The 49,838-nt window shown below is 61.9% G+C and carries 52 protein-coding genes; 25 read left to right on the top strand and 27 right to left on the bottom strand.

The window, feature by feature from the left end:
- From ACYP01_RS00720 to ACYP01_RS00705, 4 genes are all read right to left on the bottom strand, one after another.
- On the bottom strand, positions 1-520 hold a 520-nt coding region (locus ACYP01_RS00720), incomplete at its 3' end, for a phosphatidylserine decarboxylase (RefSeq protein WP_459678170.1).
- Between the two features lie 72 nt (positions 521-592).
- Positions 593-1,612 (bottom strand): DNA polymerase III subunit beta family protein, encoded by a 1,020-nt coding sequence (locus ACYP01_RS00715; protein WP_042450437.1) that lies wholly within the window; start codon positions 1,610-1,612, stop codon positions 593-595.
- Positions 1,602-2,054 carry a hypothetical protein gene (locus tag ACYP01_RS00710; protein ID WP_007733713.1) on the bottom strand — a complete coding sequence of 151 codons (453 nt, stop codon included), beginning with the start codon at positions 2,052-2,054 and terminating at the stop codon, positions 1,602-1,604. Before ACYP01_RS00710 ends, ACYP01_RS00715 begins: the two co-directional genes overlap by 11 nt.
- 34 nt (positions 2,055-2,088) lie before the next feature.
- The gene (locus ACYP01_RS00705; RefSeq protein WP_003941500.1) at positions 2,089-2,559 is read right to left on the bottom strand and encodes an SRPBCC family protein; all 471 of its coding nucleotides are present in this window, start codon (positions 2,557-2,559) and stop codon (positions 2,089-2,091) included.
- A 190-nt stretch (positions 2,560-2,749) separates the two neighbouring features.
- On the opposite strand from ACYP01_RS00705, the gene ACYP01_RS00700 reads away from it, so the two are divergent.
- A complete protein-coding gene (locus ACYP01_RS00700; protein WP_021333985.1) occupies positions 2,750-4,141 on the top strand; it encodes an amino acid permease in 1,392 nt (463 codons plus the stop codon).
- Here the strand turns inward: ACYP01_RS00700 and ACYP01_RS00695 are convergent.
- Together ACYP01_RS00695 and ACYP01_RS00690 are read right to left on the bottom strand one after the other, a co-directional pair.
- Positions 4,113-5,366: an NAD(P)/FAD-dependent oxidoreductase gene (locus ACYP01_RS00695; protein WP_042926583.1), complete on the bottom strand. Its 1,254-nt coding sequence runs from the start codon at positions 5,364-5,366 to the stop codon at positions 4,113-4,115. The genes ACYP01_RS00700 and ACYP01_RS00695 overlap by 29 nt on opposite strands.
- A gap of 156 nt (positions 5,367-5,522) precedes the next feature.
- Positions 5,523-6,668, bottom strand: coding sequence for a PucR family transcriptional regulator (locus tag ACYP01_RS00690; protein WP_003941492.1), 1,146 nt, complete (start codon positions 6,666-6,668; stop codon positions 5,523-5,525).
- Between the two features lie 82 nt (positions 6,669-6,750).
- On the opposite strand from ACYP01_RS00690, the gene ACYP01_RS00685 reads away from it, so the two are divergent.
- The 3 genes from ACYP01_RS00685 (at position 6,751) to groL (ending at position 10,074) form a co-directional block, all read left to right on the top strand.
- Entirely contained in the window at positions 6,751-7,536 is a 786-nt protein-coding gene (locus tag ACYP01_RS00685) for an HAD-IIA family hydrolase (protein ID WP_020906711.1), read from the top strand.
- An 81-nt stretch (positions 7,537-7,617) separates the two neighbouring features.
- Complete coding sequence (locus tag ACYP01_RS00680; RefSeq protein WP_019744475.1) at positions 7,618-8,175, top strand: DUF6764 family protein; 558 nt, start codon at positions 7,618-7,620, stop codon at positions 8,173-8,175.
- A 273-nt stretch (positions 8,176-8,448) separates the two neighbouring features.
- Positions 8,449-10,074 carry a chaperonin GroEL gene (gene groL, locus ACYP01_RS00675; protein WP_003941476.1) on the top strand — a complete coding sequence of 542 codons (1,626 nt, stop codon included), beginning with the start codon at positions 8,449-8,451 and terminating at the stop codon, positions 10,072-10,074.
- Between the two features lie 153 nt (positions 10,075-10,227).
- On the opposite strand, the gene ACYP01_RS00670 is transcribed toward groL, so the two are convergent.
- Positions 10,228-11,064, bottom strand: coding sequence for a DUF559 domain-containing protein (locus ACYP01_RS00670; RefSeq protein WP_459678163.1), 837 nt, complete (start codon positions 11,062-11,064; stop codon positions 10,228-10,230).
- A gap of 565 nt (positions 11,065-11,629) precedes the next feature.
- Here ACYP01_RS00670 and ACYP01_RS00665 point away from each other — a divergent pair.
- The 7 genes from ACYP01_RS00665 (at position 11,630) to ACYP01_RS00635 (ending at position 16,331) form a co-directional block, all read left to right on the top strand.
- Entirely contained in the window at positions 11,630-11,773 is a 144-nt protein-coding gene (locus ACYP01_RS00665) for a hypothetical protein (RefSeq protein ID WP_153212751.1), read from the top strand.
- Positions 11,774-11,822: 49 nt separating this feature from the next.
- On the top strand, positions 11,823-11,954 hold the full coding sequence (locus tag ACYP01_RS00660; protein WP_459678160.1) for a hypothetical protein: 132 nt from the start codon (positions 11,823-11,825) through the stop codon (positions 11,952-11,954).
- 55 nt (positions 11,955-12,009) lie between these two features.
- Positions 12,010-12,204, top strand: a complete 195-nt coding sequence (locus ACYP01_RS00655; protein ID WP_031331808.1) for a hypothetical protein — start codon at positions 12,010-12,012, stop codon at positions 12,202-12,204.
- Positions 12,205-12,671: 467 nt separating this feature from the next.
- Positions 12,672-14,132 carry a wax ester/triacylglycerol synthase domain-containing protein gene (locus tag ACYP01_RS00650; protein ID WP_459678157.1) on the top strand — a complete coding sequence of 487 codons (1,461 nt, stop codon included), beginning with the start codon at positions 12,672-12,674 and terminating at the stop codon, positions 14,130-14,132.
- A 136-nt stretch (positions 14,133-14,268) separates the two neighbouring features.
- Positions 14,269-15,726 (top strand): wax ester/triacylglycerol synthase domain-containing protein, encoded by a 1,458-nt coding sequence (locus ACYP01_RS00645; protein ID WP_459678154.1) that lies wholly within the window; start codon positions 14,269-14,271, stop codon positions 15,724-15,726.
- A gap of 212 nt (positions 15,727-15,938) precedes the next feature.
- A complete protein-coding gene (locus ACYP01_RS00640; protein ID WP_223304379.1) occupies positions 15,939-16,124 on the top strand; it encodes a hypothetical protein in 186 nt (61 codons plus the stop codon).
- A gap of 63 nt (positions 16,125-16,187) precedes the next feature.
- Positions 16,188-16,331 carry a hypothetical protein gene (locus ACYP01_RS00635; RefSeq protein ID WP_003941503.1) on the top strand — a complete coding sequence of 48 codons (144 nt, stop codon included), beginning with the start codon at positions 16,188-16,190 and terminating at the stop codon, positions 16,329-16,331.
- A 93-nt stretch (positions 16,332-16,424) separates the two neighbouring features.
- Here ACYP01_RS00635 and ACYP01_RS00630 read toward each other — a convergent pair whose 3' ends face one another.
- On the bottom strand, positions 16,425-16,628 hold the full coding sequence (locus ACYP01_RS00630) for a PspC domain-containing protein (RefSeq protein ID WP_003941534.1): 204 nt from the start codon (positions 16,626-16,628) through the stop codon (positions 16,425-16,427).
- Between the two features lie 145 nt (positions 16,629-16,773).
- On the opposite strand from ACYP01_RS00630, the gene ppk2 reads away from it, so the two are divergent.
- Together ppk2 and ACYP01_RS00620 are read left to right on the top strand one after the other, a co-directional pair.
- Positions 16,774-17,688: a polyphosphate kinase 2 gene (gene ppk2, locus ACYP01_RS00625; protein WP_459678150.1), complete on the top strand. Its 915-nt coding sequence runs from the start codon at positions 16,774-16,776 to the stop codon at positions 17,686-17,688.
- Between the two features lie 51 nt (positions 17,689-17,739).
- Positions 17,740-18,573, top strand: coding sequence for an alpha/beta hydrolase family protein (locus tag ACYP01_RS00620; protein WP_459678148.1), 834 nt, complete (start codon positions 17,740-17,742; stop codon positions 18,571-18,573).
- A 4-nt stretch (positions 18,574-18,577) separates the two neighbouring features.
- On the opposite strand, the gene ACYP01_RS00615 is transcribed toward ACYP01_RS00620, so the two are convergent.
- The 3 genes from ACYP01_RS00615 to ACYP01_RS00605 form a co-directional block, all read right to left on the bottom strand.
- Positions 18,578-20,629 (bottom strand): prolyl oligopeptidase family serine peptidase, encoded by a 2,052-nt coding sequence (locus ACYP01_RS00615; protein WP_042450421.1) that lies wholly within the window; start codon positions 20,627-20,629, stop codon positions 18,578-18,580.
- Between the two features lie 84 nt (positions 20,630-20,713).
- Positions 20,714-21,730 (bottom strand): alpha/beta hydrolase, encoded by a 1,017-nt coding sequence (locus ACYP01_RS00610; protein WP_003941485.1) that lies wholly within the window; start codon positions 21,728-21,730, stop codon positions 20,714-20,716.
- A gap of 267 nt (positions 21,731-21,997) precedes the next feature.
- Positions 21,998-23,047: an alpha/beta hydrolase gene (locus ACYP01_RS00605; protein ID WP_021343370.1), complete on the bottom strand. Its 1,050-nt coding sequence runs from the start codon at positions 23,045-23,047 to the stop codon at positions 21,998-22,000.
- Between the two features lie 233 nt (positions 23,048-23,280).
- On the opposite strand from ACYP01_RS00605, the gene ACYP01_RS00600 reads away from it, so the two are divergent.
- The 3 genes from ACYP01_RS00600 (at position 23,281) to ACYP01_RS00590 (ending at position 26,896) form a co-directional block, all read left to right on the top strand.
- The gene (locus ACYP01_RS00600) at positions 23,281-24,267 is read left to right on the top strand and encodes a dipeptidase (RefSeq protein WP_058038501.1); all 987 of its coding nucleotides are present in this window, start codon (positions 23,281-23,283) and stop codon (positions 24,265-24,267) included.
- A gap of 49 nt (positions 24,268-24,316) precedes the next feature.
- Positions 24,317-25,720: a dihydrolipoyl dehydrogenase gene (gene lpdA / locus ACYP01_RS00595; RefSeq protein WP_003941477.1), complete on the top strand. Its 1,404-nt coding sequence runs from the start codon at positions 24,317-24,319 to the stop codon at positions 25,718-25,720.
- 183 nt (positions 25,721-25,903) lie between these two features.
- Positions 25,904-26,896, top strand: a complete 993-nt coding sequence (locus ACYP01_RS00590) for an iron-siderophore ABC transporter substrate-binding protein (RefSeq protein WP_019744462.1) — start codon at positions 25,904-25,906, stop codon at positions 26,894-26,896.
- Here ACYP01_RS00590 and ACYP01_RS00585 read toward each other — a convergent pair.
- Entirely contained in the window at positions 26,872-27,321 is a 450-nt protein-coding gene (locus ACYP01_RS00585) for a winged helix-turn-helix transcriptional regulator (RefSeq protein ID WP_007735410.1), read from the bottom strand. The genes ACYP01_RS00590 and ACYP01_RS00585 overlap by 25 nt on opposite strands.
- Positions 27,322-27,439: 118 nt before the next feature.
- Between ACYP01_RS00585 and ACYP01_RS00580 the strand changes: the two genes are divergently transcribed.
- Entirely contained in the window at positions 27,440-28,291 is an 852-nt protein-coding gene (locus tag ACYP01_RS00580) for an SDR family oxidoreductase (RefSeq protein WP_459678143.1), read from the top strand.
- A gap of 52 nt (positions 28,292-28,343) precedes the next feature.
- Here the strand turns inward: ACYP01_RS00580 and ACYP01_RS00575 are convergent, their stop codons facing one another.
- On the bottom strand, positions 28,344-29,945 hold the full coding sequence (locus ACYP01_RS00575; RefSeq protein ID WP_003941517.1) for an MFS transporter: 1,602 nt from the start codon (positions 29,943-29,945) through the stop codon (positions 28,344-28,346).
- A 68-nt stretch (positions 29,946-30,013) separates the two neighbouring features.
- On the opposite strand from ACYP01_RS00575, the gene ACYP01_RS00570 reads away from it, so the two are divergent.
- A complete protein-coding gene (locus tag ACYP01_RS00570; protein ID WP_204856297.1) occupies positions 30,014-30,589 on the top strand; it encodes a TetR family transcriptional regulator in 576 nt (191 codons plus the stop codon).
- Positions 30,590-30,592: 3 nt separating this feature from the next.
- Here ACYP01_RS00570 and atzF read toward each other — a convergent pair whose 3' ends face one another.
- The 6 genes from atzF to ACYP01_RS00540 all read right to left on the bottom strand — a co-directional run bounded on the left by atzF (position 30,593) and on the right by ACYP01_RS00540 (position 36,783).
- Positions 30,593-32,302 carry an allophanate hydrolase gene (gene atzF / locus ACYP01_RS00565; RefSeq protein ID WP_459678140.1) on the bottom strand — a complete coding sequence of 570 codons (1,710 nt, stop codon included), beginning with the start codon at positions 32,300-32,302 and terminating at the stop codon, positions 30,593-30,595.
- 17 nt (positions 32,303-32,319) lie between these two features.
- Complete coding sequence (locus ACYP01_RS00560) at positions 32,320-33,021, bottom strand: GntR family transcriptional regulator (protein WP_019744458.1); 702 nt, start codon at positions 33,019-33,021, stop codon at positions 32,320-32,322.
- 76 nt (positions 33,022-33,097) lie between these two features.
- The gene (locus ACYP01_RS00555; protein ID WP_019744457.1) at positions 33,098-33,631 is read right to left on the bottom strand and encodes a carboxymuconolactone decarboxylase family protein; all 534 of its coding nucleotides are present in this window, start codon (positions 33,629-33,631) and stop codon (positions 33,098-33,100) included.
- Positions 33,628-34,434 (bottom strand): SDR family NAD(P)-dependent oxidoreductase, encoded by an 807-nt coding sequence (locus tag ACYP01_RS00550; RefSeq protein WP_208689763.1) that lies wholly within the window; start codon positions 34,432-34,434, stop codon positions 33,628-33,630. The genes ACYP01_RS00555 and ACYP01_RS00550 overlap by 4 nt, the downstream gene beginning before the upstream one ends.
- Before the next feature lie 96 nt (positions 34,435-34,530).
- A complete protein-coding gene (locus ACYP01_RS00545; protein ID WP_387390650.1) occupies positions 34,531-35,784 on the bottom strand; it encodes an MFS transporter in 1,254 nt (417 codons plus the stop codon).
- Between the two features lie 9 nt (positions 35,785-35,793).
- Positions 35,794-36,783: an LLM class flavin-dependent oxidoreductase gene (locus ACYP01_RS00540; RefSeq protein WP_039973481.1), complete on the bottom strand. Its 990-nt coding sequence runs from the start codon at positions 36,781-36,783 to the stop codon at positions 35,794-35,796.
- A 227-nt stretch (positions 36,784-37,010) separates the two neighbouring features.
- On the opposite strand from ACYP01_RS00540, the gene ACYP01_RS00535 reads away from it, so the two are divergent.
- The 3 genes from ACYP01_RS00535 to ACYP01_RS00525 are packed head-to-tail and all read left to right on the top strand — an operon-like array spanning position 37,011 to position 38,884.
- Positions 37,011-37,640 carry a SipW-dependent-type signal peptide-containing protein gene (locus ACYP01_RS00535; RefSeq protein ID WP_058227456.1) on the top strand — a complete coding sequence of 210 codons (630 nt, stop codon included), beginning with the start codon at positions 37,011-37,013 and terminating at the stop codon, positions 37,638-37,640.
- 7 nt (positions 37,641-37,647) lie between these two features.
- Positions 37,648-38,265 carry a hypothetical protein gene (locus ACYP01_RS00530; protein WP_230359616.1) on the top strand — a complete coding sequence of 206 codons (618 nt, stop codon included), beginning with the start codon at positions 37,648-37,650 and terminating at the stop codon, positions 38,263-38,265.
- 10 nt (positions 38,266-38,275) lie between these two features.
- Positions 38,276-38,884, top strand: a complete 609-nt coding sequence (locus ACYP01_RS00525; protein ID WP_054827776.1) for a signal peptidase I — start codon at positions 38,276-38,278, stop codon at positions 38,882-38,884.
- Between the two features lie 352 nt (positions 38,885-39,236).
- Here ACYP01_RS00525 and ACYP01_RS00520 read toward each other — a convergent pair whose 3' ends face one another.
- From ACYP01_RS00520 to urtA, 8 genes are all read right to left on the bottom strand, one after another.
- The gene (locus ACYP01_RS00520) at positions 39,237-39,458 is read right to left on the bottom strand and encodes a hypothetical protein (RefSeq protein ID WP_042923314.1); all 222 of its coding nucleotides are present in this window, start codon (positions 39,456-39,458) and stop codon (positions 39,237-39,239) included.
- A gap of 114 nt (positions 39,459-39,572) precedes the next feature.
- Entirely contained in the window at positions 39,573-40,103 is a 531-nt protein-coding gene (locus ACYP01_RS00515) for a hypothetical protein (RefSeq protein WP_459678134.1), read from the bottom strand.
- Between the two features lie 205 nt (positions 40,104-40,308).
- Complete coding sequence (locus ACYP01_RS00510; RefSeq protein ID WP_459678132.1) at positions 40,309-40,998, bottom strand: GntR family transcriptional regulator; 690 nt, start codon at positions 40,996-40,998, stop codon at positions 40,309-40,311.
- A 1-nt stretch (position 40,999) separates the two neighbouring features.
- Positions 41,000-41,692: an urea ABC transporter ATP-binding subunit UrtE gene (gene urtE / locus ACYP01_RS00505; RefSeq protein ID WP_459678129.1), complete on the bottom strand. Its 693-nt coding sequence runs from the start codon at positions 41,690-41,692 to the stop codon at positions 41,000-41,002.
- 3 nt (positions 41,693-41,695) lie between these two features.
- Positions 41,696-42,532, bottom strand: a complete 837-nt coding sequence (gene urtD / locus ACYP01_RS00500; protein WP_019744448.1) for an urea ABC transporter ATP-binding protein UrtD — start codon at positions 42,530-42,532, stop codon at positions 41,696-41,698.
- A complete protein-coding gene (urtC, locus tag ACYP01_RS00495; RefSeq protein WP_459678126.1) occupies positions 42,529-43,635 on the bottom strand; it encodes an urea ABC transporter permease subunit UrtC in 1,107 nt (368 codons plus the stop codon). The genes urtD and urtC overlap by 4 nt, the downstream gene beginning before the upstream one ends.
- Positions 43,632-44,516 (bottom strand): urea ABC transporter permease subunit UrtB, encoded by an 885-nt coding sequence (urtB, locus tag ACYP01_RS00490; RefSeq protein WP_054827779.1) that lies wholly within the window; start codon positions 44,514-44,516, stop codon positions 43,632-43,634. Before urtB ends, urtC begins: the two co-directional genes overlap by 4 nt.
- A gap of 54 nt (positions 44,517-44,570) precedes the next feature.
- Complete coding sequence (gene urtA, locus ACYP01_RS00485) at positions 44,571-45,827, bottom strand: urea ABC transporter substrate-binding protein (protein ID WP_007735391.1); 1,257 nt, start codon at positions 45,825-45,827, stop codon at positions 44,571-44,573.
- Between the two features lie 267 nt (positions 45,828-46,094).
- On the opposite strand from urtA, the gene ACYP01_RS00480 reads away from it, so the two are divergent.
- From ACYP01_RS00480 to ACYP01_RS00465, 4 genes are all read left to right on the top strand, one after another.
- Positions 46,095-46,835 carry a TetR/AcrR family transcriptional regulator gene (locus tag ACYP01_RS00480; protein ID WP_459678122.1) on the top strand — a complete coding sequence of 247 codons (741 nt, stop codon included), beginning with the start codon at positions 46,095-46,097 and terminating at the stop codon, positions 46,833-46,835.
- Between the two features lie 126 nt (positions 46,836-46,961).
- A complete protein-coding gene (locus ACYP01_RS00475) occupies positions 46,962-48,146 on the top strand; it encodes an ABC transporter substrate-binding protein (RefSeq protein ID WP_042452925.1) in 1,185 nt (394 codons plus the stop codon).
- Positions 48,147-48,161: 15 nt separating this feature from the next.
- Positions 48,162-49,037, top strand: coding sequence for a branched-chain amino acid ABC transporter permease (locus ACYP01_RS00470; protein WP_003941557.1), 876 nt, complete (start codon positions 48,162-48,164; stop codon positions 49,035-49,037).
- Between the two features lie 68 nt (positions 49,038-49,105).
- On the top strand, positions 49,106-49,838 hold a 733-nt coding region (locus tag ACYP01_RS00465), incomplete at its 3' end, for a branched-chain amino acid ABC transporter permease (RefSeq protein WP_459678180.1).

The raw sequence follows: 49,838 nt of genomic DNA, 5'->3' as shown, positions 1-49,838 counted from the left end.
GGACAACCGCAACGTCGTGACCATCGGCGGTTTCGATCAGCATGCTGTTGCGCTCGTTGACCTCGCTGGCGTCGGCGAGATCTGCGGAGAGGAACTTGCCTGCCTGGTGAACGACCTCTTTGACCGTTCCACCGACAGGGCTGCGCTGGACATGCACGTCGAGAACCGACAGGAAGATGCTGACGCGCGGGCGCGGCTCGCTTCCGAGATTGAGCTCGGCGGGCGGAACGGCGTTGTCGACCAACGCCACCTCGCCGTCGGCGGGTGCGACGACGACGCCGATGCGGTTGGGCGGCACCCGGTGCGGGTGACGGAAGAACGTGGCGCATGCGGCGGCGGTGGTCAGACCGGCTCGGCGCACCCACTTACGGTTGCGGCCCAGAGCTGCAACTCCCAGCGGGGCCAGCACGAACGGCAGGCCGGCGGGATGAAGTGGCGGAATCGCATGGCGAACCAGATCGACGATATGTCCGATCCCGGTGGGTTGCGGGGTTCCGGGGGGTGTGGGTCGGCGTGCCACAGGCTCCTCTAACTACTCGGTAGGTCTTCTGCTGGTCGCACTGACAGTACGGGGTGGTAGAGCATCCATAGATTACGTGAACGCCTTCTCTCCTACAGGCTGTAGTGGCATCAAGTACGAGTAGTACCCGACACAGTCGCCGGTGCGTATCGCCAGCGGGAGCGTCGCACCGCTTACTCGGATCACCAGTTGCCGCCCCGGTTGGGCTGCGGCGGCGTCGCGCAGTCGCTGCCGGTCGACCAGTACTCGGAACTTCTCACGGGGATCCGTTCCGCCCGGATCCACCCGGGCACCACCGTCTTCGCCGACGCTGACGACGGCACTGTCCTCGGTGCCGTTGAGCAGGGCGGCAAGGTGGTCGCCGCTCAGTTCGACGGCGTTGTGGTGCTCGCGCAGGATTCGGTGATCGGGGAACTCTCCGTCCTCGATCAGGGGGCTGGACACCTCACCTCCCGGATACGACGCAGTCACCGTGCGCGCGGAGAAAGTCAGCGTCACGACGCCGGCGACGTCGCGCAACAATCGCGCGAAGGTGACGGGAACGACAGCGGACACCGTCAGAGCGGAGTGAACTGTCACCTCGGCGACCGCGAGCCGGAACTGATCAGTGGTGACAAACGCAGCGACGCCGTCGTGAATGTCGAGGTGGACGCCGCGAAGTATCGGGAACTCCGATTCCTCGTTCACGGCGAACAGCACGGCGTCGAGTGCGCGTCGTAGATCCCACGAGTCGATGTCCACGCCGCCGGAGATAGGTAGCGCGTCGATCAGGCGGTGGATTCGTCCCAGTTCGGCCCGGGCGTCGGCGAGACCGTCCTCGAGGTTGCGCAGATGGGCGTCGAGGCACGAATGGGGTTCCGGTCCGGTCAGGACGGCCATCATGTCGCGGATCGGAACACCGACGCGCCGCATACCGGCGATCACGCGTGCGTCGCGGAGTTGGTCGTCGGTGTACCAGCGGTAACCGGTGTGCGGATCGACGGAATGCGGGACGAGCACGCCTTCCTTGTCGTAGAACCGCAGCGCGCTGATCGGGAGCGCCGACGCCCTGGACATCTCGCCGATCGTCAAGAGGGCGGAACTAGTGGTCACGGATCAATTCTGCCCGCAGTCGCTCGATAGCGCCCCTGATCATCCGGCCGTAACCGTCGTCGGCGAGTGTGCCGACCGACGCCTCGGCCTTCGTCAGATGCTCGACGGCCTCGGCGTCGCGTCCGAGTTTGCGGTAGTCGGCAGCCAGGTTGAGGTGCAGCGATGGATAGAAACCGGCGACCTGCAGCGATGCGTGGTGTTCCTGGGCTCGCGCGTCGGTCAACGAATCTGCAGCGTCGAGGGCGCGCAGGTCCCAGCAGAGCTCTTGAGCCGGATCGTCTTGAACGTCGGCCATGTAGTGCGCGAGGGAGACGATGTGGAGCGCATCGGGGGCGGCGCTGATCTCTTCCCACACCTTCTCGAACGCAGAGCGAGCCCCGGCTCGATCGCCGGAGCTCGCCAATTCTTGTGCCTGCGCTATCTGTGTCATCACGGGATCCATGGAACGGATCCTGATGCCTCGACCAGGTCGAGGGTCAAGCAGAGGTGCGTGCAGCCGCCTCGGCCTCGCTCTTCACACGCTTCAAGGTGGCATTCATGCCTTCAACGAGCTCGACCTCGAAGTCGGCGTTTCCGCCCAGGACGGTCTTGACGAGGAACTGCGAGACCTTCGACGTTCCGGTGGGAGCCTCGCGACGCTCGGTCACTTTGGTGCCGGTAGCGGTCGGCTCGAGTTCGTAGGACCAGATCGTGCGGTTCTCCGCGATGCGGAACGCCACCGACTTGTTGGGCTCGAAGCGAACGACCTTCGACGACGTCGGCCAGACCAGCAGGCCCTTGCGGTTGACGTTGATCGTCTTGGCGCCCTCACGCACGGTCCCGCCGATTACCTTCATCACCTTGCACTGGGGGCTCCATTCGCCCATGCGCTGCAGGTCGGCGACGATTGCCCACACGTCCTGCGGTGATGCGTCGATGTCGATGCTTGCTTCGAGGGTGTTGGACACAGTCTCTCCAGTCGAGTTGATGCTACGTAAAGTTACAAACACTTTTGTCGATCGTAAGCGATCCGTCAATGGACCATGTGTGTCAGGTCACTGTACGGCCGTCCAACAGGGTCGTGCGGGAACACGCGCGGTGGTAGCGGACAATGGTTTCGCGCACGTATGACGATCCATCCGACTGGAGTACCGAGAAGTGAACAGCGACGCCGCGACGCAGGATGGCCTCAAGCGAGGGCTGACAGCGCGCCATATCCGCTTCATCGCCCTCGGATCAGCCATCGGAACCGGACTGTTCTACGGCAGCGCCGAGGCCATCAAACGAGCCGGCCCGTCGGTGCTCCTGGCCTACCTGATCGGCGGTATCGCGGTCTACCTGGTGTTGCGAGCGCTCGGCGAGATGGCGGTCCGTAACCCGGTTTCCGGTTCGTTCAGCGAGTACGCGAACAAGCACCTCGGACCACTCGCCGGTTTCATGACCGGGTGGACGTACACGTTCGAGATGGTGATCGTGTGCCTCGCCGACGTCACCGCCTTCGGCCTGTACATGCAGTTCTGGTTCCCGGACGTACCGAGATGGATCTGGGTTCTGGCTGTCGTCTTCTTCATCGGCGCGATAAACCTGTTGAGCGTCAAGGTGTTCGGCGAACTGGAATTCTGGTTCACGCTCGTGAAGATCACCGCCATCATCGCGATGATCGCCGGCGGCATCGCGATCATCGTGTTCGGATTCGGCGTTCACGACACCGATGCCGGAATCAGCCACCTCTGGTCGGACGGCGGGTTCTTCGCGACGGGCTTCGGCGGATTCGTCGCGTGTTTCGCGATCGTCATGTTCGCGTTCGGTGGCACCGAGATCATCGGTATCACCGCGGGCGAAGCCGAGGATCCGGCGCAGACCATCAGGAAAGCCGTCAACACGGTCCCGGTGCGCATCATTCTCTTCTACATCTGCACCCTCGCCGTCATCATGGCGATCATTCCGTGGCAGACCATCAACTCCGACAACAGCCCGTTCGTCCAGATCTTCGAGAACCTCGGATTGGGAACGGCCGCATCGATCCTCAACATCGTCGTCATCACCGCGGCCCTGTCAGCCATCAACAGCGACGTTTTCGGTGCGGGTCGCATGATGTTCGGAATGTCGCATGCCGGCCAGGCCCCGCAGGTGATGAAGAGAGTCTCCGCCAACGGTGTTCCGTGGATGACCGTTGTCATCATGACCGTTGCCCTGTTGGTGGGAGTAGTGCTCAACTACCTGATCCCGGACCAGGTGTTCCTCGTCATCGCCTCGCTGGCGACCTTCGCCACCATTTTCGTCTGGATCATGATCCTGCTCTCGCAGTTCCGTTCCCGCGCTCAGATGAGTGCAGACGAAACAGCGGCACTGAAGTTTCCAGTGCCGCTGTGGCCGTACGGTCAGATCTTCGCGATCGTGTTCCTGGCTTTTGTCATCGTGTTGCTCGGCGTCATCGCCGATACCCGAGTTGCGCTGCTCGTCGGCGCCGGATGGCTGGTTCTGCTGACGGGCGCGTACTACAAGTGGGTGAAACCGGCTGTCAGCGCAGCGGATCGAAGTGACTCATGACGGTCGGCGTCTGAGCACCGGTCATCGAGTCGGCCACCATCTTTCCCGTCAACGGACCCAGAGCGATTCCCCACATCCCGTGGCCACCGGCGACGTGCACGCGCGGCGAGCGCGTGGCTCCGATCAACGGCAAGCCGTCGGTAGTGCACGGTCGTGATCCCACCCATTCCTCTTCCCGCGCAGTCCAGTCGATGCCGCTGAGCATCGGCTTGGCCGCATCGATGATCGCCTGCACGCGGCGCGGATCCAGCGGCGCGTCAGGGCTGCGGAATTCCATCATTCCGGCCACTCGGAAGCGATCGTGCAACGGAGTGCATGCGACGCGCTGGGTGGGGAAATACACAGGGTTCTTGGGGAGGTGCTCGGGCTTGACGCTGAAGCTGTATCCGCGTCCGGCCTGCACCAGTTTGCGCACACCGAACGGTGCTGCGAGCTTGTTCAAGCGGGCACCGCTCGAGATGACTACGGAGTCACCGTCGCGTGAATCACCGTGTGCACTGCGAACAGTGACTCCGCCGACCCGATCGTCGATCTGCGTGACGTCGAAACCGCTGACGATTTCTCCACCGCGTTCACGAACCGCGTCCGCCAACGAGTTCACGAACAACGGGGGATCGATGAAACGCTGATTGCGCAGGCGCAAACCGGCTTTCACACCCTGGCCGAGTGAAGGCTCGAGCGAATGAATCGCGTCGTAGTCGAGGAGGTCGAAGTCGACCTCGCCGCCCGCGGCCTCGACGTGATGGAACTCGTCCACCAAAGTCTGTCGGTCCTTCTCGGATGCAAACGCGGCGAGGAAAGGATCGGCCAGGCGGGTCAGCTCTTTGACGCCACCGTCGGCGAGTTCGTCATACGCGCCCAAGGCTGTTCGGTTGACCTCGGTGTAGACCGACATCGCTTCCTGCCACTTCGACGGCGTGCAGTGGCGCGCGAACCCGACCAGGAACCGAATCAGCTTCAGATCGGTGGTCAGTGGCACGTACACCGGGGACGACGGGCTGAGCATCGCGCGCAAGCCGTATTGGAGCACTGCGGGTTCGGGCAGCGGAAGCGTCAATGCGGGGGCAAGCCAACCGGCGTTGCCCCAGCTCGCGTCGGCTGCGACGCCGTCGCGATCGACGACGGTGACCTCGACTCCACGTTCCTGCAAGAACCAGGCCGTCGACAATCCGACAACGCCCGCACCGACCACGACCACACGATCGGGGCTCTGACGAGTTCCCATGACGCACTCCTTCTACAGACTCTGCTCGAACCGAGACGCCGGTCACATCCGGCTCTTCTCTCAAGCATGAATCGCGGGGGCGGCAAAAGGACTGGCCGTTCGGCCATCGTCGGAGCTACCTCGTTGTGGATTCGCACAACGCACCGCCGTGCCTGCTCAGCGAGCGAGTTTGAACTGCAGCATCAGAATCAAGCGGGTGTCGGCGTCGGTCAGGTCGACGCCGCACATCTCCTTGCCTCGACGCAGGCGGTTGCGGAGCGTGTTGGGGTGAACATGCAGTGCGGCAGAAGAATTCGCCACGTCACCGCCGTGCTCGAGAAAGGCCTTTGCCGTCGCGACCAGATCGCTGCCGTGCTGAGAGTCGTGACGTTCGAGGCTTCCGAGTGGTGTGGAGTCGCCGAGTCCGTCGATGATGTCGGCGACGTGCAGGGCGAGAACGGAGGCCAACGTGTCCCTCATTCCCGCGACGGTTCCGCCGGACCGGCCATGACGAAGCGCTCCGAGAACATGGTCGGTGTCCGAGCGCGAAAGATGTGATTCGCTTGCAGACTTCACTGTCCGACCGACGGCCACTGCCAGGAATTCGCGGCCACGGGCGCGGGTGAGGAAGTCGGCGGACAATCGGCGAGCGTTGGTCTCGTCGGTCGCGATGACGAGGTAGATGGTCTCGGACAGTTGAGCGGCAACGGCGTCGACGGCCAGAGTGTCGAGGTACAAGCTCAAGGACGCGACCAACCCCGCCGGCAGTGGTCCCGCAACGGTTCCGACGGCGACGACGGTGAGCGGGCCTGCCAACCGCAAGTCGTCTGCGGCGCGGAATGCGGGTTCGCCACCGCCGATCAGAGCTTGGACGCGCTGGGATTGGCGACGGCGTGTGCTGTCGACCCGGTCACGCTCCGAGGCGATTCTCTCGGCCACGACAGATACCGCGGATCGAAGTATCGATTCCTGTGTGGGCGTCGGTGTTCCGGCGAGTGCGACCCAGATCGAGCCGACGGGGTGATCGTTCTCGCGAACTGCGATGACCAGGCGCGGCGTGATCGCAGGGTCTTCGAGATCAACGTAGATTGGGTCACTCTCTCGGTGGAGACGATCGAATACTCCTGCATCGGAGAGTAATTGGCGGAATCGGCTGGGTACCTGCCGGCCGAGGATCGTGCCGATGCGAGCTTCGTCCACGGCCTGCTCGCCGCCGGAGTACGCGAGGACAGTCGAGTTCTCGTCCTCGATCGTGACGGGAGCGCCGAGCAATTCGGCCAGAGAACCGGCAACGGAGAATAGGTCGTCGTCGCGCAGGTCCATGGGTGGGAGCCTACTGAGCGATCGACGGATTTCGGGTTCCGACGCCTCGGCAGGACCTCGATGGCGAATATAGGCTGGTGCAATGGCCGACATCGAAGGTGTTCTGTTCGATATCGACGGAGTCCTGCTCACGTCCTGGCAGCCGATCGAGGGAGCAGGGGAAGCCGTACGCGAAGTTCGGCGGCGGGGATTGGCCTGTGGGTTTCTGACCAACACCACTTCGCGCAGTTCGTCGCTCATCGCGCAGGGGTTGTGCGACGCCGGTATCGAGGTCGAGGCGAGCCAGATAGTTACTGCCGCCAGGCTCACAGGGGAGTACGTGCGGGCGACGTATCCGGACGCGCGGGCGTGGGTCCTCAATCACGGTGACGTGTCTGCCGATCTCGAGGGAATCGAATTCGACGACGCCGATCCTGAGGTCGTGATTCTCGGCGGTGCCGGCCCGGAGTTCACTCACGAGGCGCTGAGCCGAGTGCTCGAACTTCTGCTCGCCGGTGTGCCCGTCGTCGCGATGCACCGCGGGATGATGTGGGAGACCGTAGACGGCCTTCGGATCGACACCGGAACGTACTTGCCGGGCTTCGAGGAAGTGGCAGGTGTAAATATCGCCGCAGTGGGTAAACCGTCTCTCACGGGGTTCCTGACAGCCACGGAGCTGATGCATGTCGAACCTGAGGCGACGGTGATGGTCGGCGACGACCTGATCGGGGACGTCCTCTCCTCACAACGAGTCGGCTTGACCGGAGTTCTGGTGCGCACAGGCAAGTTTCGGCAAACAGTGCTCGATCTGTCGGTTCAGAAGCCTGATCATGTCATCGATTCGGTCGCGGATCTTCCGGCCCTTCTCGGGGTCGTCCTCGAGGCTTGACCAGGCGGGGGTGACGGACTTCACTCGAGCGGGTACTCTCGCGCCCGAATCCAATGAACTTGTTCCACGAAGGAGTTTTCTATGCCCTTGATCTCGTCAGTCTGGTTCCGTCGCTCATCCTCTCGAGTCAGCGGAATTTCCAGTAGTCGGTTGGGGGGCCGCCTGGCGAGAACAGGGGCTGTGATGACTGTAGGTATGGGGCTCGCCGCCGGGCTGGCGCTGACCGGTGCGGGAGCTGCTTCGGCAGCCCCCGTCACGTGTGTCTCGCCGCCGTCGGCCAATGACATCCAGGTCTCCGAGACCGCGAGCTGCGGCGCGCAGTCCGTCGGAGCCGGCCGTTCGCAGGCCGGTGCTGCCGAGAGCGGTACGGCAGTGAGCGTTGCCGCCGACAACGGCTACTCAAATTCATATGCAAACGGCTTCGGAACCGCGCTGGGGGCTTCTCGCGGTAACGGTCAGGCGCAGGCATTCGCGCTCGGCGGCGGTATCGCGCGGGCCGGGGCGGCTGACGGAAATGTCACCTTCGCCATCGCCGGTTACGGGGCGGGCGCTACGGCCGATGCCAACGGCGTCGACTGCGTCGGAGTGCTCTCATTTGCGGTCAATTTGAGTAACGGACAGTTCTGCATCGCGGGCTGAGGCTCAACCTTGCACTCGGCACGCTCGAGTGCTAAAAATGCAGTTGGCACTCACGAACCGTGAGTGCCAGGTCGAGGCAGTGAGACCGGGAACCATAGACACCCCCGGTCGTCCGTCGCGGGCACTGACTAGACCACAGGCGTAGATGGGTGACCAGGCAAATCGGTCGCCCGTGTAATGAGGTGACTGGTCAAACGGTCGCCTTGTGCCGATGAGGTGACCCGACGAGCGGTCACCTTGTGTGTCACCCCCTATCCGGAGGATCACTTCGCAATGGCAAAGATCATCGCGTTCGACGAAGAGGCACGTCGTGGCCTCGAGCGAGGCCTCAACGCCCTCGCCGACGCTGTCAAGGTGACGTTGGGCCCCAAGGGTCGCAACGTCGTTCTCGAAAAGAAGTGGGGCGCCCCCACGATCACCAACGATGGTGTTTCCATCGCCAAGGAGATCGAACTCGACGACCCGTACGAGAAGATCGGCGCCGAGCTCGTCAAGGAGGTCGCCAAGAAGACTGACGACGTCGCTGGCGACGGCACCACCACCGCTACCGTTCTCGCACAGGCTCTGGTCCGTGAAGGCCTGCGCAACGTCGCAGCCGGCGCGAACCCGCTCGGCCTCAAGCGCGGCATCGAGAAGGCTGTCGAGGCTGTCACAGCTCGCCTGCTCGAGACCGCCAAGGAGATCGACACCAAGGAGCAGATCGCTGCTACCGCCGGTATTTCCGCCGGCGACCCGTCCATCGGTGAGCTCATCGCCGAGGCTATGGACAAGGTCGGCAAGGAAGGCGTCATCACGGTCGAGGAGTCCAACACCTTCGGGCTGCAGCTCGAGCTCACCGAGGGCATGCGCTTCGACAAGGGCTACATCTCGGCGTACTTCGCCACCGATGCAGAGCGTCAGGAAGCCGTCCTCGAAGACGCGTACATCCTGCTCGTCAGCTCCAAGATCTCCACGGTCAAGGACCTGCTGCCCCTGCTGGAGAAGGTCATCCAGTCCGGCAAGCCGCTCCTGATCATCGCCGAGGACGTCGAGGGCGAAGCTCTCTCCACCCTCGTGGTCAACAAGATCCGTGGCACCTTCAAGTCTGTTGCCGTCAAGGCTCCCGGCTTCGGTGACCGTCGTAAGGCTCAGCTCGCCGACATCGCCATCCTCACCGGTGGCGAGGTCATCAGCGAAGAGGTCGGACTCTCCTTGGAGACCGCAGGCCTCGAGCTCCTCGGCCAGGCACGCAAGGTCGTCATCACCAAGGACGAGACCACCATCGTCGAGGGTGCCGGCGACGCCGACGCAATCGCCGGTCGTGTCAGCCAGATCCGCGCCGAGATCGAGAACAGCGACTCGGATTACGACCGTGAGAAGCTGCAGGAACGTCTGGCCAAGCTGGCCGGCGGCGTTGCAGTCATCAAGGCCGGCGCTGCTACCGAGGTCGAGCTCAAGGAGCGCAAGCACCGCATCGAAGATGCAGTGCGTAACGCAAAGGCAGCCGTCGAAGAGGGCATCGTCGCCGGCGGTGGCGTTGCACTTCTCCAGGCAGCTCCCGCACTGGACGACCTCAAGCTCGAAGGTGACGAGGCAACCGGCGCGAACATCGTTCGCGTTGCACTGTCCGCTCCGCTCAAGCAGATCGCATTCAACGCAGGCCTCGAGCCCGGCGTTGTTGCGGACAAGGTCTCCAACCTGCCCGCAGGTCACGGCCTCAACGCTGCGACCAACGAGTACGGCGACCTGCTCGCTGCAGGCATCAACGACCCGGTCAAGGTCACCCGCTCGGCACTGCAGAACGCAGCGTCCATCGCGGCTCTGTTCCTGACGACCGAAGCCGTTGTCGCTGACAAGCCCGAGAAGGCCGGAGCGCCTGCAGGCGATCCGACCGGCGGCATGGGCGGCATGGACTTCTGAGTCCATCTCCACCTAGCTCCTAGAGCCCGGCCCACCATTCGGTGGGCCGGGCTTTTGCTTGTCTGGAGATAATGCGGGCATTTTTGTCCACTACTGCGACGCGATCGCGGTTTCCCGTTGCACGCTCGATGCTGTGTGCGTTTACGCCCGCGCTTACGCCCGGTTGTGTCGGCGTCTTCGGACCACTGTGATGATTTCGTCCGCCACAGCGTCTAGATGGGCCATCGCGGTGGCGGCGGAGTAACGCAACACCATCCATCCGTCGAGAACGAGTGCGTTCTGACGCCGTCGATCGTTGTTGAAAGTTGCGGGGTCGGTATGGAATTCGCGCCCGTCGATCTCCACGATCACCCGGGCTCGCGTGTCGACCAGATCGCCGAAGTAGGGTCCGACCCGAGCGTTGATCTCCAGGTGGACGTTGCGCGCAGTCAGCGCACGGGCGACTGCTCGCTCCGGTTCCGAACGAGTGAGCGGGCAACAGGTGCGGAGTTGTTCGCGTACGGCGGGGATCCCGTGCCTGCCGCGGCTCGCATCACACAGTTCGGCTATCGACTTCCACGGCACTCGGGTCGATACCGCCGCGTCGAAGAAGGCCTCGAGTTCCGGCCGTGGCAACGTGGTCGCGACGTCGATGAAGCACTGCTCGATCGGCACGATCGGTAAACCCATCCATTCATCCGACGAGACTCCTGTTCGTCGGTGAAGCCGTACCCACTGCGGACTGCCTGCTCGGACGCTGGGAGCTACGGTGGCTTCGACGAAGCGTGGTTCTTCCGGCAGGAGATCCCACAGCCAGGCCGCGCTGGTATGGCTGAGGACGGCCTCGGGCTTCCACAGTGTGACCGCGACGCAACGCTCGAAGTATCCAGGTTCTTCGGTGGAGTACACCGACGGCAGGATTCGATGGAGACGCCCTGACCGCGTGGATCGGGAGATCGAACTGCTCGAAGTGCCCTGCTCGAGCAACTGGTTTCTTGTGACAACTTCCACGTATGCACTGTGGCGGCAAGGGCCTGACGGCGCGGATTCAGAAGCCACTTTGTGGATGGCCGCGTGTGTGTGGACAACCTCATGGCGTAACAGGTGTATCGAGAAGGTGGGGAACGAGAAGCTTCATCTATCCGAATGTTGAAGGATGTTTGATATTTTCCGTCCCGATTGTTCGCCTCCGCTAACCTGTGAAGTGCGGATACGTCTAGTTCTTTTGGTGGATAATTCTGTCCTGAATACCCTCAAGTACTAAGCCTTTCGGACGACGTGAATTCCGGTTGCTATTCCATTTTGCTTGATTTTCAGGAGTCTTGGACGCTAGACCTGCGAATATGGAACAGGTTTCAGATCCATCTGAAATTCTTGGGCAAAAGGCACCCAAACCGGATCCTATTGCACTACCTTGATGTCAGTCACAGCCGCGGAAAGTGGGCACCAACCCCGGAGGATCTCGGTTACATCGTTCGACAGAGATTCTTTAATTGCTACTTGGACCGGCTCTTTGTGGGCTGCATCAAGCATTCCAATGTAAATGTTCCGTGAGTATTCGCGGCCAATCGAAAGCGTGGGATTCAATATGATCGTCATGTTCCTGCAGACAACGGCGGCATTGTTCACCGACCTGCTGGGTAACGTCTGGTCCGGTTCGCTCATGCCGGGAATCGACGGAGTTACCGGATCGTTGGTTTCGGCAATCGACCTCAGTTGACGGCACCTGCAAGTTCTTCTTCCAATGTTTTTGATGACAGGAGCGAATGATGGATCTGGGATCGATTGCGGACGTTCTCGAGGGCGAGGCCGGGGGGTTGATCAAAAACATTCTCGGGATGGCTTTGTTTACCCCGTTTATCGCCTCGGTTGGCTTCGGCTGGTTCCCGAACGTCGACTGAGAAGTGAATTGCTTTAGCCAGTGAACGAAATCAATCTCAAGGAGTGTGAAATACGGTGGACACAGCTAGTTTGATAGGTGCGCTCGCAAGCGTTGACGTCGGATCCCTCGTGGATCCACTGTTCTACTTGGTCAAGGTCGTTGACGGAATCTTCGTGTCGATCACCGGAAGCCTCAACATGGGCGGTGCGCTCGGTGAGGCTGCGGCGGGCAGCGTCCAATCGGTCCTCGGCTCCGTAGCCGGCCTGTAAAAGGAGAAGGAGAAAAGATGTTCGATCTCTTCCTGGACTACCTGTCCAAGATCGTCGATTTCGGATCGGTCGATCTCGTGGGCACGTTTGTGAAGTATTTGAACGCGCTGTCGTCTTCCCCCACGCCATAGAAAGAACGGAATCGGTCATGCTGCAAACTTATTTAACCGGAATGATCACGTGGGTATCGAACATGCTTGGTCTCACTTCCACTGGAAGCAAGATCATCAAGGATCCTCCACAAAAGCCGTGATCACTCCAGCGACTGCATCATATTGTTCGGTTGTCGAGGACAGCATCGTAGCGGAGCAGTCAGGCGAACCTGCACAACCTGCACTTGCTTGAAACTTTGGTCCCCGTAGCCCTCTGGCTTCGGGGACCATCGGTTTTGCAATCACTGGACTTATAGTCACAAGCTTTGCACTCAGGCGAATGTGCGGGCAACCAGCCGCGATACAAGGAGTTCAATGGGCGCGTCCAACACGTCAGGCGCAAGGATGGCGCAGCTGAACCCACGCGATGCCGAATTCATCTATCACGAGGGCGCTGGTCACCTGAACCATCTGATCGCTGTGTACTTCTTCGAGACATCGTTGCACCCAAGCGCGGAATTCACGGCAGAACAGGCAGTGGACTGGGTTACCGCACGCCTCGGATGTGATCGCATGTTCACTCAACGAGTCCAACGGACTCCGTTGGGACTGGACCATCCCTACTGGGTGACAGACCCTGACTTCGACGTCCGAAAGCACGTGTACGTCAACAAGATCAACGACACAGGATGGGCAGCGCTGCAAAAGCCGTTGAGCGCGTTGTTGACCACGAAGATGGACCTGCGCCGTCCGCCGTGGGAACTGCACTTCTTCGTAGGTTTGGAGGGACTTGAAGAATTGCCGGGCCGACTGACGGCGGTGGCGCTCAAGTCTCACCACAGTGCAGCTGACGGTATCGCCATCAGGACGTTGGGCGAGGCTATCTTTTCGGGCAAGGTGCAGCAGGCTGGGTCCGAACCGTCTGTGCCGTTTGTGCGAGCGAGGATATTCACCAAGTCGCTACTGGGGTTTCCCGGCCGAATATATCGCTTCGCAAGGCAGGTACCAGGCAACCGACGCGCTCAGAGAGATGCTGACGCTGCGAAGAAGGCAGGAGAATGGGTGGAGAGCCTCAACGAGAGGCCTGCAATTCGATTCAACGGCAAGGTGAGTGGAGCTGCCTCACTCGAACCGATGACAATGTCCGGGGAGCAGGTCCGTGAGATCAAGGATTCGGTGCCCGGTGCCACTGTCAACGACGTTCTACTCGCCGTTGTCGGAGGCGCTCTGACGCGCTACCTCACGGAAAAGGATGAAAGGCCAAGCGATTCCTTGATCGCGATGGTTCCTCGCTCGGTGCGTAAGGTCGAAGCGTGGGAGTCGGCGAATCAGTTGGTGGCTCTGCTGGTGGATATGCACACCCAGGTCGAGTCCCCATTGGAGAGGTTGGCGCTCATTTCGAGTTCGGCACGGTCGGAGAAGGCGCGCACGTCCCATCCCGCGGTCAGGCGTGCCGGGGCCGCAGTCGAGACCACGCCCGCGCCTTTGATGAGATTGATGGCGTATGCGCGCAAGCAGAACGATCACAGCCTCGATCGACCGCGTTACCAGCACACGATGGTGAGTAACATTCCACTCTCGGTCGAAGGGTTGACGCTTGCCGGCGCCCCGGGCGCGGCTGTGCTTGCAGTGCAAGCGCCCATCGACGGGGATGGGCTACGGCATTTCATGGTCGCCGCAGCAGGTGGGGGACTGACCCTCAACGTCATCGCGGATACCGCGACCATGCCCGATCTCCACCATTACATCGAACTACTGCGAGCAAGTTTCGATGACTTGGCAGCGGCAGCCTCAATGCAGACTGAGGATTCACCTGACCAAGAGGTTGCCACCTGATCGATAGGAATCGCAGGCACCTTCTCCGATTGCTGGATCCGGTGATAGTCAACGATTCCGAGCAGAACCCAGAGGATCTGCATGTCAGCTCGCTACAATTCGGACATTCGTTCAGCGTCGGAATTGAGGGGCATGCATGATCTTTCGGAACTCGTTGCCAGCCGCGGTATCTCAGATGGGACCGCGAGACGCGGAGTTCGTCTACAACGAGTCCGGCGGACATCTGAGCCACATGGTCTGCGCCTACTTCTTCGACTCTACGGGCCATCCGCTCGCAGAGATGACGCACGACGACGCGGTTCGGTGGATCACCGAAAGATTCGGGTACTGGCCACTGTTCACGAGTCGACTCCAGCGAGTTCCGCTGGATCTGGACTATCCCTATTGGGTCCCGGCCGATTTCGACGTCGATGATCACGTGCACGTCCATCATGCCCCTGTTGCCGGGTGGGCCCCGGTTCGTGAATTGCTCGGGCGCTCGCTCGGGGAGCCGATGGACTTGTCCCGGCCGCCCTGGGAGTTGCACGTCATGACCGGAGTGCGCGGGATCGACGAGCTGCCGGGCAATCTGACGCTGATCATGCTCAAGACCCACCACGGGGCCGGTGACGGTCTGGCGATCCGCGATCTGACCAACCTTCTGTTCTCCGGTCCGCCGAAGCCGGAGACGAAGCGTGCCGGCTCGGGGCTTTCGTCGCTGGATTTGATCGGGCGCACGGTCGTCGGTTTGCCCGGCCAGGCGATCCGCTTCGGCCGGGGTCTGTCCGTGACAAAGGTTGCGGCCGAGACGGTTCGGGAGGCGGAAGAGGCCGGAGAGCTGCCTACGTACTCGGCCGACCGCCTACCGACCCGATTCAACGGCGTGCTGGGTGGAGACATCACGATCGATTTCCTGACGCTGGACGGCGCAGACATCAAAGCGATCCGAGCGGCCGTTCCGGACGTGACGGTCAACGACATCTTCCTGACCGTCGTCGCCGGTGCTCTCGACGTATACCTGTCAGAAAAGGGCGAGAAGTCGGCCAGTGGGTTGGCGGCGATGGTTCCCCGATCGATGCGGCAGATAGCCGAATGGGAATCGGCCAACCAACTGGCGCTGTTGACGGTCGATCTGCACACGGACGTCGAAGATCCGGTCGAGCGGCTGACACTGATCAGGGATTCGGCGCTGATGGCAAAGGGGCGGAGTTCGCACCCAGCCGTCCGTCGTTACGGCACACGCATCGAAACCTCGCCTGCGGCTCTGCTCAGACTCACCGGTCTCTCGCGTCGGCTCAACAAGCTGGACCCTTCGCACAAGGTCATTCAGAACACGACGATCAGCAATGTCCCGGTATCGGTCGACGGCAATGTTTTCGAAGGTGCGCCGGCGGTGGCAGTTCTCGGCGGGCAGGCGCCGGTCGACGGAGACATTCTGCGCCACTTCCTCATTGCCGCGCGTGGAGGTTCTCTGACGCTCAATGTCATCGTCTCGCGAGAGACGATGCCGGATATCGAGCACTATGTCGAATTGTTGCGGGTGGGGTTCACGACGCTTCTGCAGGCAGTTTCTGACCAAAATTCTGACCAAAATCGTGAGGTAGTCGAACGATAAAGAGTAACTTGCGTCGGAACTTGTGGTGAATCGACGATTTGTGTTCGGGAAATTTCTGTCGAATTCGTCCTAATTAAGGTAATTGTCCGTAGTGGTGTCGAGTCGTTATCTCGCGGATTAATGTGACTGTCGACACGTCGAGTGTCTACCGCCGGACTGGTTCGATAATCGTCACCGACGGTAAAAAGAATCACCTACGCGAGGAGCTGAACATGGGTTCGTTGATGGATATTCTCGGTGGTCCGAATGGGGACGGTGCACCGATGCAGGCTTTGCTGACAATGCTGCTGGGATTGGACAATGTCGGTGCAAACCTCTTCGGTTCACTGGCTGATACCGCCGGTGGAATCTTCGGATCTCTCGACACCCTCAGCTTTACGCCGCCTGTCGTTCCCTGAGTTTTCTGATCGGCGTCATTTGCTCGTCCCAAGTGAACCACTGAACATCTAAAGGAGAACGTCATGCTTGAAGGATCTGTCATGGACGCTGCCGGCTCAGTCGGTGCGATCATCGGTCAGGGGTTGGGCAGCGTCAGTGGCCTGGCCGTCAAGGGTCTCGAGGCCCTCGCTGCGCTCAGCGGTGGAGAGTTGAAGGCCGCCAAGTAGATTGTCGATTTCGGGGCCTGCTCGTGTTGGCGCGTAGGCCCCGAAATACCTTTTGTCGGCGCGTAATTCTCGCCATGTCAATTGCCGGAATTCTCAACCTAACGGCATGAGCATCCAGGCGGCGAGATATACCAAAGCCGCGGTTCCACCCGTGCAAATAGCGGCGATAACCGCGAGTAGACGGACAAGATTTACGTCGGCGCCGAAGTAATCTGCAATTCCGCCGCACACTCCGGCGAACATTTTCTTGTCGTTGGAACGGGTGAAGGGGCGAGGTGTGTTGCTTTCGAATGTCATGCTTCAATTCTGAAGCGAGATGGCGCCGCGCACCATCGGGGACGACCCCCATCTGCACCCTGATCTTTTGAGGCCGCCGTGTCATACCCCGGTAGTTCATCCCAGCTTCACCGAACGGTTGCTGCGGGAGACTAACTTGTCGGCGGTGACCGATTTAGCAGAACGCCGACCGTTCCTCAGCACCTTCGCGGATCTCTCGACCGCCGTCGATCTGGCCGACACCGCCGCCTTCACCGTCGACGACAATGACGACGACGATCCGGTGCTGCTGACGTCGCCGGACGGTTTCGAGGTCGACACTTGGCGGGAGGGCTACCCGTACGACGCACGGATGCCTCGGGACGAGTACGAAATGTCCAAGCGTCTGCTGCAGATCGAACTCCTCAAGCTGCAGAACTGGTCGAAGGAAACCGGCGCACGGCACGCCATAGTGTTCGAAGGACGCGACGCTGCTGGCAAGGGCGGAACGATCAAACGATTCATGGAGCACCTCAATCCTCGCGGCGCACGGGTCGTCGCATTGGAGAAGCCGTCGGCTCGCGAGTCGACGCAGTGGTACTTCCAGCGCTATGTGCAGCACCTTCCGGCTGCCGGGGAACTGGTGATGTTCGATCGGTCTTGGTACAACCGGGCCGGGGTCGAGCGGGTCATGGGCTTCTGCACCGACGAGGAGCACGAGCGGTTTCTGCGCCAGGTGCCGTTGTTCGAGCAGATGCTCGTCGACGACGGCATCAGCTTGATCAAGTTCTGGTTCTCGGTTTCACCGCTGGAGCAGCGCACGCGGTTCGCGATCCGACAGGTCGATCCCGTTCGGCAGTGGAAGCTTTCGCCGATGGACATCGCTTCTCTGGACAAGTGGGATGCGTACACGGCGGCGAAGGAAGAGATGATTCGGTTCACCGATACCGACACCGCTCCGTGGACCGTCATCAAGAGCAATGACAAGAAACGCGCGCGGATAAACGCGATGCGTCACGTGCTCAGTCAGTTCGATTACGACAACAAGGATTACGAGATCGTGGGTACTCCGGATCCGCTGATCGTGGGAAGCCTCGAATAGTCGGCGCGTGGGCTCTGCCCATCCGCGGCGTGGGTGGTTAGTGTGAGTTGAATGGAGACCGTACCGATCCAACTCCCCGACGGCACCGTGACCCCGATCCGTCTGTTTCCCGGACCGAACGACGACGCACCCGCGGTGGTGATGTTGCCCGGGCTCGGAGTTCCCGCCGGGTTCTACGATCCGGTGGCGCAGGCCCTGGTCGAAGCCGGCTTCAATGCGGCCATCGGTGAACTGCGTGGCCAAGGTGACAGCAAACCGCGCCCGAGCGCGTCGAGTGTTTACGGATATCAGGAACTGGTCTCGATCGATTGTCCGGCGACATTCGAGGTAGTGCGCGAGCGGTTCCCGGCCAGCACACCTTTTCTGATGGGGCACAGCATGGGCGGCCAGATCGGGGTGATGTACGCGTCGAGGATTCGGGGCCGGCTCGGCGGACTGATCCTGGTTGCCTCCGGATCGCCGTATCACCGCGGATTCCCCGGAATCCGTGCGCCCGGACTCTATCTGGGTTCGTCCGCGATGTCGGTGACAGCCAACATCGCCGGCTTCTGGCCGGGAGACCGGGTCAACGTCGGCGGCTTCGGTCGACAGTCGAAAGTTCTGATCACCGATTGGGCCCGGTTCGCCAGGACCGGTCGCATGGAACCCGTCGGTGCGGATATCGACTACGAGGAGCGGATCGCCCGCCTGACCTTGCCGGTTCTGTCGATCACGATCGAAGGGGACGATCTCGCTCCACGCCGGTCGGCAAAGAACCTGGTGGACAAGCTCTCCGGGGCCCAAGTGACGATGACGCACATCGACGAACCACTCGGTCACAACGGTTGGATACGCAATCCCACCGCTGTGAGCGAGCGCGTCGTCGCGTGGTTGCGCGACCGCTGAAAGATCAGCCGAGTTTCTGCCAGAGGAACTCGTAGGTCAGCGCAGTCTTGAAGGCCAGCTGAGCATTGTCCGCGGCGCCGCCGTGGCCACCCTCGATGTTCTCGAAATACAGCACCGGCTTGCCCAGCTCTTCCAGCCGTGCGGCCATCTTGCGGGCATGCGCGGGGTGGACGCGGTCGTCGCGGGTGGACGTCGCGATCAGGATCGGTGGGTACGACGCGGCGGCGTCGATGTTCTGATACGGCGAATACTCCGAGATGAATGCCCACTCCTCCGGGACATCGGGGTCACCGTATTCGGCCATCCAGGACGCGCCGGCCAGCAGGAGATGGAATCGGCGCATGTCCAGCAGCGGGACCTGACAGACGATGGCGCCGAAGAGCTCGGGGTACTTGGTCAGCATGATGCCCATCAGCAGGCCGCCGTTGCTACCGCCCTGAGCTGCCAGAAGATCCGGGGTCGTGATTCCGCGATCGACGAGGTCTCTCGCGACGGCAGCGAAGTCTTCGTGCACCTTGTGGCGCCCGGCCTTGAGAACCTGTGTGTGCCAACCGGGTCCGTACTCGCCGCCACCACGAATGTTCGCAACCACATAGGTTCCGCCCTGCGTCAGCCAGGCACGGCCCAGAGAACCGCTGTACGACGGTGTCAGCGAGATCTCGAATCCGCCGTACCCGTAGAGCAGGGTAGGGCCGGGCTCGCTACGCGGACTGCGCACCACGAAGTACGGAACTTGGGTGCCGTCGGCAGAGGTGGCGAAGAACTGCTCCGTGGTGATGCCCTCGGCGTCGAAGAACGCGGGAGCCTGCTTGAGGGCAGTGGGTTCGGTTTCGCCGATCACGCCGTGCAAAAGAGTTGCAGGGGAGGTGTATCCACTCGAATTGACGAAGTACTCGTTGCTGACATCAGGGTCGGTGTCGAGAATTTCGATACTGGTCAGTTCTGGAAGCCCTTCGAAAGGTCGATCCTCCCAGCCGTTTTCGCCCGGCGTCAGGATTCGCAGCGTCGTGCGCACGTCGGTCAGGACCACCAGAATCAGATGATCGCGTGTCCAGGTGTAGTGCTCGAGCGAGGAATGTGCGTCGGGTTCGAAGATCGATGTCAGTGCTCGTGAGCCGGCAAGGAAATCGTCGTAACGGATGGCAAGCAGTGCGCCGGTCGGATATTCGGTGTCCTCGACGGCCCACACGGACTTGGTGCGGATCAACAACCACTCGTGGTGAATCGAGATCCCGGCGTCCTCGGGGACGTCCACGAGCACCAGTTCACCGTCGGGGCGAACTTCGAAATGCTGAGAGTTGTAGAAATCGACCGAGCGAGTGACGAAGTCCCGTTCGAACCCGGGCGTCGGATCGTGCGAAGCCGAGATGGCCACGTCCGTGGCCTGGCCCTCGTAGACGGTCTCGGCGCTGGAGAGGGGAGTGCCGCGCTTCCACCGCTGGGCCAGACGGGGATATCCGGAATCGGTGAGCGACCCCGGTCCGATATCCGTTCCGACGTAGACGGTATCGATGTCGATCCAGTCGATGTCGGTCTTGGCCTCGGGAAGGTAGAAGCCGGGATTCTCGCCCTCGGGAGCGAGGAACTCGCGCTTGTCGATGTCGAACTCGCGAACGACCGCCGCGTCTGCCCCGCCGCGGGAGAGGCTGATCAATGCACGGTTGCGGTGTGGCCGTAGAAGTTGCGTGCCCTTCCAGACCCAGTTCTCGCCCTCGGCCTCGGCCAGGGCGTCGAGGTCGACCAGGACGTCCCATTCCGGGTCGTCGGTGACGTACTGATCGAACGTCGTGCGTCGCCACAATCCGCGAACGTGGGTGCTGTCGCGCCAGAAGTTGTAGAGGAACTCACCTCGACGGCGGACGTAGGGGATTCGCGCGTCGGTATCGAGGATCTCGCGCACGTCGCTCTGTAGTCGATCGAAGCGCTCGTTGTCGGTGAGCTGCTCCTCGGTCACGGCATTGTGCTGACGGACCCAATCGAGTGCAGACTCACCGGTCACGTCTTCGAGCCAGAGGTAGGGGTCGTCGCCGGTGGTGGGCTGCTGATCGGAAGTCATACGTCCATTCTTACTGCTCGCTCCCGACAGCACTCGACCCCGCTCCCGAAACACTGGAGCGGGGTCGAGTGAGAACGAATCGGGTCAGACGCCCAGGGAGTGAGCGAGCATCGGCCAGGAGTTGTGGAGATCGTCCTGCCAGTAGCCCCACGAGTGGGTGCCGGTCGGCTTGAAGTCGAAGGTGGCCGGGATCTTCAGATCGCTCAGGCGGTAGGCGAGGTTGTGGGTGCAGTAGTTGACCGCTGCCTCGATGACGCCGCCGACGATCGCCTGGTTGGCGAGCGCACCGACCTGACCGTTGATCGCGGGATTGGCGAGAGTGTCGTGTGGGCCGGGGAGTCCGGAGCCGGTGGAGACGTAGAGTTCGGTGCCGCGGAGCTTCTCGGCGTTGAGGACCGGATCGTTGTCCTTCCAGCCCTGACCGTCGAGCGGGCCCCACATGTTGGTGATGTCAGCTCCGCCGCGGGTACCTGTGACAAGTTCGATCGCACTCTGACCGACGGGGGTGCTGGTCTCAGCGCATCCGCTGTACGCCCCGACGCCCTTGTAGAGGCCGGGAGCCGCGATGGCGAGGTTGAGGACCGAGGTCGCGGTCATGGAGATCGCGGAGATCGACTGGACCTTGTTGGTGTTGAACTCGGCGTCGATGACGGGCGGGAGTTCCTTGGTGAGGAACGTCTGCCACTTCTGGCGACCGAGAACCGGATCGTCGTTCACCCAGTCGGTGTAATAGCTGAACGCGCCTTCGAGTGGAGTGACGACGTTGACGTTCTTGTCCTGGAAGAAGTTCATGACGTCGGTCTTGCGTTGCCAGGTCGCCGAGTCTTCGCCGCCGCCTGCACCGTTGAGCAGGTAGAGCGTCGGGCGGGGTTCGCTGCCATCTGCGGGGAGGATGACCTCGAGCGGGATGTTGCGATCCATCGCCGGGGAGAAGACCGAGATGGTGACCTTGCGGTCGCCGGTCTTGGTGTTGCTCACGACGTGCGATCCGGACGTGTCACCGCCCGCAGAAGCTGTCGCCGGACTGATCAGCATCGGCAGCACCGTGGCCACTGCGAGAGCTGCGATCACACTGCCACGCTTGAAAATTCGAGCACGCATACGTTCGGATCCTCCACCTGAATGTCTTCGGATCCGGAACGGATCGAAGTGCCTGTGAGCCCTTACTGGAACAGGTTCACTTTTTGTTATGTGTCAGTAAAGCAGAGCGGGCGCAGAAAGTGACGCGATTCGATTGCCTGACAATTGAATTGGCCCCGGAATTAACCCCGGAATTAACCCCCGAATTAACCCCCGAATCGGCCCAGACAAGCACTCGACCCCGCTCCCGGAAGTGCAGGGAGCGGGGTCGAGTCGGAACGATTTCGGTCAGATGCCCATCGAACGAGCGAGCATCGGCCAGGAGTTGTGGAGATCGTCTTCCCAGTAGCCCCACGAGTGGGTGCCGGTCGGCTTGAAGTCGAAGGTGGCCGGGATCTTGAGATCGTTGAGGCGGTAGGCGAGGTTGTGGGTGCAGTAGTTGACTGCTGCCTCGATGACGCCGCCGACGATCACCTGGTTGGCGAGTGTGCCGACCTGTCCGTTGATCGCCTCGTTGTTCAGGGTGTCGTGCGGGCCGGGGAGTCCGGAGCCGGTGGAGATGAAGAGCTCGGTGCCGCGGAGCTTCTCGGCGTTGACGACGGGGTCGTTGTCGATCCAGCCCTGGCCGTCGAGGGGGCCCCACATGTTGGTCACGTCAGCGTCGCCGCGCATGCCCACAACCAGTTCGATGGAGGACTGGCCGACCGGTGTGCTGGTCTCGGCGCATCCGCTGTATGCACCGACGCCCTTGTAGAGGCCCGGAGCTGCGATGGCGAGGTTGAGGACCGAGGTCGCGGTCATCGAGATCGCGGAGATCGACTGGACGCCGTTGGTGTTGAACTCGGCGTCGATGACGGGCGGGAGTTCCTGGGTCAGGAACGTCTGCCACTTCTGACGGCCGAGGGACGGGTCGTCGTTCACCCAGTCGGTGTAGTAGCTGAATGCACCTTCGAGCGGGGTGACGACGTTGACGTTCTTGTCAGCGAAGAACTCGTTGACGTCGGTCTGACGCTGCCACGTCGCCCGGTCTTCGCCGCCGCCTGCACCGTTGAGCAGGTAGAGGGTCGGGCGGGGTTCGCTGCCGTCTGCCGGGAGGATGACCTCGAGCGGAATGTCGCGTCCCATGGAAGGTGAGTACACCTTGATGGTGGCGATGCGCCCGTTGTCCGTGCGGCTCGAGAGCTTGGAACCCGTTGTGTTTGCCTTGGCAACAGTTGCCGTGGTGGTCGACGGATCTCCGCCTGCGGACGACACTGCAGGGCTGATCAGCATCGGCAGCACGGATACTGCGGCTACAGCGGCGACCAGACGGCCACGCTTGAAAGTGCGAGCACGCATACGTTCAGAAACCTCCACCTAAAATTCCTTCGAATCCGCCCAGGAGTGAACGGTCCTTTGTTGCTGTTCCCGTACGGGAATTCATGCTGGGTACATGCTCTGTCGATAGGTACAGGGCGTGTGAGTCTTGTAAGTTCTACCGCATCGGTGCGTTATCCGCCAGTGAACCAGAGATTTGCTGAACGTACGACCAGTTTCAGGTGAATTTCCCTGATCATCGACGGGATTAGTGAGTGAACCGGACATATCCACTATGGGAACAACATTGTTGCCTACCTCTGCAGTCGAACGCGTCTGTCGAAGATCTTCTCCGATATCAGCGCCCAGCGGGGAGTTACGTTTCGGTGAACGTCGGTTACTCGCCGCAGACTCGCGCGGACTCGACGGCAATCGCCAAGAGTTTCGCGTGGCAGGCGCGGGTCGAGTTCCCGGAGATCACCCCTGTCTTCACCGTCGACGGCGTCGTCGAGATTCAGGAGTCCGGCGGAATCGCCCTGGCCTTCGACCTGGAGGACTCGAATCCGCTGGAGGGAGACCTGGCCAACGTCTCGTACTTCTACGACCTCGGAGTCCGCTCGATGTTGCCGACGTACAACTACATGAACGCTGCCGGCTGCGGCTGCTTGGACCTGGCGGACACGGGGTTGAGTGGATACGGCCGTGACCTGGTTGCCGAGATGAATCGCGTCGGAATGACGGTCGACGGCTCACATTGTTCTGTACAGACGGGGTTGGACATCTCAGCTATCACCCAGCGAGCAATGATCTACAGCCACTCGAACCTCCGAAGGTTGTGGGAGCATCCGCGCAACATCACCGACGATCAGGCCAGAGCGTGTGCGGAGACCGGCGGCGTCGTCGGGATCAACGGCGTGGGCATATTCCTCGGCGTCAACGGACCGGATGACGACCAGGCTCGGCTGTCCGCGATGGCCGACCACATCGAAGAGGCTGTGGGACTCGTCGGCATCGATCATGTCGGGATCGGCTCCGACTTCTCCTTCGACGCCGACGACTTCCGCGAAGAGATCGAGCAGAACCCGTCGTCGTTCTCCGAGGCGTACACCGCGTGGGGGCCACTGCAGTGGACTCCTCCGGAGGAGGTGCTGACACTTGATCAGGTATTGCGTGAGCGGGGCTTCGACGAGCCGTCGATCGAGGCCGTGTACGGCGGAAATTTCGCCCGAGTTGCCCGAGAAGTGTGGGCTACCGACGGGTAATACGACCATCTGGGGACAGCGAAACGATGCAGGACTACCCTGGTGAATCGTGACCTCACACTATGACGTCGTTGTCCTCGGAGCCGGCCCCGGTGGGTACGTCGCTGCTATCCGCGCGGCACAACTGGGCCTGAGCACCGCCATCATCGAGCAGAAGTACTGGGGCGGTGTATGCCTGAATGTCGGCTGCATTCCGTCCAAGGCGCTTCTCCGTAACGCCGAACTCGCGCACATCTTCACGAAAGAAGCGAAGACGTTCGGCATGTCCGGAGACGTGTCCTTCGATTTCGGCTCCGCTTTCGATCGCAGCCGCAAGGTCGCGGACGGGCGAGTCAAGGGCATTCACTTCTTGATGAAGAAGAACAAGATCCCGGAGTACGACGGCAAGGGCACGTTCGTCGACGCCAACACCATCAGCGTGGAGCTGAGCAAGGGTGGCACCGAGACGATCACGTTCGACAACGCGATCATCGCGACCGGTTCGTACACCAAGCTGCTGCCCGGCACCTCGCTGAGCGAGAACGTCGTGACCTACGAAGAGCAGATCCTCACCCGTGACCTTCCGGGTTCGATCCTGATCGTCGGTGCCGGCGCGATCGGCATGGAGTTCGGTTACGTCCTCAAGAACTACGGCGTCGACGTTACGATCGTCGAGTTCCTCGATCGGGCACTGCCCAACGAGGACGCCGACGTCTCGAAGGAAATCGCCAAGCAGTACAAGAAGCTCGGCGTCACCATCAAGACCGGTGCCGCTGTGCAGTCCATCAGCGACGACGGCAGCAAGGTCACCGTCTCGATCAAGGACAACAAGTCCGGCGAGATCGAGACCGTGGTCGTCGACAAGGTTCTGCAGTCCGTCGGCTTCGCACCGCGCGTGGAGGGCTTCGGTCTCGAGAACACCGGTGTCGCGTTGACCGATCGCGGCGCCATCGCGATCGACGACTACATGCGCACCAACGTCCCGCACATCTTCGCCATCGGTGACGTCACCGCCAAGCTGCAGCTCGCGCACGTCGCAGAAGCTCAGGCTGTCGTCGCTGCCGAGACCATCGGCGGCGCGGAGACGCAGACACTCGGTGACTACCGGATGATGCCGCGTGCGACGTTCTGCCAGCCGCAGGTCGCCTCGTTCGGTTTGACCGAGGAGCAGGCCAAGGCCGAGGGCTACGACGTCAAGGTCGCGAACTTCCCGTTCGCTGCCAACGGCAAGGCACACGGTCTCGGTGACCCGACCGGTTTCGTCAAGCTGATCGCCGACAAGAAGTACGGCGAACTGCTCGGCGGGCACCTCATCGGACCGGACGTTTCGGAACTGCTGCCCGAGCTGACCTTGGCCCAGAAGTGGGACCTCACGGTCAACGAGTTGGCACGCAACGTCCACACCCACCCCACACTCAGTGAGGCACTGCAGGAAGCGATCCACGGCCTCGCCGGCCACATGATCAACTTCTGACGGCAGGGCCTTCGGCCCCGTGCGCCTTTTCGGTAGTTCGCACTACCGGAAAGGCGCACGGGGTTTTTCGTCTTTTGTGTCGAGTTGTGTTGCGAAACCGCCATCTGAGGCCTTCGAGTCGGGGTGTAGGCGCGCAACGCATTAGCGTCCCGAGTCGACCATCCGGCTTTCGAAGGACCACTCATGAAAACTCGTTCCGTACTGCTCGCGGCTTGCGTCGCGCTGACGCTCTCCGCCTGTGGAACCTCAGGTGACTCCGGATCGGACACCGAAGCTTCGGGTGCCGCCGAGGCGGGGGCGTTCCCCGTGACCGTCGACCACGCCTACGGTTCGACGACGATCGACGCGGAGCCTATGCGCATCGTGACCATCGGATGGAGTGGCCAGGATGCGGTGATCGCACTGAACAAGGTTCCGGTCGCCATGGAGAGCTTCTCCGGCGACGGCATCGAGAACAACATCCTGCCCTGGGACGCTTCGCGTCTGAACGGTGCCAAGCCCGTTCTCATGACGACCAATCCCGATATCCCGTTCGAGCAGATCCTCGGGCTCGATCCCGACGTGATCCTCGCCGTCTACTCCGGCATCGACGAGGGCGAGTACAAGCGCCTCAGTGACATCGCGCCGACCGTCGCGTTCCCCGACCAGCCGTGGGATACGGCGTGGGACAAGCAGATGAGCATGATCGGTGCAGCGCTCGGACAGCCGGAGCAGGCTCAGACGCTGATCGACGAGACCGGGGCGTACTTCGAGAAGCAGGCCGCTGATCACCCACAGTTCCAGGGCAAAACCGCGACGTATGCAATGCGCACCGACGAGGGCCTGATCGTCTTCTGCGGCACCGACCCGCGGATCCGTCTTCTCGGCCAGCTCGGGGTGAAGACCTCGCCCGGCGTCGACGCAGTGTGCACTTCCGGCGACAGTTCGGTGTCCGTGGGCATGGAATCCATCGACACACTCGACGCCGACGTCTTCATTCTCGTCGACGCCGACGGCACCAACCTGGACAAGCTCATGTCCTTCGGTCCGTTCGCGAACATGACCTCGGTGTCGAACGGCCGTCTGGTTCGTCTGGTCGGAATGGACTACGCGATGGCTACGTCCGCTCCGACGGTGCTGAGCGTTCCCTACGCATTCGACGAGTTCATCGCTCAGCTCTCGGACAAGTTGAGCTGATTCCGGGCGTCGTACGACGCTTGTGACGCAACGATTTTCGGCACCTGCGATTCGAGTAGTTCGATCAGGGCCGTGATCTTTGCGGCGACGTCGGCGCCGAGTTCGGTCAGGCTGTATTCCACTTTGGGCGGGATGGTTTCGAGTACCTCACGGTGCACGAGGCCATCCCGCTCGAGTGTTTGCAGGGTCTGCGAGAGCATGCGCTCGCTGACTCCGTCGACGCGTCGGCGCAGGGCACTGAATCGGTACGGACCCTCGTTCAGTGCTGCCAGTGCGAGTGCGCCCCAGCGTCCGGTTGCATTCTGCAATGCCGCCCGAGAGTTGCACCCGCGAGCGAAGACGTCAGCCTCGAGGGTTGGGTCCACGACGTCGGCATTCGGATCAGGAGTCTGGGCAGCACGTGAAGGTGAGTCGGTGCTGGTCATGAACCCAGGCTACTACTGCACGATCCCATAGCGCTAACTCGACGTGTTGCACTTACGAATAATAAGTGCATGATGGTTGCAGAACGCATTTACGCTTCAACCTGGATCGGGAGTTCGCATGAGCATTGCAGTCACCGGCGCAACCGGAAACCTCGGACAACTGGTAGTCGAGTCGTTGATCGAGCGGGGAACCGCCGCGTCCGACATCGTCGCAGTGGTCCGCAATCCACAGAAGGCGGAAAGCCTCGCCGCCCGCGGAGTAGTTGTACGCCAAGCGGACTACGCCGATGCCTTGGCGTTGGAAACCGCACTGGCGGGCGTCGACAAGCTGGTTCTGATCTCGGGAAGTGAAGTGGGGTCACGGCTCGCGCAACACACCAACATCATCGACGCGGCGAAGGCTGCCGGCGTCGGATTCATCGCCTACACGAGCATCTTGAATGCTCAGGACACGCCGATGAAGCTTGCTGCCGAGCACAAGGCGACCGAGGACGTGCTCACTCGGAGCGGTATTCCGTTCGCGCTGTTGCGAAACGGTTGGTACTGGGAGAACTTCACCAACGACCTGGCCGGTGTGATCGAACGCGGCGCACTGGTCGGTGCGGGAGCGGAAGGCAAGATCGCGGCTGCGGCGCGTGCGGATTACGCCGACGCCGCAGCAGTAGTCGCGACCACCGATGGCCACGAAGGCGCAGTGTACGAGTTGGGCGGTGACGAGAGGCTCACCTACGCCGAATTGGCCGCAAAGATAAGCGAATTCGCCGGCAAGCCCGTCGCGTACCAGTTTGTGGACGCGGAGGCATACGAAGGCATTCTCGAGAGCGTCGGACTGCCTACACCGGTTGCGCAGATCCTCGCCGATTCCGATGCTGCAATTGCCAAGGGGGCGTTGGACACCGAGTCGGGTGACCTGCAGAAGTTGATCGGCCGCAGCAGCACTCCGGTGGCTGAGGTGTTGAGGAAGGCCTGACCTGCTGTGCGCCTTTATCAACCGCGGGCGGTTAATAAAGGCGCACAGGGGGTTATCCCATGTGGACTGCACCCTCGGCGGGCAGATCACCCTTCTTGGCGCGGACCAGCACCAGCACTACCGGTGCGATGATCGCCAACAGGATTGCCGCCCAACCGAATGCGGCCGAGTATCCGGATACCTCGGCGCCGAAGAAGTAGTCCGTCATCGAGGCGACGAAGTCCTGCACCGGCTGGGGGAGTAGCGCCAATTGGTCACCAGTCGGGATGGTCGCGTTCGACATGTCGACAGGAATGCCTTCCGGCGGGATCGGCGCCGCGTTGTCGGCGGTGAAGGCCGACTTTGCCGAAGCGTAGATCGTGGTGAACAGTGCGGTTCCGAGTGCGCCGCCGATCTGCAGGGTGGCGTTGACCAGGGCACTGGCAGCGCCGGCGTCGTGGTCGGGGACACCGATCAGTGCGAGGTTCTGCATCGGCACCATCAGCAGACCGAGTCCGAAGCCGAAGATGGCGAGGCCGGGGAACACGTGCGTCCAGTAGGAGCTGTGTACCTCGATCTGGGTCAGCATGAGCAGTCCTACCGCTGCCACCAGCGGGCCGGCGACCATGAGCGGCTTGGGGCCGATCTTGGTGGACAACTGCGCTGCGATGGTCGACGCCAAGACGATGAAAAATGCCATCGGCAGCGATCCGACGCCGGCCATGACCGGGCTGAATCCGAGCACGATCTGCAGGTAGAACGTCAGGTACAACGTGCCGCCGAGCAGGGCGGCGCCCACCAGCATGGAGCCGATCAGAGCAGCGCCGCGATCACGATGCCACGGAACGCTCAGCGGTAGAAGCGGATTCTTGCTGCGGCTCTCGACGACCACGAAGATCGCGAGGAAGACCAGACCCAGTGCGATGAACAGCAAAGTGTCCGCCTGACCCCAGCCGTGCTCGGCGCGTGTGAATCCGTAGACCAGTGAGCCGAGCCCCAGGGCGATGAGGACAGCGCCGGGAAGGTCGTAGCTCGTGTCGCCGTGCGCTTTGGTTTCCTTGACGATCGGGACGGCCGCAGCGATGGCGATCAGCGCGATCGGGATGTTGACGAGCAGGCACCAGCGCCAGTCGACGTACTGCGTCAGCACTCCACCGAGGAGAAGGCCGATAGCAGCGCCACCGCCGGAGATCGCGCCGTAGACGGCAAAAGCCTTGGCGCGCTCCTTCTCTCCGATGAAGGTGGTGGTGAGCATCGACAGCGCGGCGGGCGCGAGCAGTGCTGCGAAGACGCCCTGGCCGGCGCGGGCGATGAACAGTTCGATACCGCTCTGCGCGATGCCGCCGATGCCGGAGGCAACCGCGAAGCCCGCCATGCCGACGATGAAGGAGCGCTTGCGGCCCCAGTAGTCGGCGATACGTCCGCCGAGGAGCAGCAGCGCACCGAACGCCAAGGCGTACGACGTGACCACCCACGCGCGGTCAAGGTCGCTGATGCCCAGTTCTTCCTGGGCTGCCGGTAGGGCGATGGAAACGATGGTGCCGTCGAGCACCACCATGAGTTGAGCGAACGCGACGATGCAGAGCACCAGCCAGCGACGTTGATGATTCGGATTCTCGGAGACAGCCGGGATCGGTGGCAGAGTGCCGCCGTCGACGTGGGACGTGGTGGTCATTGGAAAAAGGTATTCCAGCCTTCTCGGGTGAGTCAAACGAAATAGTTCGTTCGGTTACCATCATCACTATGGCTCCCACTGACGTGACCGCGACGAAACAGCGAATCCTCGACGCTGCGCAAGAAGAATTCGGCACCTACGGGCTTGCCGGTGCGCGCATCGATCGGATTGCGAAGAACGGAAACGCCAGTAAGGAGCGCCTCTACGCCTATTTCGGTGACAAGGTCGCGTTGTTCCACGCGGTGCTCGACGTCGACTTCGAGCAGGCGATGGAATCCGTCGAGTTCACCGGTGAAGACATGCCCGCGCATGCTGTCGAACTGTTCGACGCAATGCTCGGCAAACCACAGATTCAACGGATGATGATCTGGGGTCAATTGCAGGGTGAGGCACCACGGATGAAGAAGTTGGCCGAGGAACATTCCAGCTGGGTTCCGCGAATGGCCACGATCCGCAAGGCTCAAGAAGACGGCCTCATCTCGAAGCACTGGGACCCCCAGGACCTGATCACGATGCTGTTCGGCCTCGTGTTCGGCTGGGTGGTGGCCCCCGGTGTGGCCGACAACCAGAACGTCGACACCGACGAGATCGCGCGCCGCCGTGAAGTGGTGCGCGAGGCCGTCACTCGAATCTGCAAGCCGTGACTGTCAGCGAGAGAGGTACGCGGCCCAACCGCCGTAGTCGGTGATGTCAGCTGCGCCGTTTACGGCGTCATGAGTGCAGCTGAAGCCGACTGTCGTTCTGCCGTCGGATAACTCGACGCTGGTGAGCGCCATCGGTGCAGGCAAGGCGGCGAGGAACGTTCCCAGCCCGGCCGGTGAGATTCGGAAGATCTCGCCGACGACCGGTGCGCCGAGTCCAGGGCCACGGCGTACCAGGCCGGGCTTCGGTGGCGTCGTGTCGAGAGCGAAGAGCCGGTAGGCATCCGAGGTCGTGACGGTTTCGACGTACCGCGCGCCGAGGTCGACCAACTGTGTGTTGAGGGGTTGCCCGCGCAGGTGAGCGCCGAATACTGCGAGGTCGATTCCGGTATCGACGAGGGTGGGTGAAGGCACACCGCCGAGTCGCGCAGCGAGGTCGATGGCGATCTGGTCGTCGAAAGCGGGTACGACGAACATGACGCCGAACGGGTGATCTTCGGCAGTGCGGTGTCCGGGCGCCGCGACGGCCGCCATGTCGAGCAGGTTGCAGAAGTTGGTGAAAGCTCCCATCCGGCGGTTGATTCCGAACGGATCCTCGGTCACGGCGGCAATCGTCGGGTGTTCGGTGGTGGTGGGAAGCAGTAGGGCGTCGAACCCGGCGAGGAGTTCCCGGGCGGCAGCCTTGGCGCGGGTGAGAGCATCGAGATCGTCGACTAGCTGGTATCCGGTGGGGTGCTTCGCACCGAGCACGATGTCGGACACCGCGGGATCTGCTCCGGCAGGACGAGTTTCGAGGAACTCGCCGGCAGCGGCGTACCGCTGCGCCACCACGGCGCCGTCGTAGAGCAATCGGGCCGCGTCGAGCAGTCCGGATATGTCGACGGTCTCGGTCTCGGCGCCGCCGGCTACCAGAGCTGTCACAGTGTCCTGAAATGCTGCCAGATACGGCGGGCTCAGTTGAGCGAGATCCTCGATTCGGGGGACGGCGACGCGGGGATTCGGCGCCGCCGCGAGACGAACGTCGGAAGGCCAGACGCGGCTGCGGGGATCTCGAGGTTCGTGGCCGATCATGATTGCCGCTGCCGCGGTTGCCGATTCGAGGTCGTCGGCAAATACCGTCAGAGCGTCGTAGTCGACGCAGGCGGGCACTACTCCGTGGGCTGGGATGACGCCGAGCGAGAGCTTGAGTCCGTAGATCCCGTGGAACGCTGCCGGCACCCGGCCGGAACCGGCGGTGTCGGTGCCGATTCCGATGTCTGCAATTCCCAGCGCGACAGCGACGGCGGATCCGGAGCTACTACCGCCCGAGATCAACTCTTCGTCCCAGGCGCAGCGAACGGCTCCGTACGGACTGCGCGTTCCGACCAGTCCGGTGGCGAACTGGTCCAGATTGGTCTTCCCCAGAACAACAGCCCCGTGCTCGATCAACCGCGCAACGGCACTGGCGGTTTCGTCCGGCGAATACGCGAATTCGGGGCACGCCGCTGTGGTCGGCAGACCGGCGACGTCGACGTTGTCCTTGACGGCGACCAGACGCCCAGCCAGAGGAAGATGCTCGCCCGCGGCGATTCTGGCTTCGACCGAAGCGGCATCGGCAAGCACATCTTCCTTGCGGCGCAACGTGATCCAGACTTCGGGGCGATCTACTTCCTCGATCCGCTGGAATGCCTGCTCGACCCGGGCTGTCGGGGTGAAAACTTCTGCTGCGATGGTCATGGTGTGTACTGCTCCGATCAGTCCGTGATGTTGGCGAGTGAGAGCGCGGTGATCGCGCGGGTCACCCGGTCGAGGACGACGTCGAGAGACTCGCCGATGTGCTGGTGCAAAAGCGTGCGGGCCTCGGGCAGATTGCCGGCACGTAGTTCTTCGAGGATTCGAATGTGCTCCGCGATCGAGGTGTCGATGCGGCCGTTGACCATGAAGTCGTACATCCGAACGTGCCGGATACGGGAATTCACCGACAGCAGCGACGCGACCAGTTCATTGTTTCCCGACGCCCTCAGTACGGCGACGTGGAATTCCTCGTCCAGTTCGACGAACCCCGGTTCCTGAGCGGGCGGATCGAGAGCCAGGGCACGCCACCGCACCAATTCGTCGTCGAGGATTGTTCGGTCGTGCCGGATCGTCGGATCTGCGATCGCCCGGGTAATTCCCTGTAGTTCCAGAGTGATTCGGAGTTCATACAGATCTCGGATCCGCGGGATACTCGGGCGCACGGCGGAGAACCCGTACTCTTCCCGGCGCAGGAGTCCATCGGCGCACAGCATCGTCAACGCTTCCCGTACTGGTGTGCGAGAAATGCCGAAACGCGTGGAGAGTTTCGGTTCCGTCAGGCGCTGATCGAACCCGATAGTCCCGTTGACCAGTTCGGTGCGTAGTTCCCGGTAGACCACCTCACGCAGTGGCTCCGGCGCCGTATTCATCCCTGTCGACATACCTGTATACGCTATTGATCAGGTGTTTCGTCCAGATGTCTTCGGGTTAGAGCTGAGTTACGGCCGCCGCGGAACTTCAGGAGAAGTCGCGCTGAACCCGCAAGGTTCCGATCGTGGTGGCCAGGCCGTCGTACTGAGTGACCAACAAGGTGAATTCGATCAACCGACGATCGTCGAGATGCTGCGAGAGCGTTCCCCACGTGTTGTCGGTGATGTCCTTGGTGGTGACCAACTCGTCGACCGCAGTCAAGATCGCACGGTGACGCGGACTCAACTCGGAAGCGCCAGGGCCCTCGATGATTCGGGCCAGTTCTTCTGCGTCGATTCCGGCTTTGCGGCCGAGCCTGATGTGGTGATCCATCTCGTAACCGCAGTCCCGCAGGTGCGCGACCCGCAGGATGATCAGTTCGGTGTCGTGGCGAGAGATCTTGCCGCCGGGCATGAGTGAGCCGGAGTAGTGCAGCCAACCGCGGAACAGTCCACCCGTGCGGCCCAAGGTGCTGAACAGATGCGCGTCGGGTGCTCCGGCAGCCTTCGACAGGACACGCCAGATTCCCCAGTTGATCGGACCGAGGTCTTTGAATCGGCCGGGCGGGATGCGGGGGTTCATGCGACTCCACGGATGTGAGAGGGACGGAGGTCGATAGCTCGTTGCGCGATGTGGCGAACCGCGGCGCTGCGGCGGGGCGCGTGTACGCGTGACTTCCGGCCGACGATACCGCGCTCGAACGCGTCGACGGCGTCAGCGATGGTCGTGGTGCCGACGCTGGCGAGGGTTCCGCGTGCTCCGTCGAACGACAGTGCGGTGGTATCGGTGTCGATGTCGCCGATGTACGCGACGCCCACCTTGGTGCCGAGGTGTTTCATTTCCCAGCGCAACGCGTCGCCCAACGCTTCGACGCCGGCGCGCGAAGCACCGAACGGTCCGCGAAACGGATGCTTGGCGGCGCCGTGAGCCGAGGCGACCACCAGGGCGTAACCGTTTTCGTGACTGATGTGCGGACCTGCTGCGCGCAGGGTGTAGTACGTGCCCATGAGGTTGACTTCGACGGCGCGGCGCATGTCCGCAGGGTCGCCGCCGAGGATCGACGAGTTCGCCTCGACCCCGGCATTGGCGACGACGACGTCGATGCCTCCCAGCTTCTCAGCGATGTGGTCGACGCCGCGAGATACCTGCGCGAGATCGGCGACATCGCACAACTGCCAGGGGGCGCGGCCGCAGGAAGTGGCGACTTGCTCGAGAAGTTCAGGCTCGAGGCCGAGCAGTCCCACGGACGCACCACGGTCGTACAGGCGTCTGGCCAGCGAAGAACCGATATTGCGGGCAGCGCCGGTGATCAGGATGCGCCGACCCGTCAGGTCGTCCGCACTACTCTTGGCCGATTCGGCCTTGCCCGCCTCGCTCTTGCCCATTGCTGTGTCCCTACGCAGTGACCTTCTGGTCCTCCGACGCTAACACCGCCGGGTAGCTGCGACTGCAAGTACCGCCAACTCCGTCCGAATGGACGCTCAGACCGATGCGGCTTCGAGACGCGGATGTGAGGCGGAAGCCTGGGTCGACCGCAATCGACGGAATCGGACCACGGCAACGACGGCGGCAACAGCGGCGAGGATCACCAACGGCAGTGACGGGCCCATCGTGGGTTCGATGACAACCAATAGCACCGGCAGTCCGAATCCGAGATAGGTGCCGACGTAGAAGATCCCGGTCAAAGCGCCCCTCGAGGCCGGGGGAGCCAGCGACTCGAGGTCGAGCAGTCCCTCACGCAGACACAGTCCGTAGGCCGTACCGAGGACGAGCGCGCAGACGATGAACAACCCGAGCGCGGGGTGTGCGCCGCCGACGGCGACCAGGCAGTATCCGAGCGCCGCCAGTGCGGCGCCGACCGTGCCGGCCTGAGGACCCCAATTGCGATGGCGCGCAGCGGTTTGAACCAAGATTCCAGCACCCAGAGTCAGCGCCGCCGCGAAACCCGGAAGGAGAGGGCCGGAGTAGCGGTCTCCGAGCCTGGCCGTCATGGTCACAAAAGAGACTGTTGCGCTGGCGAACACCCACGGCGCCAACGGAAGTGCCCAGAGCAGCGCATTTGCGACGGAGCGCTCCGCGCCGTCTGGCGCATTTGCGACGGAGCGCTCCGCGCCGTCTGGCGCATTTGCGACGGAGCGCTCCGCGCCGTCTGGGACGGGTGTGACGGTCGCGGCTTCTACGGAAACAGGTGTACGACTCCACACAGCTGCCGCGGTAACCGAACCCACCGACAAGAAGGCCGAGACGACAAAGGGCGTAGCGAGTGGGAAGGCGGCAAATTGTGCCAACAGACCCGAAAACAGTGGTCCCAGTGCGAAACCCGAGGTGAGTACTACGCCCGCCATCACGGTTCCGGACTTGCCGCGAAGGTCAGCCGCCCACGCGGTACCGGCGCCGATTGCCAGACCGGCACCGATACCGACAACGAGGCGCCCGACCATGAGCCCGGGCGCGTCGTGCCAGAGAAGAAGAATCAAGGTTCCGAGCGAGGCTATGAGCGCTCCGGGCAGGACGACTACAGCTCGGCCGACGCGATCCGACAGTGCTCCACCGGTCAACAGGCCGGGTAGAAGTCCGAGCGCGTAGATACCGAAAACACCGTCGAGCACGGTATGCGAAAGGCCCTCGTCCACCCGGAGAACCGGGATGAGCGAAGCAAAGTGGTTGGCGGCCCAACCCGTCGAAAGTAGAACTGCCAGTACCGAGATGAACCCGCGACGGGATGGATCGCCCATACCGGCAGCTTAGGCGGGTACCAGATCGCTCACGTCGGCGAGGAGTTCGAACGTGCGCAACCAAGCCTCGCGGTTGGTGCCGGTCGACACCGTGATCAGCTCGTCGGCCTGTGCATGCTCGGTGAACTCGTCGAGGTAGGCGCGGACCTCCGTGGGCGTGCCGATGGCGCTGTACTTGGTCATCTGCAGAACCTGCTGACCCGCGGGGGAGTCGAGCAGCATGTCCGCTTCGTCGTCCGTGAACTTGCGTCCGCGTCCGAGAAGAAGGCTGACGCGCGAACGCTTGGCCGCAAGGAAGTCCTGCTGAGCCTGCTCATGGGTGTCGGCGGCGATGACGTTGACGCCCGCGATGACGTACGGCTCCGCCAACTGCTCCGACGGCTTGAACTCGCGTCGATAGATCGCGACGGCGTCGCGCAGGGCGTTGGGGGCGAAGTGCGAGGCAAATGCATACGGCAGGCCGAGCATCGCGGCGAGCTTGGCTCCGAACAATGACGATCCGAGAATGTAGAGCGGAACGTGAGTGCCCTTACCGGGAACGGCATTGATTCCGGGGACGCGCGAAGTGTCGCCGAGGTAGCCCTGAAGCTCGAGTACGTCCTGCGGGAAGCTGTCCGAAGAACTCGGGTCGCGTCGCAAAGCCTGCATCGTCTTCTGATCACTACCGGGCGCGCGACCGAGACCGAGATCGATGCGACCCGGGTGCAGAGTCTCGAGGGTGCCGAACTGCTCGGCGATCGTCAGCGGCGCGTGGTTGGGCAGCATGATTCCACCGGCGCCGAGGCGGATTTTGCTGGTGTGCGCGGCGACGTGGCTGATCAGAACGCTGGTGGCCGAAGACGCGATGGAACCCATGTTGTGGTGCTCGGCATACCAGATTCGCTTGTAACCCCACTCCTCGGCACGCTGCGCCAAGGTCACGCTGGCGTCGAAGCTGTCTTTGGCGGTTTCGTTGTCGCCGATGTGGGCGAGATCGAGGATGGAAAGTGGGACGGCCATGAATGTGGTGCCTTTCTCAGCGAATAGAACGCAAACGTCGTTGGAAGGTGCAACCATCTGGCCGGCTTTCCTATTTCCGCCTGGTCAGCGCCCACGAATGGTGGCGAGGCGGACAAGGCGTGAAGTTCTTGTCTCGATTTCGGTCATTTCGGATATTTCGGATGAAATTGGGGGCTAGATTTCCCGAATCGGAGGTTCTTTCGCATTCCAAGTGAATCGAGACCAGCATGGCCACTGATCGGAAGGCTGTAAACAAGCGCAAAGTACGTGCGTTACTTGCCGGAGGACTTGTCCTCGGTATCGGCGCCGCTGTCACCTTGGCGGCGTGGACAGACAATGTTTTCGGCGACGCGCAGTTCAAGACGGGAAGTTGGAATCTCCAGGGCAGTTTCGACGGACTGACGACCTGGGGTGAGTATCAAGTGGACGCTTCCGCCGGCCACTTCCAATTCAGCACGGGATTCAACACACTCGCACCCGGAACGACGGTATATGCGCCGGTAGCGCTTCGGATCGGTCCCACGGCCAGCACTTCCGGCGCGACGGTACAACTACTCGGTGCGACGGGCGGTGATGCCGATCTCAAACCCGCCCTGCGGTACTCGGTGTATCGAGGTGTCTCCTCCACGGCCTGCACGGCGGCGGGAATTGGAGCAGGAACAGCATGGGTGGGCACGACAGCTAGTCCGGTGGCCTTGACGGCAGGTTCGGGTTCGGATGTCACCTTGCTAGGCACGGGCGTGCCGGTGGAACTGTGCTTCGCGGTCACGCTGCCTGCCGGAGTCGACCCTTCGATCGTGTCGGGCAAGGACACCGGGCGCTTGCTCTGGCAGTTCACCGGCCAGTCCACCCCCTGACGCCTGCGTGGTCACACGGCGAATGCGTCAGGTGTACGCACTGGCGGCCTCGGGACTCGTCCTGGGTATCGGTGCAACCACCGTGGCGGCCAGTTGGGTGGACAGCACGATGGGCGATGCATCGTTTCGCACCGGAACATTCGGAATCGAGTCGAACGTCGGCGGTGGATGGTCGTCGCATTCATCCAGTGCCCCTGGCGTTTTCACGTACACGCCCTCGGCGCTCCTGATTCGCCCCGGTGCGTTCTCGTATGGCCCGATATCTCTTCGAACAGTGCCGGTCTCGCCGGCAGCATCCGTCACTCTGCAGGCGGCCACGGTTGCCGGCGACTCAACTCTGGCGTCGGCGCTGCGGTATCGGGTGGTCAAGTCGACGACCTGTGATGCGTCGGCCTTCTCCACGGGAACACCACAATTCGTGGTGGGAAGTGCGACGGTGTTTCCGTCGCTCTCAACTGGTTCCGCAGTCGGGGCCATCGCGCTACCCACCGGTGGAGCGTCCCCGGGCGCCGCGGTGGCGCTGTGCTTCGAGATTTCGCTGCCCGCGACCTCGGCTAATTGGAGCAACTCGGCGCTGACCGGTAAAACGGCAACTCCCACTTGGCAGTTCAGTGCAACACCCTGAAGGAGCTGCAATGCCAACACATGCCCGGGCAACACATGCCCGGACGAAGAAGCGTTCGGTCCCCACGATCATCGGGGACTGCATCCTTCAGGTTCTTGCAGTCGGTGGGGTCATCTGTATCGCTTTGGTGATCTGTGCCTTCGTTTTCGACATCACACTGATCATGTTCAAGACCGGATCGATGTCGCCGACCATTCCGACCGGATCTCTGGCAGTTGTGCGGGAAGTACCGGCAGATTCCGTCGAGGTGGGCGACGTCGTCACCGTCGATCGGGGAGTGTCCGAACTGCCGGTGACCCACCGGGTCGTCTCCGCTCGTACCCAGGACAACGGCATCACGATTCTCGATCTCAAGGGTGATGCCAACGCTTCGGCTGATCCCGCGGTATACGAGGTCACCACGGTCCGAAAGGTGCTCTGGCACGTTCCGGGATTGGCGCGGGTGATCGTCTACTTCTCGAATCCTCTTGTTCTGGGGGCGATCACGCTGACCATGGCCGCTTTGGTGGTCGCGGTATTCTGGCCGCGCAATACCGATGACGACGATGATGCCGACTCGGCCGACCCGAAAACCGAACCCATTCAGGTTCTTCTACCGCCAGACGGCGGTAGACAATGAAGCGTCGCCACCTATTTTCAGTCATCGTATTGGCAGTTGCGGTTGTTCTGGGCTCTGGTTTCTCGTCTCACCCACTCCTCGGAGAGACAGAAGCTGCGTGGACAGACTCCGAGTACGTTACCGGCCCGATTTCCACCGGTTCATGGACGACGAGTGGGTACGGCAGAGGCGCCGGCGGGCTCGGGTTGTCCAGTGGCGGAATCGTGATAGATCTTTTCGGCAGTTCGATGTTCGAAGGTGTCTCACAACAGAACACGATTGGAAAGGACCTGGACACAACCAATCTGGTGGTTGCAAAGCTACTGGGCGTCAACTCGTTGTCCCGGACCGGATCGATCTCGTCGTGCGCTGCCTACTCGGTCGGGCAGCCTGCGAGCGGCCGCTGCCAGTCGGCAATTGTTTCGGATACCGATGCGACGTCGACACTCACCTCGATGACCGTGACAGTGAACTTGCTGTCTCTACTGGGGGTTGATCTGGTCAGTGCGCCGATAGTCACTGTGGCATCGCCGATTACGGCAGGGGCTGCGTGCGATACCTCGAACAGGGCATCGGTATCGGCGAGTAGCCCCACGAATCAGGTGACGGTGGGATCTCGCGTCCTCACGATTCCACAGCCTGCCGAGAACGCATCGGTGACGGTAACAGGGGCGGACGCCACTGTGAACGCCGCTGGCTTGGCGACGATTCAATACACGAACATCAAGCTCGTGAGCACGCGAACGTCCACGGCAACAACGGCGCAATCGACGCTGAGCGTGAGTCTTTCGATGGCAGCTTTTGCGATTCTGGGGGCGCAGATACTGGGCACCACAAACGTGACATTCAATCTTGTAACGGCCCAATGCGGAATTGGCAGCGCGACATACCCGGTCACGCCGCTGAGCCTCCCAACCGGATTTGCTGCGCGTGCGGTCAGCCCGACGTCTACTTCGGTGAGCGAACCCCCGTCATCGACGACTTCTTCGACCACGACTTCTTCGACCACGGCAGCTGAGACCACGGCAGCTGAGACCACGGCAGCTGAGAACACTGCAGGGATGACGACCACCGCGTCTGTGCCGACACCGACAGCAACCCCGACATCGACAGCAACCCCGACATCGACAGCAACCCCGACAACGACGGCTACACCAACTACGAGCACACCGGCGCCGGCGGATCCAATCGGGACAGCGATCCACGGCCCCGCCGATTCGAGCATCTCCGCCTTCACCACGGATACCGGACTCTCCTGCGAGGTTGCTCCTGACGCGGACTACACGAGCGAAGTTGCAGTCGAATGCTCGGACGGCACAACGGGTACGGTCCCCGGTTCTGAACTCGGCCCGCAGCCAACCGTAGCGGGGGAGTATCTCAGGATCCCCCTGACGAGAGACCACGTCACCGAAGTCTTCACCCTGAAGTCAGCGACACGACGCTGATCAGTTCCGCACAGCGTTGGCCATGGCGGCCAACGAGAGGGCCTGCCGAGCGCGGTCGAGGACAACCGCACGAGAGATGTCGATGTGCGACACCAGTGCCTCGTGTGCTTGCGGAATCTTGCCGTCCAGCACCAGTTCGACGACGGAGATATGTTCCTCCACGGTGGCCTTCATACGGTCGGGAGTCAGGTAGTCGAACATCCGCACGGGGCGCAGCTTCGAGTTGACGGCCTGCAAGGCGTCGACCAACGCGTGGTTTCCGGACGAGGCGAGGAGCGCGATGTGGAACTCCTCGTCGAGCGTCACGAAGCCGGCGTCCGGTACCGGCATCTGTTTGAGAAATGCGTACCACTTGTCGAGTTCGGAACCGAGCGCGCCTCGATCATGAGCGGGGGCCTCACCGTCTAGTACCCGCCGAAGCCCGTGCACTTCGAGGAGTATGCGCAGCTCGTAGAGGCCACCCAACTCGTCGAGGTGCGGTCGGTACGGAAAGAGGCCGTGTTCGTCGCGCTCGACCAGCCCGTCGGATTCCAACTTCGCGAGCGCTTCGCGCACCGGTGTTCGCGAGACACCGTAGAGATGGGCCAGGCGTTCCTCGCCCAGTCGTTCCGAGGGCGCGATCTGACCGGACATCAGATCGTTTCGGATCGACCGGTAAACCTGTTCGCGCAGCGGCGGCCGCACACTCATGTCAGATTGCCATCGCTCGACGAACCGCCTCGGTGGACGTGGTGCCGCCCTCACCGGTCGAGGTCACGAGTCCGGCCGCGAGAATGCTGTAATGCTGAGCAGATTGGAGCGCGAAACCGATGTGCTGCTCTACGAGGAGGACACCGAGATCGCCGCGCTCGGTGAGTTCCATGACGGTTCTTTCGATTTCGGCGACCACGTTGGGCTGAATGCCCTCGGTTGGTTCGTCCAGAATGAGGATCTTGGGCTCGGTGATCAGGGCGCGAGCGATGGCAAGCTGTTGTCGCTGCCCACCGGAGAGAAGTCCCGCGCGACGGTCGAGGAGCGTGGTGAGTGCGGGAAACAGATCCAATGCCTCTGCGATGAGTGCCTTTCCGCGTTTGCGCCCGTCGGCGACCACCCGAAGATTCTCGGCAGTTGTCAGTTGTCCGAACGACTGCTGACCCTGGGGTACGTAGGCAAGTCCGCGAGCGACGCGGGCGCTCGGCCGTAGACCGGTGATGTCCTCACCGTTCAGAAGTACCTTTCCCCGTGTGGGTTTGATCAGTCCGACGGCGGCGCGTAGCAAGGTGGTTTTACCCGCACCGTTGTGACCCATGACTGCCGCAACCCCGTCGCTGGGAACCAGCAGGGATACGCCGTGGATCACTTCGGTGCGTCCGTAGCCGGCGCGGATGTCGACGAGTTCGAGCATGATTCAGTCCTCCGGGGTCGGTTCGGTGTCGGCGCCGAGATCGGTTCCGGCAGCGGCTGTGCCGAGGTAGACCTCTTGCACCTTGGGGTCGGCTTGGACCTCCGCCACAGTTCCTTCGGCGAGTACTTTCCCAGCGGCGAGCACTGTGACGGACGTGGCGAAGGATCGCATGAAGTCCATGTCGTGCTCGACTACGACGACGGTTCGCGCACCGCCGATGCGCCGCAGAAGGTTCCCGGTCTCCTCGCGCTCCTCGAGACTCATGCCTGCGACGGGCTCGTCGAGCAGGAGCACGGAACAGTTCTGTACCAACAACATTCCGATTTCGAGCCACTGCTTCTGTCCGTGCGCCAGAATGCCCGCGGGAGTGTCTCTGAGGTGCTCCAAGCCGGTTGTCTCCAGAGCCTCCTCGATCTCGGGAAGCACACCTTTGCGCCTTCGGAGCAGGTTCCACGCCGAGCGACCGGCTCCCGCCGCGATGTCGAGATTCTGCAGCACCGAGAGCTCTTCGAAGACGCTTGCCGTCTGGAAGGTTCGCCCGACGCCGAGGCGGGCGATCTTGTGAACCTTCTTGCCGAGCAGTTGCTCGCCGGACTTAGTGATGGAACCCGTCGCGGGAACGAGTCCGGTGATGGCGTCGACCAACGTTGTCTTTCCAGCCCCGTTCGGGCCGATGAGAAACCTCAGGTCACCCTGCATGAGGGTCAAGTCGACGCCGTCGACGGCCTTGAAGCCGTCGAAGCTGACCGAAAGATTCCGTACTTCGAGGTACTCGGACGACATTCCGGCGTTGCCGCCCAGTGCTGGTGTGGGTTCGCTGGTGGCGGTTGTGTTGGTCATGACGACACCTCCACTGGTTCGGGTTGGGAGACCTTGACCGGTGGGTCGGCCGGGGTCTCACGCTTCTTGCGGTGGCGCATCAGGGCGAACAATCCGGCCACACCTGCCGGGAAGAATCCGACCACGACGATGAACATCAGCCCTTGCGCGTAGATCCATCCCGAAGGGAGTTTCTCCGAGAATGTCGACTGTGCCCATGCGACGCCGATCGCACCGAGTACCGGACCGAGAAGCGTTGCGCGGCCGCCGATCGCGACCCCGATGAGGAAAGCGATGGACGGGACGATCCCGACGTCGGCGGGGGAAATGATGCCCACGATCGGAACGAACAGCGCGCCGGCGATACCGGCGAGGAACGCCGCGGTCACGTAGGCGACCAGTTTGATGTTCGCCGGATCGTATCCGAGGAAACGTACTCGCTCCTCTTGATCACGAACGGCGACGAGGAGTTCGCCGTATCGGGAGTTCATCAGCTGGCGAATCAGAGCGACCGATGCGAGAAGAACTCCGGCGGCGATGAAGAACAACATCTGCTTGTTCGCCGGATCGTTGAGGTTGAAACCGAAGAACGTGCGAAAGCGGTTGAGGCCGTTGCTGCCACCGATCGACTGCTGGCCGATCAAGAGGATCGCGAAAGCCGCGGCGAGTGCTTGCGAGAGGATCGCGAAGTATGCGCCCTTGACTCTCCGCTTGAACACACCGAGTCCGAGGAGAAAGGCAACAGCGGCCGGCAGGAAAAGGATGGCGAAGATCGCCACGAATGGCGAGGCGAACGGTTGCCAGTATCCCGGAAGTTCGGTCTTGCCCGCGATGGACATGAAGTCCGGTACCGCGTCGCCCTTGAGTTCGGCATCGGCGATCTTGAGGTGCATCGCCATCACATATGCGCCGATTCCGAAGAAGACGCCCTGGCCGAGCGTGAGCATTCCGCCTCTGCCCCAAGCCAAGCCGATGCCGACAGCGACTATGGCGAAGCACAGGAATTTGGCCAACAGTGACAGCCTGAAGTCCGAGAGCACAACCGGAGCGACGGCGAACAGCACGATCGCGGCAAGTGCGAAACCGCCCCACACCCGAATTCGGGAATTGTTCAGGATGCTCATACGAGGCTCCTCGTCTTGACTGCGAACAGGCCCTGCGGCCGAACTTGAAGGAAGACGACGATGATGACGAACACGATCACCTTCGCGATCGACGCAGTCGTCGAGTACTCGATGAACGAGTTCAAGATGCCGAGGGCGAAGGCTGCGATCACGGCTCCCTTCATCTGACCGAGACCGCCGACGACAACAACCAGGAAGGCGTCGATCAGATAGGACTGGCCGATGGTCGGGCTGGTGGAACCGATGAGCGTCAACGCGACACCCGCGACGCCGGCGAGCCCGGAACCGAGGAAGAAGGTCGTGATGTCCGTACGACGAGAGGAGATTCCGCTCGTCTCGGCCAGATCGCGATTCTGGACGACGGCCCGGATGCGTCTACCCATCGACGACTGCTTCAGTGCGACCGAAAGTGCGATCACCGCTGCGATCGCCAACACCAGAATGAAGATGCGGGTTTTCGGCACCACGGCGCCGAAAATATCGACCCCGCCCGAAAGCCAGCTCGGCGCCGAAACATTGACTGCCGGCGCGCCGAAGATGTCGCGCGCCAACTGCTGAAGGATCAATCCGACGCCGAATGTCACCAACAGGGTGTCGAGGGGTCGGTGGTACATCCGCGATACCAGGACCACTTCGAGCAAGACACCCATCAGTCCGCCGACGACGAAACCGACGAGCAGAGAAATGATCAACGATCCCGTTGCATTCGAGATCACCTGCTGCACTACGTATGCGGTGTACGAGCCGGCCATGATGAACTCGCCGTGTGCCATGTTGATGACACCCATCTGCCCGAACGTGAGAGACAACCCCAACGCTGCCAACAGGAGAATCGATCCGATACTCAAACCCGTGAACAACTGCCCGATCACAACATCCATGACAGACGCTCCACCTCTCTACTCGTCGATTCCGTCAATTCCGCCTTTTGTCGATCAGCTACCGAGGCCCTCAGCCCAGGGGTAGTTCTTCAGGTACGGATCCGGCTCGATCGGCTGTCCCGAATCCCAGACCGTGTAGATCAGTCCGTCGGAACGGATTTCGCCGATCCGGGCAGTCTTGGTGATGTGGTGGTTGTCGCCGTCGATGGTGACGAGTCCTTCGGGCGCCTGGAAGGTCACACCGTCGGCGTTGTCCTGAATATCCTTGACCGCAAACGAGTTGGCCTTCTCGACGGTGTTCTTCCAGAGGTAGACGGAGGTGTATGCCGCTTCCATCGGATCGGACGTGGGCTTGTCCTGGCCGAACTTTGCCTTGTACGCCGCGACGAACTTCTTGTTCTCGGGGGAGTCGATCGTCTGGTAGTAGTTCCACGCCGTCAGCTGGCCTTCGACGTTCTGGACTCCGATTCCGCCGACCTCTTCCTCCGCAATGGAGACGGAGACGACGGGCATGTCGGCGGGCTTCAGGCCGACATTCGAGTATTCACGGAAGAACGCAACGTTCGAATCGCCGTTGAGTGTGTTGAACACGGCATCGGCGTCGGCTGTGCGGACCTTGTTCACGATGGTGGAGAAGTCGGTCGAACCCAGAGGCGTGTAATCCTCGCCCTTGATCTCGATGCCGTTCGCTGCCGCGTACGCCTTGATGATGCGGTTGGCGGTCTGCGGGAACACGTAGTCGCTGCCGACCAGATACAGCGACTTGACGCCCTTCTCCTTCAGGTAATCCAGAGCCGGGATGATCTGCTGGTTGGTCGTTGCGCCCGTGTAGAAGATGTTCTTCGAATCTTCCAGTCCCTCGTACTGGACCGGGTAGTAGAGCAAAGAGTTGTTGTCCTCGAACACGGGCAGCATGGCCTTGCGGCTCGAGGAGGTCCAGCCACCGAAAACTGCTGCGACGCAATCGCTGCTGATCAGTTTCTCTGCCTTCTCGGCGAACACTGTCGGCTCCGACGCGCCGTCCTCTGCCACGATCTGGATCTTCTTACCCAGTACACCGCCGGAATCGTTGATCTCCTGCACCGCCAACGAGATGGAGTCGCGGACCGTCACTTCACTGATGGCCATGGTGCCCGAGAGTGAATTCAGGGAACCGACCTTGATCGTGTCCCCCGAGGTGTCGACGCACGACGTAGCCGTCGAATCTCCCGATGCGGTGTCGGTTGCCTTGCTTCCGCAGCCGGTGAGAACCAAGCCCAGCGCGGCGAGAGCGGCCGGCGCGGCAAGGGTGCGCTTCGAGAAGGTTCGCATGTACGGGCCTTTCGTGTCGATGGCTCTGGCAGACAATGGCTCTGACAGATCTGTATCCGGAGTGCGTATACAACGCTGTATTCGTCGAGTGCACAGAGTAGGTGGAAGTTGTTGCGGTGGAATGACTGTCGGTGACAAGTGTGTGTCCGGTGTTTCGATTGGGTGTCCAGGACCTCACACCGCAGGTCAGCGAGGGTGCGGTGTTAGCATCGACGAGAAATTGATCAAGCACTCGCTTGACGATCGGAACGTCGGAAGGATCTTCTCGTGCGCTCGACCCGACGGGACGAAATACTCGCTCATGCGGCCAAGCTGTTCAGTGAGCGGGGAATCGCCGCGACGACGGTGCGAGACATCGCCGACGAAGTCGGGATCCTCTCCGGCAGCCTCTATCACTACTTCGACTCCAAGGATGCGATAGCCAACGAGATCGTCGTCCGGTTCCTCGAAGATCTCAACGTCCGGTACGAGGACTCGATCGAACCGGAAGGTTCGGCTCGAAATCGCCTGGCCACGATGGTGTCGGTCTCTTTTGCCTCGGCGGTGGATCACCCGTATGCCACGGAGGTCTATCAGGGAGAAGCCATACTTTCGTCGCAACCGGCGGACGCGCCCATCACCATCCTGGTTCAGAAGGCACACAGCTACTGGCGATCGGCTATCGCTCGCGGAATTGCCGACGCGGAGTTTCGGGAAGACATCGATCCCGAACAGTTTCACCGTCTCCTGCGTGAATCCGTCTGGTCCACCGTCGCGCAGTATCGCCCGCAGCTTTCCGAATTGGCCGAAGATCTGCAGCGCAATCTGATTTCGGTTTTCCTGGACGGCTTTGCCGCACGTTCCGTCGACGGCGAGCCGGTGGCACGCATTGCGCGGCGCACGGCGAAGAAGGAAGCGCAGACCGAATCTCTCGACTCGGACCTTGCCGAACTCCGCTCTGATGTCGACGAATTGAAGTCCGTCATTCGCGAACTCAGCTCCTCGATCCGGCAGCTGCAGAAGCCGTAACACCGCAGTTCCGGCGCGTGTAGTTCGGATTTTGACTATCAGTGTGACCCAGTGCATACTTCTGTCCACATTCGTAAATCAAGCGCTTGTTTGATTTACCAAGCATAGTTTGGACGGGAGTTCGATGTGAGACTCGGAAAGGCGATCGCCGTCTGCGCGGCAGTGGTGCTCGGGGCGAGCGCGTGCGCATCTGCCGGTGTCATTCCCGAAGACACCATCGTCATCGGTTTGGACGAGGACTCCACCGGGCCCGGTGCGTCGTACAGCACGATCGCCGGCAAGACGGTGCGGATGACCGTCGACCTGATCAACCAGGCGGGCGGAATCAACGGTAAGCAAGTCGAATTGGTTGTCGAGAACGACGAGAGCAGTCCCACCAAGACCCCGTCGATCATTCGGAAGTTGGTCGATCACGGGTCCAGTGCGGTCATCCTCGCCACGGGCAGCGGGTCGGTGCTGCAGGCCAAGTCGATTCTCCAGCAGTCGAAGATTCCTGCGATAGCTCCGGTCGTTCTCAGCGACGCCTTTGCCTCGGCGCCCGACAACGACTTCTCGTTCATGATTCCGAACTCGTTGAAGCAGTACGCCCAGGTGTACTGCGGGGCTTTCGAGAAGATGGGGTACAAGTCCCTGGGAATTCTCGGCGACGCGAGTGCGTCCATCGACGGAATCATCAAGACCCTGCGGCCGGCGCTCGAGAAGTGCGCGAGAGTGACGGGCGTCGAAAAGGCGCCGGTCGATGCCGCGGACATCACCGCACAGGTCTCACGTCTCGCGGAAACCGAACCGGACGCGATTCTGGTCGCCAGTATCGGCGGGCACTTCGAAATCCTCGCGCACAACACCTTGTCGAAGGTCACCCCGCAGACGCAACGCTTCTCACTCGCTTCCATCGGAAACCAGCCCGCATCTTGGGCTTTGGCGGACCCGAAGGCGTTGAGCGGCATGGTGTACATGGGCTCGCTCAGTGAGAACAACCCGAGAACCGCCGAACTGCGTCGCAAGGTGCAGGCGGTGAAGGGGCCTGATTATCAACTGACCGCCTACGACGCACAGGCGTACGACGCCGTCATGATGTTGGCCGAGGCAATCGAAATTGCCGGCGACCACCGAGATCGGACGGCCGTTCGTGATGCTCTTCAACAGGTTTCGGCACTTCCCGCCAGCTTCGGCCAGGACGGATTGACACTGTCGTTCTCCTCGCAGGATCACCTGGCTCCGGACAGCCTCTGCGGACTGGTGCTCGTCGAATTCGGTGAGGACAACAAGCCGGCCCATCCGTGGGATTCCTACCAACCCCCGTGCGGATAACCGAGGAGCCTTGACATGACAGACGCACAACTGTGGCTCGCAGCCATCGAGATCGGTGCATTCTTCTCACTGATAGCCCTCGGAATGTATCTCGTGGTGGTCGGCGCAGATTTCTTCAACTTTGCGATGGGCCCGTACGCGATGGCTGCGGCTATGGCGTCGAGTTGGGTCGCGATCAATTACGGGCTCGCTCTCTGGATTGCCATGCCGCTGGGGATCGCGGTAGCGGTGGCGCTGTCGATCCTGACGGAAAAGCTTGTGGTCAAACAGGTTCAGAAGCGTTCGGGTCGTGGGGAACTACCGGCGTTGGTGGCGGTGACCGCAGTACTGTTCGGGATCCAGCAGCTCGCCGGCACGGTCTTCGGCCGCACACCACTTCCCGGACAGAAGATCTTCGACTTCGATCCGATATCGGTGCTCGGTGCCACCGTCGACAGTTCGACCGTTGTACTCGTCGTCGGAACTGCCGTGATCTTCGTCGGTATCGGACTGTGGCTGAACCGGTCCACCTCGGGCCGTCTGCTACGCGCCGTCGGCGACAATCCGGATGCCGCCCGCGTCCTGGGCTTGCCGGTGGATCGGGTACGCCTCATCGCGTTCACCCTCGCGGGTGTGATTGCCGCCGTCGCCGGACTTCTGTTCGCTCCCAAGGCCGGTGTTCAGTTCACGAGCGGTCTGTCATGGACGCTGACGGCATTCATCGCACTCGTCATCGGTGGTACCGGCCGGAGTTGGGCTCCGCTGATCGGCGGAATGGTGCTGGGTGTCGTCCAGGTATTCGCCCCGTACTACTTCGGTGCGAGTGCTGCTCAAACCGCGATTCTGTTGATTGCCCTGGTGTTCTTCGCTTTCCGTCCGGAAGGCTTGCTCTCGAGGAAGGTTCGCGTCTGATGGCCTCGATTTCTACCAGTCCGCCGACGTCAAGTCCGCCCACTCCGGCCGGCAGTTCCCGGACGAGGATGCTCGCCGTGTCACGAGAAGCGCTGATCACCGTGGTCGTGGTTGCTGCCGTGCTGCTGTGGATGGGGCCGAGTCTGTACCGGCAGGATCTGGTGTTCCTCGCTGCGACGTATTCGCTGATCGCACTCGGCATGTACGTGCCATTCGTGCTCGCGGGATCACTGTCGATGGCGTACAGCGCGTATGCGGCGATCGGCGCGTATGCCGTTGCGCTGATCTCGGTTCGGACCGGGTTGTCGATGTGGTGGGGATGGATTCTCGGGGCCCTCGCCGCTGCAGCGGTTGCGGTACTCCTCAGCTTGGCAACGCAGAAACTCTCCGGCTTCTACCTTGCCGCGGTGACCTTGTTGTTCGGCATCGCTTTCGAGCACTGTTTGATCGACGGGCCGAGTTTCACCGGAGGTTCGGCCGGGATCTCGGGTGTCGAGACTGTGACGATGTTCGGCTGGGAGCCACCGCGCTACGCATTGGTCGTGTTCGCGATCTTGTTCGTGTGTCTGATCGCGGTCGCTGTCGATCGACTCCGGAAATCGGTGTGGGGGCTGATGTTGCAAGCTGCCCGCGACAATCGTAATGTCGCACGGTCTTCTGGCGTCAATCCCGCTCATCTAACCGTCGTGGCGCTGGCGATCGGTGCTGCGATCGCGTCGACCGGCGGATCGCTGTTCACCGTGTCGGTGCAGGCTGTCACTCCTGAAACCTTCACTCTCAGTATTGTTTTCCTTGCGATCT

This window comes from Rhodococcus sp. no. 34 (assembly GCF_054589475.1).
The sequence above is the reverse complement of the archived record's forward strand: the minus strand, read 5'-3'. Positions and strand labels throughout refer to the sequence as shown.

Coding starts and splice junctions, on each gene's coding strand:
- ACYP01_RS00710 (WP_007733713.1), bottom strand. CDS start 2,054: ATGGATCCCGTGATGACACAGATAGCGCAGGCACAAGAATTGGCGAGC.
- ACYP01_RS00695 (WP_042926583.1), bottom strand. CDS start 5,366: ATGGGAACTCGTCAGAGCCCCGATCGTGTGGTCGTGGTCGGTGCGGGC.
- ACYP01_RS00690 (WP_003941492.1), bottom strand. CDS start 6,668: ATGGACCTGCGCGACGACGACCTATTCTCCGTTGCCGGTTCTCTGGCC.
- ACYP01_RS00685 (WP_020906711.1), top strand. CDS start 6,751: ATGGCCGACATCGAAGGTGTTCTGTTCGATATCGACGGAGTCCTGCTC.
- ACYP01_RS00680 (WP_019744475.1), top strand. CDS start 7,618: ATGCCCTTGATCTCGTCAGTCTGGTTCCGTCGCTCATCCTCTCGAGTC.
- groL (WP_003941476.1), top strand. CDS start 8,449: ATGGCAAAGATCATCGCGTTCGACGAAGAGGCACGTCGTGGCCTCGAG.
- ACYP01_RS00660 (WP_459678160.1), top strand. CDS start 11,823: ATGGATCTGGGATCGATTGCGGACGTTCTCGAGGGCGAGGCCGGGGGG.
- ACYP01_RS00650 (WP_459678157.1), top strand. CDS start 12,672: ATGGGCGCGTCCAACACGTCAGGCGCAAGGATGGCGCAGCTGAACCCA.
- ACYP01_RS00645 (WP_459678154.1), top strand. CDS start 14,269: ATGATCTTTCGGAACTCGTTGCCAGCCGCGGTATCTCAGATGGGACCG.
- ACYP01_RS00640 (WP_223304379.1), top strand. CDS start 15,939: ATGGGTTCGTTGATGGATATTCTCGGTGGTCCGAATGGGGACGGTGCA.
- ACYP01_RS00635 (WP_003941503.1), top strand. CDS start 16,188: ATGCTTGAAGGATCTGTCATGGACGCTGCCGGCTCAGTCGGTGCGATC.
- ACYP01_RS00630 (WP_003941534.1), bottom strand. CDS start 16,628: ATGACATTCGAAAGCAACACACCTCGCCCCTTCACCCGTTCCAACGAC.
- ACYP01_RS00620 (WP_459678148.1), top strand. CDS start 17,740: ATGGAGACCGTACCGATCCAACTCCCCGACGGCACCGTGACCCCGATC.
- ACYP01_RS00615 (WP_042450421.1), bottom strand. CDS start 20,629: ATGACTTCCGATCAGCAGCCCACCACCGGCGACGACCCCTACCTCTGG.
- ACYP01_RS00610 (WP_003941485.1), bottom strand. CDS start 21,730: ATGCGTGCTCGAATTTTCAAGCGTGGCAGTGTGATCGCAGCTCTCGCA.
- ACYP01_RS00605 (WP_021343370.1), bottom strand. CDS start 23,047: ATGCGTGCTCGCACTTTCAAGCGTGGCCGTCTGGTCGCCGCTGTAGCC.
- ACYP01_RS00590 (WP_019744462.1), top strand. CDS start 25,904: ATGAAAACTCGTTCCGTACTGCTCGCGGCTTGCGTCGCGCTGACGCTC.
- ACYP01_RS00585 (WP_007735410.1), bottom strand. CDS start 27,321: ATGACCAGCACCGACTCACCTTCACGTGCTGCCCAGACTCCTGATCCG.
- ACYP01_RS00580 (WP_459678143.1), top strand. CDS start 27,440: ATGAGCATTGCAGTCACCGGCGCAACCGGAAACCTCGGACAACTGGTA.
- ACYP01_RS00575 (WP_003941517.1), bottom strand. CDS start 29,945: ATGACCACCACGTCCCACGTCGACGGCGGCACTCTGCCACCGATCCCG.
- ACYP01_RS00570 (WP_204856297.1), top strand. CDS start 30,014: ATGGCTCCCACTGACGTGACCGCGACGAAACAGCGAATCCTCGACGCT.
- atzF (WP_459678140.1), bottom strand. CDS start 32,302: ATGACCATCGCAGCAGAAGTTTTCACCCCGACAGCCCGGGTCGAGCAG.
- ACYP01_RS00560 (WP_019744458.1), bottom strand. CDS start 33,021: ATGTCGACAGGGATGAATACGGCGCCGGAGCCACTGCGTGAGGTGGTC.
- ACYP01_RS00555 (WP_019744457.1), bottom strand. CDS start 33,631: ATGAACCCCCGCATCCCGCCCGGCCGATTCAAAGACCTCGGTCCGATC.
- ACYP01_RS00550 (WP_208689763.1), bottom strand. CDS start 34,434: ATGGGCAAGAGCGAGGCGGGCAAGGCCGAATCGGCCAAGAGTAGTGCG.
- ACYP01_RS00545 (WP_387390650.1), bottom strand. CDS start 35,784: ATGGGCGATCCATCCCGTCGCGGGTTCATCTCGGTACTGGCAGTTCTA.
- ACYP01_RS00540 (WP_039973481.1), bottom strand. CDS start 36,783: ATGGCCGTCCCACTTTCCATCCTCGATCTCGCCCACATCGGCGACAAC.
- ACYP01_RS00535 (WP_058227456.1), top strand. CDS start 37,011: ATGGCCACTGATCGGAAGGCTGTAAACAAGCGCAAAGTACGTGCGTTA.
- ACYP01_RS00525 (WP_054827776.1), top strand. CDS start 38,276: ATGCCAACACATGCCCGGGCAACACATGCCCGGACGAAGAAGCGTTCG.
- ACYP01_RS00510 (WP_459678132.1), bottom strand. CDS start 40,998: ATGAGTGTGCGGCCGCCGCTGCGCGAACAGGTTTACCGGTCGATCCGA.
- urtE (WP_459678129.1), bottom strand. CDS start 41,692: ATGCTCGAACTCGTCGACATCCGCGCCGGCTACGGACGCACCGAAGTG.
- urtD (WP_019744448.1), bottom strand. CDS start 42,532: ATGACCAACACAACCGCCACCAGCGAACCCACACCAGCACTGGGCGGC.
- urtC (WP_459678126.1), bottom strand. CDS start 43,635: ATGAGCATCCTGAACAATTCCCGAATTCGGGTGTGGGGCGGTTTCGCA.
- urtB (WP_054827779.1), bottom strand. CDS start 44,516: ATGGATGTTGTGATCGGGCAGTTGTTCACGGGTTTGAGTATCGGATCG.
- urtA (WP_007735391.1), bottom strand. CDS start 45,827: ATGCGAACCTTCTCGAAGCGCACCCTTGCCGCGCCGGCCGCTCTCGCC.
- ACYP01_RS00470 (WP_003941557.1), top strand. CDS start 48,162: ATGACAGACGCACAACTGTGGCTCGCAGCCATCGAGATCGGTGCATTC.